The 54915-nt window shown below is 67.6% G+C and carries 56 protein-coding genes, 1 tRNA gene and 1 pseudogene (1 of these 58 only partly in view); 25 read left to right on the top strand and 33 right to left on the bottom strand.

Annotated features, from left to right (window positions below):
* Positions 1–2379, bottom strand: the 5' portion of a protein-coding gene (eccCa, locus tag ACLQ2X_RS17035) for a type VII secretion protein EccCa (protein WP_425682006.1). It extends 1587 nt beyond the left edge of the window; 2379 of the gene's 3966 nt are visible here — the first part of the coding sequence; it begins with the start codon at positions 2377–2379; the stop codon falls past the left edge of the window.
* Between the two features lie 57 nt (positions 2380–2436).
* Between eccCa and eccD the strand changes: the two genes are divergently transcribed.
* The 7 genes from eccD to ACLQ2X_RS17000 all read left to right on the top strand — a co-directional run bounded on the left by eccD (position 2437) and on the right by ACLQ2X_RS17000 (position 8523).
* The gene (gene eccD, locus ACLQ2X_RS17030; protein WP_425682005.1) at positions 2437–3840 is read left to right on the top strand and encodes a type VII secretion integral membrane protein EccD; all 1404 of its coding nucleotides are present in this window, start codon (positions 2437–2439) and stop codon (positions 3838–3840) included.
* A 120-nt stretch (positions 3841–3960) separates the two neighbouring features.
* Entirely contained in the window at positions 3961–4215 is a 255-nt protein-coding gene (locus ACLQ2X_RS17025; RefSeq protein WP_425682004.1) for a YbaB/EbfC family nucleoid-associated protein, read from the top strand.
* Positions 4212–4856 (top strand): hypothetical protein, encoded by a 645-nt coding sequence (locus tag ACLQ2X_RS17020; protein WP_425682003.1) that lies wholly within the window; start codon positions 4212–4214, stop codon positions 4854–4856. Before ACLQ2X_RS17025 ends, ACLQ2X_RS17020 begins: the two co-directional genes overlap by 4 nt.
* Positions 4846–5121 (top strand): hypothetical protein, encoded by a 276-nt coding sequence (locus ACLQ2X_RS17015; protein WP_425682002.1) that lies wholly within the window; start codon positions 4846–4848, stop codon positions 5119–5121. The genes ACLQ2X_RS17020 and ACLQ2X_RS17015 overlap by 11 nt, the downstream gene beginning before the upstream one ends.
* Before the next feature lie 14 nt (positions 5122–5135).
* The gene (locus tag ACLQ2X_RS17010) at positions 5136–6446 is read left to right on the top strand and encodes a hypothetical protein (RefSeq protein WP_425682001.1); all 1311 of its coding nucleotides are present in this window, start codon (positions 5136–5138) and stop codon (positions 6444–6446) included.
* A 93-nt stretch (positions 6447–6539) separates the two neighbouring features.
* Entirely contained in the window at positions 6540–7289 is a 750-nt protein-coding gene (locus tag ACLQ2X_RS17005) for a ZIP family metal transporter (protein ID WP_425682000.1), read from the top strand.
* Between the two features lie 76 nt (positions 7290–7365).
* Entirely contained in the window at positions 7366–8523 is a 1158-nt protein-coding gene (locus ACLQ2X_RS17000) for a hypothetical protein (protein ID WP_425681999.1), read from the top strand.
* Positions 8524–8594: 71 nt separating this feature from the next.
* Here the strand turns inward: ACLQ2X_RS17000 and ACLQ2X_RS16995 are convergent, their stop codons facing one another.
* A complete protein-coding gene (locus tag ACLQ2X_RS16995; RefSeq protein ID WP_425681998.1) occupies positions 8595–9677 on the bottom strand; it encodes an NAD-dependent epimerase/dehydratase family protein in 1083 nt (360 codons plus the stop codon).
* A 36-nt stretch (positions 9678–9713) separates the two neighbouring features.
* Entirely contained in the window at positions 9714–10010 is a 297-nt protein-coding gene (locus ACLQ2X_RS16990) for a hypothetical protein (RefSeq protein WP_425681997.1), read from the bottom strand.
* A 184-nt stretch (positions 10011–10194) separates the two neighbouring features.
* Between ACLQ2X_RS16990 and ACLQ2X_RS16985 the strand changes: the two genes are divergently transcribed.
* A tRNA-Lys gene (locus tag ACLQ2X_RS16985) sits at positions 10195–10266 on the top strand.
* Between the two features lie 65 nt (positions 10267–10331).
* On the opposite strand, the gene ACLQ2X_RS16980 is transcribed toward ACLQ2X_RS16985, so the two are convergent.
* The 12 genes from ACLQ2X_RS16980 to ACLQ2X_RS16925 form a co-directional block, all read right to left on the bottom strand.
* The gene (locus ACLQ2X_RS16980) at positions 10332–11573 is read right to left on the bottom strand and encodes a tyrosine-type recombinase/integrase (protein ID WP_425681996.1); all 1242 of its coding nucleotides are present in this window, start codon (positions 11571–11573) and stop codon (positions 10332–10334) included.
* A gap of 1 nt (position 11574) precedes the next feature.
* Positions 11575–11769: a helix-turn-helix transcriptional regulator gene (locus ACLQ2X_RS16975; RefSeq protein WP_425681995.1), complete on the bottom strand. Its 195-nt coding sequence runs from the start codon at positions 11767–11769 to the stop codon at positions 11575–11577.
* On the bottom strand, positions 11766–11969 hold the full coding sequence (locus ACLQ2X_RS16970; RefSeq protein WP_425681994.1) for a hypothetical protein: 204 nt from the start codon (positions 11967–11969) through the stop codon (positions 11766–11768). Before ACLQ2X_RS16970 ends, ACLQ2X_RS16975 begins: the two co-directional genes overlap by 4 nt.
* A 92-nt stretch (positions 11970–12061) precedes the next feature.
* Positions 12062–13516 carry a replication initiator gene (locus ACLQ2X_RS16965; RefSeq protein ID WP_425681993.1) on the bottom strand — a complete coding sequence of 485 codons (1455 nt, stop codon included), beginning with the start codon at positions 13514–13516 and terminating at the stop codon, positions 12062–12064.
* A gap of 128 nt (positions 13517–13644) precedes the next feature.
* Positions 13645–14550 (bottom strand): hypothetical protein, encoded by a 906-nt coding sequence (locus ACLQ2X_RS16960; protein WP_425681992.1) that lies wholly within the window; start codon positions 14548–14550, stop codon positions 13645–13647.
* Positions 14547–14891, bottom strand: coding sequence for an RRQRL motif-containing zinc-binding protein (locus ACLQ2X_RS16955; RefSeq protein ID WP_425682165.1), 345 nt, complete (start codon positions 14889–14891; stop codon positions 14547–14549). Before ACLQ2X_RS16955 ends, ACLQ2X_RS16960 begins: the two co-directional genes overlap by 4 nt.
* Positions 14892–15655: 764 nt before the next feature.
* Positions 15656–16078 (bottom strand): DUF6197 family protein, encoded by a 423-nt coding sequence (locus ACLQ2X_RS16950; protein ID WP_425681991.1) that lies wholly within the window; start codon positions 16076–16078, stop codon positions 15656–15658.
* Entirely contained in the window at positions 16075–16587 is a 513-nt protein-coding gene (locus ACLQ2X_RS16945; RefSeq protein ID WP_425681990.1) for a DUF6197 family protein, read from the bottom strand. Before ACLQ2X_RS16945 ends, ACLQ2X_RS16950 begins: the two co-directional genes overlap by 4 nt.
* 86 nt (positions 16588–16673) lie before the next feature.
* Positions 16674–16865 carry a hypothetical protein gene (locus ACLQ2X_RS16940; RefSeq protein WP_327652732.1) on the bottom strand — a complete coding sequence of 64 codons (192 nt, stop codon included), beginning with the start codon at positions 16863–16865 and terminating at the stop codon, positions 16674–16676.
* Complete coding sequence (locus tag ACLQ2X_RS16935; RefSeq protein ID WP_073825489.1) at positions 16862–17722, bottom strand: FtsK/SpoIIIE domain-containing protein; 861 nt, start codon at positions 17720–17722, stop codon at positions 16862–16864. The genes ACLQ2X_RS16940 and ACLQ2X_RS16935 overlap by 4 nt, the downstream gene beginning before the upstream one ends.
* Positions 17723–17831: 109 nt before the next feature.
* Positions 17832–18761 carry a hypothetical protein gene (locus ACLQ2X_RS16930; RefSeq protein WP_425681989.1) on the bottom strand — a complete coding sequence of 310 codons (930 nt, stop codon included), beginning with the start codon at positions 18759–18761 and terminating at the stop codon, positions 17832–17834.
* A gap of 120 nt (positions 18762–18881) precedes the next feature.
* Positions 18882–19211, bottom strand: a complete 330-nt coding sequence (locus ACLQ2X_RS16925; protein ID WP_396768375.1) for a hypothetical protein — start codon at positions 19209–19211, stop codon at positions 18882–18884.
* A gap of 194 nt (positions 19212–19405) precedes the next feature.
* Here ACLQ2X_RS16925 and ACLQ2X_RS16920 point away from each other — a divergent pair, with 194 nt between their 5' ends.
* Together ACLQ2X_RS16920 and ACLQ2X_RS16915 are read left to right on the top strand one after the other, a co-directional pair.
* Positions 19406–20155, top strand: coding sequence for a helix-turn-helix domain-containing protein (locus ACLQ2X_RS16920; RefSeq protein ID WP_425681988.1), 750 nt, complete (start codon positions 19406–19408; stop codon positions 20153–20155).
* A gap of 26 nt (positions 20156–20181) precedes the next feature.
* Positions 20182–20652, top strand: a complete 471-nt coding sequence (locus tag ACLQ2X_RS16915) for an NUDIX hydrolase (RefSeq protein WP_425681987.1) — start codon at positions 20182–20184, stop codon at positions 20650–20652.
* Here ACLQ2X_RS16915 and ACLQ2X_RS16910 read toward each other — a convergent pair.
* Positions 20649–21116, bottom strand: coding sequence for an HD domain-containing protein (locus ACLQ2X_RS16910; RefSeq protein ID WP_425681986.1), 468 nt, complete (start codon positions 21114–21116; stop codon positions 20649–20651). The two genes, ACLQ2X_RS16915 and ACLQ2X_RS16910, sit on opposite strands and share 4 nt — an antisense overlap.
* 470 nt (positions 21117–21586) lie before the next feature.
* Between ACLQ2X_RS16910 and ACLQ2X_RS16905 the strand changes: the two genes are divergently transcribed.
* Entirely contained in the window at positions 21587–23659 is a 2073-nt protein-coding gene (locus ACLQ2X_RS16905) for a KAP family P-loop NTPase fold protein (protein ID WP_425681985.1), read from the top strand.
* A 609-nt stretch (positions 23660–24268) separates the two neighbouring features.
* Here ACLQ2X_RS16905 and ACLQ2X_RS16900 read toward each other — a convergent pair.
* Positions 24269–24973, bottom strand: a complete 705-nt coding sequence (locus ACLQ2X_RS16900) for an HNH endonuclease signature motif containing protein (protein ID WP_425681984.1) — start codon at positions 24971–24973, stop codon at positions 24269–24271.
* 232 nt (positions 24974–25205) lie between these two features.
* Between ACLQ2X_RS16900 and ACLQ2X_RS16895 the strand changes: the two genes are divergently transcribed.
* The gene (locus tag ACLQ2X_RS16895) at positions 25206–25601 is read left to right on the top strand and encodes a hypothetical protein (protein WP_350752124.1); all 396 of its coding nucleotides are present in this window, start codon (positions 25206–25208) and stop codon (positions 25599–25601) included.
* A 168-nt stretch (positions 25602–25769) separates the two neighbouring features.
* On the opposite strand, the gene ACLQ2X_RS16890 is transcribed toward ACLQ2X_RS16895, so the two are convergent.
* The 5 genes from ACLQ2X_RS16890 to ACLQ2X_RS16870 form a co-directional block, all read right to left on the bottom strand.
* Complete coding sequence (locus ACLQ2X_RS16890; protein ID WP_425681983.1) at positions 25770–27398, bottom strand: recombinase family protein; 1629 nt, start codon at positions 27396–27398, stop codon at positions 25770–25772.
* Positions 27399–27914: 516 nt separating this feature from the next.
* Positions 27915–28796 (bottom strand): replication-relaxation family protein, encoded by an 882-nt coding sequence (locus ACLQ2X_RS16885; protein ID WP_151454340.1) that lies wholly within the window; start codon positions 28794–28796, stop codon positions 27915–27917.
* Positions 28797–30207: 1411 nt separating this feature from the next.
* Positions 30208–30855, bottom strand: a complete 648-nt coding sequence (locus ACLQ2X_RS16880; protein WP_425681982.1) for a restriction endonuclease subunit S — start codon at positions 30853–30855, stop codon at positions 30208–30210.
* The gene (locus ACLQ2X_RS16875) at positions 30843–32516 is read right to left on the bottom strand and encodes an HsdM family class I SAM-dependent methyltransferase (protein WP_425681981.1); all 1674 of its coding nucleotides are present in this window, start codon (positions 32514–32516) and stop codon (positions 30843–30845) included. Before ACLQ2X_RS16875 ends, ACLQ2X_RS16880 begins: the two co-directional genes overlap by 13 nt.
* 2 nt (positions 32517–32518) lie before the next feature.
* Positions 32519–32719 (bottom strand): hypothetical protein, encoded by a 201-nt coding sequence (locus tag ACLQ2X_RS16870; protein ID WP_151454337.1) that lies wholly within the window; start codon positions 32717–32719, stop codon positions 32519–32521.
* 221 nt (positions 32720–32940) lie between these two features.
* On the opposite strand from ACLQ2X_RS16870, the gene ACLQ2X_RS16865 reads away from it, so the two are divergent.
* A complete protein-coding gene (locus ACLQ2X_RS16865; protein ID WP_425681980.1) occupies positions 32941–34521 on the top strand; it encodes a hypothetical protein in 1581 nt (526 codons plus the stop codon).
* A 68-nt stretch (positions 34522–34589) separates the two neighbouring features.
* On the opposite strand, the gene ACLQ2X_RS16860 is transcribed toward ACLQ2X_RS16865, so the two are convergent.
* On the bottom strand, positions 34590–34796 hold the full coding sequence (locus ACLQ2X_RS16860) for a DUF397 domain-containing protein (RefSeq protein ID WP_425681979.1): 207 nt from the start codon (positions 34794–34796) through the stop codon (positions 34590–34592).
* Positions 34793–35680 (bottom strand): helix-turn-helix domain-containing protein, encoded by an 888-nt coding sequence (locus ACLQ2X_RS16855; protein ID WP_355667887.1) that lies wholly within the window; start codon positions 35678–35680, stop codon positions 34793–34795. The genes ACLQ2X_RS16860 and ACLQ2X_RS16855 overlap by 4 nt, the downstream gene beginning before the upstream one ends.
* 388 nt (positions 35681–36068) lie before the next feature.
* On the opposite strand from ACLQ2X_RS16855, the gene ACLQ2X_RS16850 reads away from it, so the two are divergent.
* Genes ACLQ2X_RS16850 through ACLQ2X_RS16840 form a run of 3 tightly spaced genes read left to right on the top strand, consistent with a single transcriptional unit; the run spans position 36069 to position 37091 of the window.
* The gene (locus ACLQ2X_RS16850; protein ID WP_425681978.1) at positions 36069–36404 is read left to right on the top strand and encodes a hypothetical protein; all 336 of its coding nucleotides are present in this window, start codon (positions 36069–36071) and stop codon (positions 36402–36404) included.
* A 1-nt stretch (position 36405) separates the two neighbouring features.
* Positions 36406–36687: a hypothetical protein gene (locus ACLQ2X_RS16845; protein WP_425681977.1), complete on the top strand. Its 282-nt coding sequence runs from the start codon at positions 36406–36408 to the stop codon at positions 36685–36687.
* Complete coding sequence (locus tag ACLQ2X_RS16840; RefSeq protein ID WP_425681976.1) at positions 36684–37091, top strand: hypothetical protein; 408 nt, start codon at positions 36684–36686, stop codon at positions 37089–37091. Before ACLQ2X_RS16845 ends, ACLQ2X_RS16840 begins: the two co-directional genes overlap by 4 nt.
* Before the next feature lie 38 nt (positions 37092–37129).
* On the opposite strand, the gene ACLQ2X_RS16835 is transcribed toward ACLQ2X_RS16840, so the two are convergent.
* The 5 genes from ACLQ2X_RS16835 to ACLQ2X_RS16815 form a co-directional block, all read right to left on the bottom strand.
* Positions 37130–37558, bottom strand: coding sequence for a hypothetical protein (locus tag ACLQ2X_RS16835; protein ID WP_088991473.1), 429 nt, complete (start codon positions 37556–37558; stop codon positions 37130–37132).
* Positions 37559–37744: 186 nt separating this feature from the next.
* The gene (locus ACLQ2X_RS16830; RefSeq protein WP_425681975.1) at positions 37745–38380 is read right to left on the bottom strand and encodes a hypothetical protein; all 636 of its coding nucleotides are present in this window, start codon (positions 38378–38380) and stop codon (positions 37745–37747) included.
* A 23-nt stretch (positions 38381–38403) separates the two neighbouring features.
* Positions 38404–38664, bottom strand: coding sequence for a hypothetical protein (locus tag ACLQ2X_RS16825; RefSeq protein ID WP_095563279.1), 261 nt, complete (start codon positions 38662–38664; stop codon positions 38404–38406).
* A 66-nt stretch (positions 38665–38730) separates the two neighbouring features.
* Complete coding sequence (locus tag ACLQ2X_RS16820; RefSeq protein ID WP_425681974.1) at positions 38731–39399, bottom strand: hypothetical protein; 669 nt, start codon at positions 39397–39399, stop codon at positions 38731–38733.
* Positions 39396–42020, bottom strand: coding sequence for an FtsK/SpoIIIE domain-containing protein (locus ACLQ2X_RS16815; RefSeq protein ID WP_425681973.1), 2625 nt, complete (start codon positions 42018–42020; stop codon positions 39396–39398). Before ACLQ2X_RS16815 ends, ACLQ2X_RS16820 begins: the two co-directional genes overlap by 4 nt.
* A gap of 377 nt (positions 42021–42397) precedes the next feature.
* Between ACLQ2X_RS16815 and ACLQ2X_RS16810 the strand changes: the two genes are divergently transcribed.
* The 5 genes from ACLQ2X_RS16810 (at position 42398) to ACLQ2X_RS16790 (ending at position 50392) form a co-directional block, all read left to right on the top strand.
* Positions 42398–42769, top strand: a complete 372-nt coding sequence (locus ACLQ2X_RS16810; RefSeq protein WP_425681972.1) for a TIR domain-containing protein — start codon at positions 42398–42400, stop codon at positions 42767–42769.
* 11 nt (positions 42770–42780) lie between these two features.
* Positions 42781–43761: a caspase family protein gene (locus tag ACLQ2X_RS16805; RefSeq protein WP_425681971.1), complete on the top strand. Its 981-nt coding sequence runs from the start codon at positions 42781–42783 to the stop codon at positions 43759–43761.
* Complete coding sequence (locus ACLQ2X_RS16800; protein ID WP_425681970.1) at positions 43761–44048, top strand: hypothetical protein; 288 nt, start codon at positions 43761–43763, stop codon at positions 44046–44048. The genes ACLQ2X_RS16805 and ACLQ2X_RS16800 overlap by 1 nt, the downstream gene beginning before the upstream one ends.
* Positions 44049–44118: 70 nt before the next feature.
* Entirely contained in the window at positions 44119–45288 is a 1170-nt protein-coding gene (locus tag ACLQ2X_RS16795; RefSeq protein WP_425681969.1) for a hypothetical protein, read from the top strand.
* 178 nt (positions 45289–45466) lie between these two features.
* The gene (locus tag ACLQ2X_RS16790) at positions 45467–50392 is read left to right on the top strand and encodes a DEAD/DEAH box helicase (RefSeq protein ID WP_425681968.1); all 4926 of its coding nucleotides are present in this window, start codon (positions 45467–45469) and stop codon (positions 50390–50392) included.
* 146 nt (positions 50393–50538) lie between these two features.
* Here ACLQ2X_RS16790 and ACLQ2X_RS16785 read toward each other — a convergent pair whose 3' ends face one another.
* Genes ACLQ2X_RS16785 through ACLQ2X_RS16775 form a run of 3 tightly spaced genes read right to left on the bottom strand, consistent with a single transcriptional unit; the run spans position 50539 to position 51751 of the window.
* The gene (locus tag ACLQ2X_RS16785; protein WP_425681967.1) at positions 50539–51210 is read right to left on the bottom strand and encodes a DUF2637 domain-containing protein; all 672 of its coding nucleotides are present in this window, start codon (positions 51208–51210) and stop codon (positions 50539–50541) included.
* 11 nt (positions 51211–51221) lie between these two features.
* Positions 51222–51620, bottom strand: a complete 399-nt coding sequence (locus ACLQ2X_RS16780; protein WP_425681966.1) for a hypothetical protein — start codon at positions 51618–51620, stop codon at positions 51222–51224.
* Positions 51617–51751, bottom strand: coding sequence for a hypothetical protein (locus ACLQ2X_RS16775; RefSeq protein ID WP_425681965.1), 135 nt, complete (start codon positions 51749–51751; stop codon positions 51617–51619). Before ACLQ2X_RS16775 ends, ACLQ2X_RS16780 begins: the two co-directional genes overlap by 4 nt.
* Before the next feature lie 309 nt (positions 51752–52060).
* Between ACLQ2X_RS16775 and ACLQ2X_RS16770 the strand changes: the two genes are divergently transcribed.
* The 4 genes from ACLQ2X_RS16770 (at position 52061) to ACLQ2X_RS16755 (ending at position 54577) form a co-directional block, all read left to right on the top strand.
* Positions 52061–52345 (top strand): type II toxin-antitoxin system Phd/YefM family antitoxin, encoded by a 285-nt coding sequence (locus ACLQ2X_RS16770; RefSeq protein ID WP_425681964.1) that lies wholly within the window; start codon positions 52061–52063, stop codon positions 52343–52345.
* Complete coding sequence (locus ACLQ2X_RS16765; RefSeq protein WP_425681963.1) at positions 52342–52629, top strand: type II toxin-antitoxin system RelE family toxin; 288 nt, start codon at positions 52342–52344, stop codon at positions 52627–52629. Before ACLQ2X_RS16770 ends, ACLQ2X_RS16765 begins: the two co-directional genes overlap by 4 nt.
* 60 nt (positions 52630–52689) lie before the next feature.
* A complete protein-coding gene (locus tag ACLQ2X_RS16760) occupies positions 52690–53607 on the top strand; it encodes an SEC-C metal-binding domain-containing protein (RefSeq protein ID WP_425682164.1) in 918 nt (305 codons plus the stop codon).
* Positions 53608–54034: 427 nt separating this feature from the next.
* Entirely contained in the window at positions 54035–54577 is a 543-nt protein-coding gene (locus ACLQ2X_RS16755) for a hypothetical protein (protein WP_425681962.1), read from the top strand.
* A gap of 158 nt (positions 54578–54735) precedes the next feature.
* Here ACLQ2X_RS16755 and ACLQ2X_RS16750 read toward each other — a convergent pair.
* Positions 54736–54831: pseudogene (locus ACLQ2X_RS16750) on the bottom strand (hypothetical protein); the annotation flags it as partial.
* Positions 54832–54915: the final 84 nt, after the last annotated feature.

The raw sequence follows: 54915 nt of genomic DNA, 5'->3' as shown, positions 1-54915 counted from the left end.
CAGGTCCGCGGAGGACACCGTGAGGCCCCGCTGGGAGTTGACGGTCAGCGGCGGCAGCGCCTTGCTGAGCGGGATCGGCTCGTCGAGCGGGGGCAGCCAGACGACGTGGGCGGCCGGACCGTGACCGGCCATCCGGGTGACGAGCACGTCCATGAGGCTCTCGCCGAACACGTCCACCCCCGGTTCGGGGCTCGGCGCAGGGGGCAGCTCGACGGGTTCGACGTACTCCGCGACGTAGGTGGTGATCGGGATGGCCGCGTTGACGCTCGCCGGGCCGCCGGTGCCGGCCCGTCGGCGGTGCACGCCGGACACGTAGGCGGCCTTGAAGCGGTTCAGCGGCTCGGTGCCGTACTTCATGAAGCCGTGGCCGGGCGACCGGGGCAGCCCGGCGGCGTCGGGCACACCGAGGGCCACCCGGGATTCCATCGCCGAGAACGTCCGCAGGCCGATGCGGTAGGACAGGTGGGTGTCCAGACCACGCAGGCGTCCCTCGTCGAGCCGTTGCGAGGCGAGCAGCAGGTGGACGCCGAGCGACCGACCGACCCGCCCGATCTGGGTGAACATCTCGAGGAAGTCGGGCTGCGCGTTCAGCAGTTCGCTGAACTCGTCGCAGATCAGGAGCAGGCTGGGCAGCGGGTCCAGGGGCATACCGGCCGCCCGGGCGCGCTCGTAGTCGCGCTGTGAGGCGAAGTTGCCGGCGCGGCGCAGCAGCTCCTGCCGGCGGGTCATCTCTCCCTTGATCGCCGATTCCATCCGGTCCACCAGGGACAGTTCGGCTTCCAGGTTGGTGATGACCGCCGAGGTGTGGGGCAGCTTGTCCAGCGTCGCGAAGGTGGCACCACCCTTGAAGTCGACGAGCACCAGGTTGAGCACCTCGGGGGAATGCCGGCAGGCCAGCGCCAGCACCAGGGTGCGCAGCAACTCCGACTTTCCCGAGCCGGTGGCGCCGACGAGCAGCCCGTGCGGGCCCATGCCCTCCTGAGCCGACTCCTTCAGGTCGAGTTCGATCGGCTGGCCGTCGGGGGACACACCGATGGGTACCCGCAGCAGGTCGCGGTTCGGTCGGGTGCGCCAGTGCGTTTCCGGTTCGAACGCTGTCGGGTCGCCGAGTTCGAGGAGTTCGTCGAGTTCGGTGACCGCCGCGAGCGGCTCGTCGACGCGGGAGGTAGCGGACAAGCGCAGCGGCGCGAGCTGCCGGGCCAGCCCGTCCGCCTGGCTGACTGTCATCACGTCGGCCGATCCGACCTCGTTGGTGCCGTCGGTCGTCGTCGTGGACAGCATTCCGTCGGTGTCGATGTCGATCAGCAGCAGCGCGTCGTCGATGACGCGCGGGCGACGCTCGGACAGGTCCAGCACCGTCACGCCGTTGACGCCGCCGTCGATCATCAGGTGCTCGGAGCCGATCGTGTCGCCGCCGTCGACCACCACGATGACGTGTGGGCCCTCGGACAGCGGCTGGTCGGGGTTGAACCGCATCCGGCTGCCGACCACGTCGTCGAGGAGTTCCTCGATCCCGGTGATGGTGGGCCCGATCAGCCGGACCGGCCCCAACGCGTCGCTCTTCTCCGGATGCAGGGCGTGCGGCAGCCATTTGGCCCAGTCCCACCGGGCCGCCCGGTCGGCCGAGCAGCACACGGCGATGAGCAGGTCGTCGGGGGCGTGGAAGACCGCGGCCTGCGCCAGCAGGGCACGGACCAGCCCCTGGGCGCGCTCCTGCTCGGCGCGCACATGGATCCGGGCGAAGCCCCGCATCGCCACCGCGACCGGCAGGTCCTTGACGACGGCGTAGGTGGTGACGAACCGGCGCAGCGCCGAGGCCGACAGCGGTTCGAGGTCCTCGACCGGCGCGGTCGGCGCGGGCCGCAGTGGGGTCGCCAGGCGCAGCGGGCCCCGACCCATGCGGAGCACCGCGAAGTCGCTGTCCCCGGTGCGGCGCTCCCACAGCCGGTTGCCGGTGACGAACCCCCACAGCGAATCCGGATCGGGGTGGCGGTAGTACATGGCCAGGCGCTGCTGGGCGATGGTGCGACGCACCGCTCGCCGGCGCTGGCTGAGCCGGCGCAGATAGTCGCGGCGCAGGCCCAGCGCCTCCCGCTTACTGACGCGGCCGCCCTGGTTGAACAGGGTGGCCCCGGCCATGCCCAGCATCGAGATGCCGAACAGGCCGCCGGTCACGTAGGCGAACGGCCCGCCGCGTCCACTGGAGAACATCAGGGCCATCGCCGCGGAACCGGCGAGCATCGGCACGATCGTGATCATCTGTGACCAGGCGATGCCCTGGGCCGTCGACAGGACCGGCGGTGGTTCGAGTTCGAGCGGATCCTCCGGCAGCACGGGTCCCGGCTGGCGCGGTGGGCGTCGGACGACAACGGTCCCCATATTCGTCGCACTCCCCGTAGGACATCGTCATTGGTCCCTCGCTGCTAGGTTGTCGGCGTGGCGACGCACCCCGGCGATGGACTGGTCCGGCTCACCATATCGACGCTGACTCGCCGTATCGACCTCGTGTTGCCGGAACGTGTTCCGGTGGCCGAGCTCGCCCCGGCGTTGTTGCGGCATCTCGGTACGGACGACGAGCACAACGGCGCAGGAGGCGGCGGTCCCGGTGCCGTCGGGTGGAGCATCCGCCGCAGTGACGGCGCCCGCCTGGTCACCGACCAGTCCCTCGGTGACCAGGGCGTGCGCGACGGCGAGGTGCTGCGCCTGGTCTCGCGCGCGGACGACTGGCCGGAACCGGAGTACGACGACGTGGTGCTGGCGGTCTCCGACGGCACGAGCCTTCTCGGTACCTTGTGGACGGGTGACCGGACCCGGCTGGCCTCGCTGACGGTCGGCGCGGTGATCCTGCTGTTCGGCCTGCCGCTGTTGCTCACCGGGCATTCGTGGCAACTGTCGGCGCTGGTGGCGTTCATCATCGCCCTGCTGGCCGGGGTCGGCGGCGCGGTGCTGTCCCGGGTCGCCGGTGACAGCGGCGCCGGTGGGGTGGTCGCCGCCGTCAGCATGCCGTACGCGTTCCTCGGTGGGCTGGTGGTCCTGGCCGGCTCGCAACCGCTGACCGATCTGAGCGCGCCGAACGTCCTCATTGGTTGTGTCGCGCTCGTGCTGGCCGCGACCGCGGGCTATTTCGCGGTGGCCGACCTCACCTGGTTGTTCGTGGCGGGAGCGGTGGCAGGGCTGCTCGGCGCACTGGGCGCGCTGCTGGCGACGCTCGACGTGGCGGTGGCGAGCGCGGCGGCGATCACGGCCGGGGTGGCGATGCTGATGATGCCGTTCGCCACGGCGCTGTCGGTGTGGACGGCGAAGCTGCCCATGCCGGACCTGCCGCAGACCACGGAGGATCTGCTGCGGGACCAGCCGCCGCCGCAGCGGGAGCGGATCTTTCCGGCGGTGGTCCGTACCGACGAGCACTTCTCCGGCATCCTGCTCGGTCTCGGCGTCGCCGTGACCTGCTGTTCGGTGCTGCTCGTGCTCGACGGTGGGACGGCCGGCCGGATCCTGGCCGCGGTCCTTGTCGGCCTGGTGTTCCTCCGTGCCCGGTCGGTCGCGTGGCCCCGCCAGCGCACGCCTCTGCTGGCGAACGGGATGCTGGCGCTCGCCGTCCTCGCCATCGGCGGCGGCCTGTCCCTGGACCGCGCCGTGGTGCCGCTTGCCGTGCTGGCGGTGGTGCTGCCGGTGGCCGCGCTCGTCGTGTTCGCGGGACTGCGGTACGCGCGACGCCGGCCCGGCCCGCGCATCGCCCGTCTCGCGGACGCCGCCGAGTTCCTCCTCGGCGCGTCCGTGGTGCCGATCGTGGCCGCCGTGCTCGGCCTGTTCGGCTACGCCCGAGGGCTGGGCGGTTAGCCGGACACACCGGACGGTGACGCCCTCGCCGCCCTATGCTCCGGCTACGGGTGTCGATCCGGCAGGGCGTCGAAGATTTGCTCTGATAAGTAGAATCGTGGCGGAGCGGGGAGGGTGGGCATGGCGGAGCGGCTCAGCGATCTCTATGCGCGCATGAAGGTCACCACCAGGTCGCCGGACCGCACGGTGACGGTGATCGTGACGGGCAACGGACGGGTGTCGATCGAGTTGGACCCGTCGGTGCAGCGCCTGCACACCGTGAAGAGTCTGGAGAAGCAACTGAACGCGGTTGCCCGGGTCGGCGTCATGGCGCTCCGTCAGGCGCGCAGCCAGGCGCTGGACCGGGTGATGGCACAGTCGAAGGAGCTCTCGTGAGGGCGCGGTCCGCGTTGGCGGGCCTTGCCGCGGTCGCGCTCCTGGCGGCCGGGTGCGACAGCACGCCGCAGGCCGACCCGACCCAGCCGCCGACCCGGCCGACGCAGGCGGCGCCGAGCGCGGGGCCGCGTGCCGCACCGCTCCTCGACGACTGCGCCGCGTTGGCGGCAATGGTGCCCAGGGAGGTCTCCCCGGGCTTGGGCGTCGACAACTTCTTCCCCACGCCCTCGCCGGTCGAGGAGCAGACCTACTCGGTACGGTGCGTCCTCGTCGGGCCGAGCGCCGACGACAGCCGGCTGCGGGTGCAATTGCAACTGCGCCTCGTCCGGCCCCGCGTCGACCCTTACGAGTTGAAGCCGCTGACCGAGTGGCTCCGCACCAAGCCGCGCGAATTCGCCAGTGTCAGCGATTGCGGCACCCTGGCACCGTGGCCGGTGGTGCCCAACGGGTTCCGGTGCTTCAAGGACAACGAGCTGACGCGTGAGCAGAGCGTGGCCGGCTCGGGCAAGGGCACCGCTGTCCACGTCTACGTGACGGTGCTCCAGTTGGACCAGCGGAAACCGGTGCCCATCGACGTGGTACGCAACGTGAGCGACAAGGCCGCCGAACTGACGATCAAGGCGGCGTTCGATGGCATCTGACACCGAACGGCCATTCGAGCTGATGACCGGCGCCGAGCGGTTGCGACACCTGCTCGACCGGGCGCCCATCCACGCCGAGTCGCCGCGCGGGTTCGTGAGCGTCGACCGGGACGCGCAGGGCCAGGTGACGATCCGGCTCCGGCCGGACAGCTTGCAGCGCCTGACTCCGCAGCAGCTCACCGAGGAGATCAACGCCGCGCTCCAGGCGGCACTGGACGAATACGGCCAGGCAAGTAAACGACTGATACAGCGTGTGACAGGCTGACCGAACGGGGCGACATGTCGAACTATCCAGGCCTTGAAGCCAATCTCGTGGACCTCGTGGTGCACGCGGAGAACCGTTACGAGGACGCGGCCATCTGCGACGCCATCCGCCAGTACATCCTCCAGGTGGGCACGATCCCGGCCTCCGTCTGGGGCAAGATGCCGTGGGTGGGCAAGTGGCAGGCGGACTGGGCGGTCGGCCGGGACTACCGGATCACCGAAGCGACAAATGCACGCGACGGGATCGCCAGCACCGCGGCCGGCCTGCACCAGGTCGCCGTCGACTACCACGGCAGCGACATCGCCATCTCGATGGACTTCGAGGGCAAGATGGACGCATCGAGTGCCGCGCTCGCCCCCTATCTGCGGGCGTTGCAGGTGACCCCGCCCAATCTGGCCACGCCAGGTGGACACGTCGCCCCACCGAGCTACTACGGTGGCCCGCCGGTCAACCCGCAGCACAACCTGGACACCCCCGAGGGGCAGCGGCTCGACCGGATCGGTCGCAGCGACAGCCTCGACATGCCCGAGATCACCGCTCCCGGCACCGTCACCCCGAGGATGCGGGACCGGGAATACTTCGGGGACACGCCCGGGCGCATGGAGCTGTGGAAGTTCGTCAACGAGCACTACCAGGTACTGACCCAGGCCGAGGAACTCGTCCGGCAGTACGGACCGGGCCTGGCGAAGTACCCGTCGAGTGACTTCATCGACGAGGCACTCGACGCATATCCTCGCGTGATCATTGAGCGAGCCGACATGATCAGCGTCGCCGCACAGAACTATGCCGAGATGCAGGGCGAATACCTGACCCAGCTCACCAACCTCAGATCCAGCTGGGCCAGCCCCACCGGATCGGCCGCCTACTTCACCGCCGGCACCTCGATCATCACCTTCCTCAAGCAGCTTCAAACGCAGGCCCAATGGCTGTCCGACGAGGGCAAGAAGGCCGGCAAGGCCGTCGACGATCTGATGATGGCCTACGCCAAGGCCGGCTACGAGAAGATCTCCATCGTCATCAAGCAGGTCCAAGATCTGCTTGACGAGCTCAAGTCGTTCAGCCCCGACCCGACCAAGCCCGCCCAAGCCCTCGCGGACATGCTGACCGCCATGGCGACCATAATGCTCGACCAGTGGAACGCGGCCAACGACGCGGCGAAGAGCATGCTCAACGTGGCCGAGGTGGCGGCCTCGGGCGCACCCGACGCCGGCACTGCCAGCCACGGCGCGACCCCGTTCCCCAACGCGCAGGGCGGGGACTCCTGGAAGAACACACCGTGGCAGCCGCACGCTGCCACCACCCAACCGGCGCTGCCGGTCGGCTAGTCCCGCACCGCACATCGGCCAGCCATCTGCGGCGGCCCCGCCACCCGCCCCGAGTGGGGTTGGCGGGGCCGCCGCGGGGGTAGGGTCCTGCGCGTGCCGCAGTGGCTGGAAGCGGGATTCTGGGGTCTGCTCGCCGGGTCCGCCCTGCTGATCGGGGCGACCGTCGGGTTCTTCGTTCGCGTGCCCCGCCGGGCGACCGCCTCGGTGATGGCGTTCGGCGCGGGCGTGCTGCTCTCCGCCGTCTCGTTCGAGCTGATCGACGAGGCACACGATCAGGGCGGCCTGCTGCCGGTGGCGATCGGGGCGGCGGCCGGTGCGCTGGCGTACACGGGGGCGAACGTGCTGCTGGCCCGGCACGGCGCGCGGCACCGTAAACGCTCCGGCGACGAGCAGCCCTCCGAGCGGGAGCAGCCCGGTTCCGGTTCGGCCATCGCGGTCGGCGCACTGCTCGACGGCGTACCGGAATCGGTGGTGATCGGCGCGGGCCTGCTGGCCGGCGGCCCGGTCAGCCTGGTCACGGTGATCGCGGTGTTCCTCAGCAACGTGCCGGAGGGGTTGTCCAGCGCGGCCGGCATGCGGCAGGCCGGGCGGACCCGCCGCTATGTGTTCGGGCTGTGGACGGCCATCGCGTTGATCTCCGGCGCTGCGGCGTTGGCCGGGTACACGCTGCTGGGCGGTGCCCCGCCCGAGGTACTGGCCACGATCACCGCGCTCGCGGCGGGCGCGATCCTGGCGATGATCACCGACACCATGGTCCCGGAGGCGTTCGCCGACGCGCACCTGCTGGTGGGTCTGATCACCGTGCTCGGCTTCCTGGTCGCTTTCGCGCTCTCCCACGCCTGACCGCTGGCCCGGCTTAGCAGCGGGTTAAGGATCGACTGTGGAGTCGTGCCGTGCGCGCCGGTCCTCCTAGCATCGGATGGTGCGCGTGAAGTCGGCTGTCCCACTGCTCGTCCTCGCCCTGGTGACGGCGACGCTCCCCGCCTGCGGCGGCGATGATCCGGCCCCTGTTTCCGCCGCGGTCAGTGGCACGCCCGAAGCGCCGGCTGCCGCCCCGTCCGTCTCCCCGAGCGGCCGGGCGGGTCTGGGCAGCGCCCGGCCGAGCCCCACCGCGACCACCGCCGCGTTCCGCGCCGGCAACCCGGCCGGCCGCGCCGCCGTACCGGCCGAGGCGCGGGCGGTGGACACCTCGCGCCCGACCCGTACCGTCGGCAGCGGCACCCCGGCGAGCTGCACCTCCGAGTCGGTGGTGAAGGCCGTCGCCGCCGGCGGCGTCATCACCTTCGACTGCGGCCCCGCTCCGGTGACCATCACCATGAAGGCCACCGCCAAGGTGGTGAACTCACACGGCCCGCGCGTCGTACTGGACGGCGGCGGCAGGGTCACGCTCAGCGGTGGCGGCAGGCGCCGCATCCTCTACATGAACACCTGCGACGAGGCCCAGGGCTGGACCACCTCGCACTGCCAGAACCAGGACCACCCGCGACTCACCGTGCAGAACCTGACGTTCGCCGACGGCGACTCCACGGGCGACCGCACCGAGGGCGGCGGGGGCGGCGCGGTCTTCGTGCGCGGCGGACGCTTCGCCGTGGTCAACTCGCGGTTCGTCGACAACAGCTGCGACCGTACCGGCCCGGACCTGGGCGGCGCCGCGCTGCGCGTACTCAGCCAGTTCGAGAACAAACCGGTGTACGTGGTGAGCAGCACCTTCACCGGCGGGGTGTGCGCGAACGGCGGGGCGCTGAGCAGCATCGGCGTCTCCTGGACGGTGCTGAACAGTGTCTTCCGGGACAACCGGGCGGTCGGCACGGGCGCGAACCCGGCCCGAGGCGGCACTCCGGGTGGGGGCAGTGGCGGCGCGATCTACTGCGACGGCAACGAGTTCGCGGTGCGGATCGCCGGCACGGTGATCGAGGGCAACAGCGCGAACGAGGGCGGCGGCGCGATCTTCTTCGTCAGCAACGACCGCACCGGGACCCTGAAGATCGACAGCAGCACCCTGCGGAGAAACCCCAGCCGAGGCTTCGAGACGAAGGGCCACCCCGGCATCTTCTTCCTGGGCGCCCACCTGACCTGACCCCCACCCCACTGTTTCGGGGCTGGTGGGGCGCGTGGCAGCGCCTGGGGGATGGCCGGGGAACGGGTGGGTCAGTAGGGGTTGGGGTGGCCGGGAAGTTGGCCCCTGGTCAGCGCCGCGGGGCGGCCGGGGAGGGCCGGGTCCGGGGACAGCGGCGGGGACGTTGTGCCGGCTCTCGTGGCCATGCCGGCGAACAGGTCCTTCAGTGCGGTCACCGTGTCGACCTTCGGGGTCCAGCCCAGCTCCGTCTCGGCGCGCTCGCTGGACATCAGCGGCACGTTCAGCGCCAGGTCGACCCAGCCGGTGTCGACCGGTTGCAGCCGTGCCCGCCACGTCACCGCCGCCGCCGCGCGCAGCACCGGCGTCGCCACCGGCACGGTCCAGCCGTGGAAGTGCCGGGCCACCAACTCCGGCGTCAGCACCGGGTCGGCCGCCACGTTGAACGCGCCGTGCGCGTCTCCCAGCACCGCCCGGGCGTACGCGTCCGCCACGTCGTCGGCGTGCACCGCCTGCATCCGCAGCCGCCGGTTCGACGGCACCAGCGGAATCCGGCCGTAGCGCAGCAGACGCACCGGCACCAGCGGGCCGAGGAAGTAGCGGCTGATCTCCGTACCGGCTTCCCGCTGGAAGATCAACCCTGGCCGCAGTCGCACCACCCGCAACGCCGGGTGCTCCCGCCGCACACCGTCCAGCAGCGCCTCCACCTGCGCCTTGTCCCGGCTGTACGACGACGTCTCCACCCCGGTCGCCGGCCAGTTCTCGCTCACCGGGTGGTCCTTCGGCCCGGACGCGTAGGTGCCGACCGACGAGGCGTACACCAGGGCGGGAACACCCGCCCGGACGCTGGCCTCGATCACCGCGCGGCTGCCGCCGACGTTGGTCCGGCGCAGCGTACGCCGGTCGTGGCTGGGCTGGATCTGCCAGGCCAGGTGCACCACCGCCGCCGCCCCGGCGAAGATCCGCACCAGTTCGTCGGCCGCGCCCGGCGCCCCGATGTCGCAGGAGTGCCACTCCACGTCGTCGTACGGCTCACCGGCGTCCGGGCCGGGCAGCCGGCGGGCCACCCCGACCAGCTCGGTTCCCGCCTCCTGCCGCAGCCGGCGCAGCACCGCCGTACCCACGTTGCCGGTGGCCCCCACGATCACGATCCGCATATCGCTGCCGTACCCGTTCAGCCGGACAGCAACCGCTCACGGGCGGGGGTTCGTGCGCGTCCACCCCTTCTCCCCCGCTCGGCGGCCCCCGGTGGCGGCCAGGCAACGCGGGCAGAGCCAGCCCTCCGGGTCGGCCCCGGTGAGCACGTCCGTGCCCGAGTAGTCGAACGGCACGTGGGGGAAACGACGCAGGCGGGTACGGCTCAGCGGCAGCCCGCACAGCGTCTGGTTCTGCCCCGGTAGCCAGGCGTGCACCTCGCCATTGGGCCGGCGTACGCCGTCGGCGCCGGGAACCTCGCGGGAGGCCGCGACGGCGGCGCTCGTCGATCGCATGGTGGTTCCGGTTCCCCGACGGCTCCCGTTCACGCCTCCCACGCCGCTGGGCCACTCCGGCCGCTCCCGCGCCGCTGTGGCCCCTGGGTCGCCACAGCGGCGCGGCCCGGCGGACACGCCGAAGATCGACAGGTGGCGGAAGCGGCGAGCCGTCGGCTGGGGGGTTCCGGTAACCTGGGCGGGCGGGCCGCTAGCTCAATGGCAGAGCTGTGGACTTTTAATCCATAGGTTCAGGGTTCGAGTCCCTGGCGGCCCACTCAACAGCGCACCTGAGCTGCGAAAACGTCGGCCGAAGATCATCGGGCACAACCAGGGCACAACTCAGTTCTGATCTTGGCCGGTGGGGCGTTCAGATGACTTGCCGTCTGCCTGCCGCAGGAGGTTGCCGACCAGGCCGCGCGGGCGGTCCTTCTTCGGCAGCCAGTGCACGTAGGTCTCCAACGTGATCCGCAGGTTGGCGTGCCTCAGCGCCTTCTGCACCTCCTGGGGCTCGACACCGTTGCTCATGAGCGTGGTGGCGAAGAAGTGGCGCAGGGAGTGGAAGGTCCCTTCCTTCGGCCACCCGGCGGCCTGCCGCCAGTCCGCCCACAGCTCCGACCAATAGGTGTCCGTCAACAGCTTTCCGCGTGCCGAGGTGAACAGGACTGCCACCGGCCGAGTCAGGCGCTCTCCGGTGGTGATGTCTGGCAGCTCGAACTCGACGGGGCCGACGTCGCGGAGATGGGCGGTCAGTTCCTCCGCGACCACCGCGTCCAGGTCGACAGTCCCAGCGGAACCGCTCTTGGGTGGGGAGAGGTAGAAGCCGCCGAAGTGCTCCGCCGAGTGCCGCAGTTGCTGCACCACGTGCAGCTCGCCGTGCTCGTAGTCAGCACAGCGTGAACCGGCTTCCATTCCGAGGACCTCGCCGAGGCGAAGCCCCTCCCCTGCTCCCAGCCAGATAGCCGCCCGGAATCGCCGGGGCACCACCTCGACCAGCTTGAGCACCTGATCCCCGGTAGGGACCCATTTCGGTGCCCGTGACAGACCGCGCAGGATCTGGGCGAGCTTCACGCCGTTGCACGGGTTGTCGGGGATGGCCTTGTCGATGACGGCCGCGTTCATGATGGTCTTGAACAGCCCGAAGTACAGGCTCACCGAGGACTTCGGCGTTTGCTTGTCGAGCAGCCGGCCGAGCCAGGACAGCACGTCCGTCAGGGTGATCGACCGGATCGCCTTCTCGCCGAACGCGGGCAGGAGGTGCTTTCGCAGGTTCTGCGGTATCCGCCGCCGGGTCTCTGTCGACCACCCGGATTCGCGGGCCTCTCGCCACCGCTGCGCGTACTCACCGAACGTCAGTTCGGCTTCCGCCCGCTTGACCAGCACCTCTGGCGCTACACCGGAGCGACAAGCCAGGTCGAAGGTTTCCGCGTCGCGCTTGAGATCGAACAGCCGTTCCCGATCGTTGCTGTCAGCATCGGCGTAGCGGACCCGCCAGCGCTTGCCCCGGCCGTACCGCCTGGACGGAATCGGCTTCTTCGTGTCGGGGTCGCGCTTCTTGAGGTACCACAGATCATCGATCGGCATATCAGGCCGCCTGTTCTTCCAGCCACGCCCGGACGTCAGCCGGGTTGTAGCGCAGGTGGCGACCGACCTTGAAGGCACGAGGGCCGATGCGGCGGTGCCGCCACTGGTACAGCGTCCCGACGGGAACACGGAGGAACGCGGCCGTGTCGTGGATGGACCACAGCTCCGGCAGCGGGAGCGGGGTGGGTGCGGTCATCGTGGCTCCTTCCTGGTGATGGTGATGTAGGCGCGGCTTTCGCCGCTGTAGCCGCCGGTGCGGGTGCTGGTGCGGCAGGTGACCCGTTCGCGGCCGTAGCGGGCGACGAGCTGGGCCGCGATGGCGGCGGCGTGGGTGGTGACAGTGGCGGTCGGGCCGATGAGCCGGACCGCGACCAGGGGGCGGGGGCGTGTGGGCATGGGTGCTCTCCTTCCAAACCGGGCGGTTGGGGGTGTTGCGTGCGCTGTGGAGTTGTCAAGGAACGGCTACACGTGGCGTTGACACGTACGTGTCAAGCGGCCAGGGGTCGGGCCGCGCGGGCGGCGGTGAGTTCGTCGGCGAGGGCATCGAGTCCGGCTTGGTGTCGGGCGCGGGCTTGGGCGGCGGCGGTGTTGGCGAGCAGGGCGTCGCCGGTGCTGATCCAGCCGGTGGCGTGGTAGCCGAGTTCGTAGATGACTTGTTCGGCTTGTTCGTCGTCCCAGGTGTGGGGGTGGCCTTCGGTGCGCCGCCAGATGGTGCGCTGCATCCGGATGAAGCCGAGGGTTGCCGAGAACGCCCGGCTTTTGGTGGCGATGTGCCCGCCGTAGCCGAACTGGTGGGCGTAGCGGCGCAGCCGCGCGTAGGCGGGGTGCTCGCCCAGGTTCCAGCAGGCGCGGATGAGGCGGCCGAGGTGGGTGGCCGGGTCGCCGTGGACGTCGACGGTGAGGTCGTCGACGCGGCGCAGGGTCAGGCCGGTTACTTCGGTGCTCTTGGTGACGTACTTGGCGATGTAGCCGGTGATCTGGGCGAGGTTCACCGTGCCGCCGGGGGCGTTGACGTGCTTGACGTCGAGGCCCTTGTCACCCCAGGCGATGTGCCAGCCCTGGCCGCCGTTGGCGGGGTGGCCGGCGGAGGTATAGGAGGTCTTGACGAACGCCGCCCGGGCCGCCTGTTCGAACATGTCCCGGCTGATCTGGCGGGGTGGCGGGACGATCGCGCCGGGGCAGTCGGGGTTGTGTCCGTCGAGGCGGATCAGCGCGTGGTAGTGGACCACGCCGCGTACCTGGAACTCGTAGACCTTGATGTAGCGGCGGCGCAGCTCGACACCGTGAGCGCGGCCGAGGCGGCGTAGCTCGCGGTCGACCTGTTGGATGGTGCGGCGCCACAGTTCGGGGGCTTCGTGGTTCCAGACGACTTGGGCGGCGTGGTCGTAGCAGTCCAGGCACAGCGGCTGACCGAGCTGCCCGTCACCGGCCTTGTGCCGGGCACCGCAGCGCAGCTCCTGGCCGTGGGGGCAGGTGCGGCCGAAGGGGTGGCAGACGGAGGCGCGGCAGGTGCAGCCGTCCTTCTTGCGGCAGTCCGCGGCATGGACCTTCACCACCCGGTGGTGCACCGGCCCGAACGAGGGCGCGGTGGCGGTGAGGAAGAGGGCGATGTGTTCGTGCAGCGGCGGTAGTCCCCACCGGTCGCCCTGGAGTCCGGCCTTGATGAGGTGGTAGGTGTCGCGGCGGTAGACCTCGGCGCAGGACGGGCAGACGGCGGCGCGGCGGTTGCCGCAGGGGGTGTATATCGCGCCGTCGGGCATGGTGTCGGTGTCGATGGTGACCATGCGGTTGCCGTCACGGTCGTTGACGTGGATCTGCCCGGCCAGCCGGATCGGGTGCTTGCACGCGGAGGCGGCGCGGACGTGGCCGAGCCAGTCCGCGTAGTCGGGATCCTGGGCGCGGGCGCGGCCGGAGGCGACGGTGCGGGGGTCATGGCCGCGCACCCAGCCGTCATCAGCAGGGCGGGTGGAGGTGGGTACAGCCCAGGGCCAGTGGCCGGTGTCTGCGTCGGCGGAGGCTCCCGTACCCGGGACCGTGGTGGTCCCGGGTGCGAGAGGCAGCGTCGAGGAGGTCACGCGGTGGCTCCTACGGCAGTGCCGTTGTGGGTCTTGTCGTTGATGGTCGGTGGGGTGTTGAGGGCCGTCAGGAGGTCGGCGGCCGTGTGGGTCGGTACGCGCAGCCGGACGGCGAGCTGACCCGGGTTGATCGGTTCACCGTGGGCCTTTTCGTGCGCGGCGGCGACGAGCCGGGCGTTGGACAGCAGCGCGGGCGGCGGGCCGGTGGTGACCGGTGCCGCAGGTGCCGAGATCGGGTCCGTGGCGGTGGTGTCCGGGGTGGGCTCGACCGTCGTCGGGGTGTCGGTGTCCTCGCCGGAGGTGGGCGGGTTGACGGGTGCGATGGGTCGCGGATCGGTGTCGGGAATCGGGTTGGTGGCCGGGGTCGCGGCGGCCGGGCGGACCAGCGGCGAGGCGGGGATGTCGGATGACGGGGCCTCGGCGGTGGTGGCCGGCGCAGGTGCCGGGACGAGATCAGTGGGCCGGTTGGTGCGGTTTCCGGTGGCGAGTAGCGCGGCGGTGGCCATGAGCATCAGGCCATCCACGGCGAGGGGGCCGAACCAGACGACGAGGGTTTCCTCGTTGTAGTGGTCGAGCAGTCCGGACAGGTGCCGGTAGGACACGAACGCGGCGACCAGGGCCACGGGCGGCAGCCCGACCCAGCGCAGCACGTTCCAGCCCCAGCCGGTCGGCCAGGGCGTGCGAGCGAGGATCTCGATGGCGATGAACAGGAACAGCGGCCACACGACCGCAGAGACCACCGCACCGGGTTCCGGCGACCAGTCGGCCGGGGCGTCCTTGGGTGCGATGAACGAGTGGGCGATGTTGGCGGCGACGGAGACGAGTCCGCCGGAGAACGCGCCGATGTAGGCGTAGACGCGGCCGTTCTTCTTCGCCTTGGTAGCAGTGGGCGGGTACGTCATGAAGTCACCTCTTGGCAGTCGAGGCAGGCGCCGGTACGGCGAGGGATGTAGTAGGGCTTGACCTGGCCGCAGTCGGGGCAGGTGCGCCGGGCGGTGAGCGCCTTGTCGATGGCCGCCAGTTGGGCGGCGGTGGCGGTGCGCTTGGGTTGGGCGAGGTCGAGGCGGTAGAGGTAGGCGACGCGCTTACCGCGACGCCAGAGGATCTGCGCGGCGGGATCCTGGCCGCCGGGGCGTAGGTCGCGGGCGCGGAGCTGACGGCGGGTCAGCAGGTCGCCGGGAGCGAGCTTGAACGGGTAGGTGGGCAGGCCGTAGCGCTCGCCGGTCGGGTCGTAGAAGACCATCGGGTCGTCGTCCTCCTGGTCGTCGTCGGCCTGGCCGCCGTTCGTGGTGCCGTTGGCGAAGGTGGGGTGTTCGTAGGTGTCCCGGTCGATGTCCTCGGGCAGGAACGCCGTCGAGCAGACGGCGCAGACGATCGGCCCTTCTTCGAAGGCCGTGACAGCGATGCGCAGCTTGCGGGGGCACTCGCATTCACACGAGACGCCGTTGTTGTTGTTCGTGCGCTGTTTGCCTTCCCCGGTGGGTTCGGGGTGGCGGTAGAAGCGCAGCGCCTCGGTGAGGTCGGTGATGACGGCCCGGTAGCGGGCGCGGGTGATGTCGGTGAGGGTGCAGGGGGAGTAGCCGAGCTTGTCGTCCTTGGTGGTGGACATGCCGAGTTCGGCGGCGAGGGTGGCGAAGCGCTTGTTGTGCCAGCGGCCCTGCCGGGAGGTGTCCTGGATGCCCCGGACGTCGGCCAGGGCGTGGGTCGCCTCGTGGAGCAGGGTGGTGAACACGGCTTCCGGTTCGCGGGACAGCCCTTCACCGGAGATGAGGATTTCGGGGAGTTGGGTGTCGCCGTGCTGCCAGCGCAGAGCGGCGAAGTGGCCCCACTTCATGCCCTGGTTGGGCTTGGTGGGGGAGCCGGAGCCGACGACGAGGACGACGGCCGGGATCTCGGTGTGCTGGGCGCGGATCGCAGCCCACGCCGATTCGAGCGCGCCGACGAGCGCGGCGGTGGAGACGGGGTTTTGACACGTACGTGTCAGGTCGGTGATGTGGGCGGCGGTGCTCATGCGGCCCTCCGGATGGTGTGCGTGCGGTAGGCGATGGCGGCGGCGCACAGCGCCTGCGTGACGTGGGCCGGGGTGCGGCCGGGAGCGGTCTCCCAGGCGAAGACCGAGGCGTGCTGACCGGCGTGGCCGACAGCGATGAGATAGGTGTTGAACCACTCGACGGCGGCGCTGTAGGTGTGCTGTTCGGCGTCGGTGATGCCGGTGAGGTACCAGCGGGGACGGCCGAACACGGCCGCCCGGATCGCGCCGAGGATCGACGCCGGGTAGAGGCCGGTGCGGTGACAGGCGCACTTCGCGGTGCAGCCGTCGTGGCTGTCGTAGAGACCGGTCGGCGTCCAGCCGTGCTGGCCCAGGTAGAGGGCGGCGCGGTCGAGGATGGCGTGGACGTTGCCGGTCGGCAGCGCGGTGACAGTGCTCATCGGGCGGCCCGCCAGGCGAGGAAGCCGTCACGGGTCGGGTGCTTCTCAGCCCAGACGCAGGCATCCGCGTAGGTTTCGAGGTCGTCCTCGGTGGCGTGGTCCCAGTCGTAGTTGTCAGCGGCGGCGCGCAGCGTGGTGATGATGCGCTCGGCGGTCTGGTCGTCGCGGTCGTTCCACTCGATCGCGTCCGTCGGAGCGGTGTTCCAGTCGTCGCCGTAGGCGATGATGCCGAGGTCGGTCAGGTAGTCGGTGAGGTAATCGACGGCGCGGCGGCAGTCGCGGGCACCGCGCCCGTGGGTGGCGGGGATGGTGATGAGGCGACCGTGGGCGGCCATGCCGATCGCGCCGACGGCGCAGGCGGGCGGGAAGGTGCCGCCCTGGTTGCTGTAGTAGGTGCCCTTGATCCAGCCGTGGATTTCCAGGTAGCGGGCGGCGCAGCGCAGGATGTCGGCCGGGGTCAGGTCGGCCAGCGCGCCGGGGGTGGTGGTCGGTTTTTGGGTAGGGTTCATGGCGGCCACGTCCTTTCGTGGGCGGTGGTTGGGCCGACAGATCGGGCGGCTTTCCTAGGGCAGGTCCCGGTCTGTCGGCCGTTCCTCTATCGGTGGTGCAGGTGGAGCCGGAGGAACACCCGCTGCCGGTCGTCATGAGGGCCAGCGGCGGTGGGTGCGGAGCGGAAGACGAGTACGCCCGCGTTGCGGGCGATGGCGGTCAGCGCGGCGACGTCCTCACCGGTGCCGACGAGCACCAGGTCCACCACGCGGGTCGGGACAGCAGTCCGGGTGCTCATGCCGCCGCTCCGATCTCGGAGCTGTCGTGGCGGCGGGTCCAGGCGGCGTAGTCCGCGACGCGGATGATGTCGGTGTCGCTCATGTAGGCGGCCTTGACGCGGTTCGGGATGCCGCCTTCGGCGATGAGGAAGCCCTCGCCCTGGTTGTTCGGGTCGATGGTGTTGGAGGAGAAGCCCCGGGCGTACCAGCCGTGGCCGAGGATGATGTCCGAGGACACGTCGTTGGTGCAGCGGCCGGCAAACCGCCACGCGAACAGATCCCGCAGCGACGGCGGGATGATGTCCGACGACGGGCGCTGCGTCGCGGCGGCCACGATGATCCCGACGGCGCGGCCCCGGGCCACGATGTCGCGCAGCAGCGCGGCGAACAGTTCCTGGGTCTTCTTGTCCCCGGCAGTGGCGGAGAAGTAGGCGATCTCGTCGCAGGCCACGAGGATCTGCCCGAACACGTCGTTGCGGCCGATCTTGCGGCGGCGGCGCGACATCAGGAACGAGTAGCGGTTGTCCATCACCGTCTGCACCCGGCGCAGCGTGCGGATGGCGTGCTCGATGTCCGGGCCGACGAACACGTCGGCGGCGTCCTGCCACAGACCGAGTTCGACCTGCTTGCCGTCGAGCAGGCACAGCCGCACGTCCGGGCAGAGGGCGGCGTGGCCGACGATGGTGTTCAACAGGCTGGACTTGCCCGCGCCGGGCTCGCCGCCGATGAGGATGTTCCGGTAGATCATCGGCAGGTAGACGGCCTGGCCGAACTCGTCGATGCCGAGGAAGACCGGGTCGAAGATGGACAGGCCCGCGCCGACCGGCACCGTGTCGACCGGGGTGGCGGGTAGTTCGATGGTGTCGGTGAGGTCCATGACGGGCTCCCGGTGGGTCGGTTGACACGTACGTGTCAAAGGCGGGTGAGGGTGGGAAGGGCGCGGACACTCGACCCCGTGGGGTGCTTGGTCCGCGCCGTCCCGGTGGTCAGGCGTAGTCGGAGGGGTCGAACCCGTTCGGGCTCGCCTCGGTGGTGGGGTTGCGCGGCTTGCGCGGCCGAGGAGTCTCGGCGGTGAGGGTGGCCGGGGTGTCCGGCACGTCGGGCAGGTCCAGGCCGACAGGCGGCATGCCCGGGGAGGTGGGAGCGTTGGCGGGCATGTCCGTAGGGACGTGGTCCGGCAGCGGCGACACGATGGTTGCCGCGAGCGGTTCGCGGCGGGTGATGTCCAGGCGGATCAAAGCGGCGTAGCGGCGGGAGGCGCGCATGACGCGGACCTCGTTGGCCCAACAGGCGACGGCGAGCTTCTGCACCTGGCCGTCCTGCTCCAAGTCCCGCAGGGACAGACCGGGACGCAGCCACACCCACACCCGCTCACCGGCCGGGGTCGGCTTCGCGGGCAGGATCAGCGGCAGCGAGCCGTGCCGGTTGGTGGCGATGAACGCGGCGAAGCACAGCCGCAGCCGGTGCCGCACCACCAGGCACCACACGAGCGCCATGACACGGCGGCGAACCGGGCCGACAGCGGCCGGCACGCCGACGACCAGGGCGACGACGAGCAGCGACCCCCACATCGGGGTCGACTGCATCAGCGCGGTCCAGCCGTAGACGGCGGCCAGGCCGAGCCCGATTTCCGGCAGCCAGTGCCAGAAGACGCGCAGGACCGGCCACGCCACGATCAGCGCGAACGTCACCGCGCCGAGCACAGCGCCGATGACGCTGCCGAGCAGGGCGCCCACGATCGGGTGCAGGTAGTGCGAGGCGACGGTGGCGGCCAGAAGGCCGACGACGCCGAGAACGACCCAGAAGGCGATGGTGGCCCGACGACGGTAGGACCGGGCGATCGGAGCTTCGATGACGGTGACGTTGCCCCCACGGTTCGACCAGCCGAACGGGGACCGCGACGTAGACTTGGACACGACAAGTCCTCCCAACACGGGACCGGAGTTGTTGACAGGACGCGGGCTCGCAGACGACGCCAATCACCAGCGAGCCCGTGTCCACCACTACTTCTGTTGGAGCAGATGACACGCCCGCCGCTAGGCGGCGGTGTCCAGCGGCGTCAGGCCCGAGGCCCGGAACGCCACACCCGAACGGACCTTGCCGTCCCGGTCGTTGACCCAGGGCAGCGCCTCCAAGTCGAGGGGCTGCACCGGCTGACGGACCGTCACCGGCGGCATCACGGGGTTGACGACCGTCACGTTGATGACCTCCGCAGCACCCTCGGAGAGGGCGTAGAGGTGCACGGTCCACATCGGGTTCTTCGTCTCCCGGTCGAACTTCTGCTGGCCGTTCTGGTCCAGCTTCGGCACCGGGTTGACTGACACCTCGTACGACACCCGCGAGGTGTCCAGCAGCAGACGTCCCATGACTGACTCCTTCTCTTGTGAGCTGAGCCCGTATCGCCGGGCCAGGTGCGTCCTCCTTGGACGGCAGCTCTTCTGCAATCAGGGTGCGTCGATCGGTAGTGACGAGTTCACCACGAGACATGGACGGCCAGGGACGTCTTTGCTAAGGTAAGTCGTCCCTAAAGTCGTCCCGTTGTTCACGAGCAGGAGTCCCCATGCCGAACGACCGTCTACGCAGCAGGATGCTGACGAAAGGGCTGACGCCTGGGGCACTCGCGGAAAGGCTTGGTGTCGACCCGAAGACCGTCGAGCGGTGGATCACCCAGGACCGGAACCCATACCCGCGCTACCGCCACAGGATCGCTGAGCTGCTGGACGAGAGCGAGTCCTACCTGTGGCCGGATGCGCTGCCGGCGCAGCGAGCGGCGCAGGTCAGCCAGTCCGAGGTCGTCCACATCTACCCTCGCCGCGGAGCCGTCCCGACTGACCTCTGGCAGCAGCTCTTGGAGAAGGCCACCCGACAGATCGGCGTCCTGGTCTACGGCGGGCTGTTCCTGCCCGAGTTCAACCACCGATGGGTGCCGACGCTCCGCGAGAAGGCGCTTGCGGGCGCCCAGGTGGAGTTGCTGTTCGGAGACCCGGAGGGCAAGCACATCGCCGAGCGAGGAGACGACGAGGGCATTGGCGCTGCCATGTCGAGCAAGATTCTGAACGCCCTTGCCTTCTACAAGGAGCTACGAGACCTGGACACCGTCGGGATTTACTACCACGACACGATCCTCTACAACTCCATCTACCGCTTCGATGAAGAGATGCTGGTCAACACTCACCTCTACGGCACGCCGGCCGCCTACGCCCCGGTGTTGCATCTCCGGCGCATCGGCGGAGCGGAGTTGTTCGACAACTACGTCGCCAGCTTCAAGCAGGTACTCGGGAAGAAGCGGGCCGTGTGGCCGGAGCACTGAACCGCTGGCGGTGAGAGGCTAGGACCATGGCCCGGACCGAGCACTTCAACGACCCGAACGCCCCGAAGCCGAACAGCATCGTGGTTGCGGTCACCGTCTTCGTGCAGGACGAGCTGGGCCGGGTACTCCTCATCCAGCGGACCGACAACGGCCTCTGGGCGCTGCCCGGCGGCGGCCAGGAGTTCGGGGAGTACATCGCCGAGACTGCGGTCCGTGAGACGCGGGAGGAGGCCGGTGTAGAGATCGAGGTGACCAGCGTGGTCGGGATCTACACCAACCCGAACCATGTGGTCGAGTACAGCGACGGCGAGGTGCGACAGCAGTTCTCGATCTGCTTTCGTGGTCGTTACGTCAGTGGTCAGCCGACGCCGAGCGACGAGTCCTCGGAGGTCCGGTGGGTCGCACGCGAAGAGCTGGACGACCTCACAATCCATCCTTCAATGCGGCTTCGGATCGATCACGGCTTCGACAACCGGGAGCAGCCGTACATCGGCTAGGCAGCAAGCCGTTCTTCCGTTCGACGGACAGCCTCTAACAGCGGCGCTTCCGCCTTCACCCAGAAGCGCGTCACTAGATCATCCGGTCCGTATCGCTCGCGGATCTCCGCCAGCCGTTCATCTACGGTGAGGTCTTGGCCGTCAGGCCCTGTAGTCATGTCGGCGAACCAGAGAGCGTCGGACGTCGGCGACTGTTCGAGGGGGAACTCCGCCATGAGAGCAGGCTTCAATCCCCGTTCCTCGGCTTCGTACGAGGCGCACGAGTGATGGGCGACCAGGCTTGCCAGACGCGGTTGGAATCCCTGCCGGAGCAACCATCGAGCACCATCCAGCGCATGAAAGCCGGTGTCAACGATGTCAGGGGCGTAGCCGATGTCATGCAGCCATCCAGCAGCAGCGAGCAGTTCCGCGTCATCGCCTACGAGTCGGCCCAGGCTCTCAGCTTTCGCTCCAACAGCCTGCACGTGCTTCCACCGACGAGGGAGAGCCGCAGACAGACATTGCTCAGAGAGTTGAACGGCTCGGCCGGCTAGACGGTTCACCGTGTCAGGCTACGGCTCTGGCGCTCACAGTTGTAGAGGCTGACCAGGCCCTCATGCGAGTCGAGAGGCGGACATCCCTTGGCACAGGGCAGATGATCGGCAGGTGAAGATCGTCGGCAGCCGACCTGTCGTCCTCGGCTTGATGCGTCACACGGTGGTCTCAGTTGGCGGGCTACACGTTCGGTGAGCATGCCCGATACAAAACGTGACGCCACTGTCCGCCATGCCTGGAGTGCAAAGCATCCGTTTCCGCCGACCAGCCGCGGAAGGGCCGGGCGCCATACCAGGCGTGCATGGTGTCCAGCATCCACGTGATGAGACTTTGAGTCGAACGCCCGCCGAGTCGCAGCGCGTGCTGCCCGGACGTCGGGTCCGAGTGGCACAGTAAGCCCATGGCGAGCCTCAGCGACAACCCCATCAATCGCGCAGAACAGGATCTACTCCAGCGCAGCACGGGCGCGGCAAACATCGCACGTGGTATCCGCGACGTCGATGCGTCCGGAGGCTACGTGGTTGGAGTCGTTGGTCCATGGGGCTCTGGCAAGACCTCGATTGTCAACATGGTCGGCGAAGCCCTTCGGCGCGAGCCGGCGCTGCCGGTCATCGAGTTCAACCCCTGGATGTTTTCCGGAACCGACGAGCTGGTCCAAACATTCTTCCGCGAGCTTGCCGCTCAGATGCGTTTGAAAGATCCGAAGGTCGCCGCCATCGCCGAGTCGGTGAACACCTACGCCGATCTCCTCAGCCCGGTCGAAGCCCTGCCCCTCGTTGGCGCGTGGTTCTCCCGGTTCAGGGGTGCCGCGAAGGCCGTCGCGGAGTACCAGGAAAAGCGCAGGGGAAGCATCGCGGACCAACGCCATAAGCTGTCCACCGAGCTCGCAAAGCTGGATCGGCCTATCGTGGTGATCATCGACGACATCGACCGGCTTGAGTCGACCGAGATCCGGGACATCTTCAAACTGGTTCGACTAACGGCAAGCTTCCCGAACGTTGTGTACGTCCTAGCCTTTGACCGCATCCGCGTGGAGGCCGCCCTTAACCAATCCGGATTTGACGGCCGCGCCTACCTGGAGAAGATCATCCAGCTCGGCATCGACGTGCCGTCGGTGCCGAACTCGGTTTTACTTCGGCTGCTGGGCGAGTCACTCCAAGGGGCCGTCGCTGACCTAGATGCGTTGGAAAGGTTCGACGAGGACGCCTGGCCGGACGTACTCATGGAGATCGTCAGGCCACTCATCACGAACATGCGCGACGTCGCCCGATACTGCGCCGCGGTTCGCGCTACGTCCCGCACGCTCGGTAACCAGGTCGAGCTCGTCGACGTACTAGCGCTTGAGGCCGTCCGAATCTTTCTCCCTGACGTTTTCCAGTCGGTCGTGGCAGCCCGCGACGGATTGACCACGACATCGTCAGCGAGCTTCAACTCACGATACGAGGACGCCCGCCTGAAAGAGCAGGTCGATGCAGTCGTGGCAGCGGGCGCCCGATGGCCCGATGTCGTCAAGGCCCTCATCGAGCGGCTCTTCCCGGCTGCACGGCGATACATCGATTCCTACAACTACGACTCGTCGTGGCGATCCACTTGGCTCCGGGGCCGTCGAGTCGCCCATCCCGACGTCTTCGCGCTCTACTTGGAACAGATCAGCAACGACGGCCTGCGCGCTTTCAGCAACGCCGAGAAGGCGTTCGCTGTTCTCGATGACGAGGATGCCCTCGATGCTTTGCTCCGCGGCTGCGAAACCAGCGAACTTGAGGATATCGTCAGCGCCCTCGAAGCCTTTGAGACCGAGTTCCCAACAGGTGCCGTCGTGCCGGCTTCTCGGGTCCTGCTAAACCTCCTGCCTGACATGCCGGAACGGCCACGCAGGAGGATGACGTTCGTTGATGCCAGACTGGTCGTAGTACGTGTTGTTCTCCGTCTCATGCGCCGCCTCGACTCACCTGACAAGGTGATGGAGGCAGCCGTCCAGATCCTGACCGAGGTACCGTCCTTCGCCTCTAGGCTCGAACTCATCACGATCCTCGGGTACCGAGAAGGCGCTGGCCACCGCCTCGTCTCGGAGACCGACGCGAGGGTACTTGAGGAGCGGTTCCGGGAGCAGCTGAGAGCAGAGCCCAGCAGACTCGCTGACGAGAAGGGTCTGCTTCGCCTCCTATATGCGCCCAAGTTCTTCGGGGACGACGGCGATGTTGTGCACGTGGATCCCAAGAACGTGCCGCTCGCTCGCGCGCTGCTGCTTGATGCGCAGTCCACCGTCCGCAGCCAGCAGGTGGGCTCACGCTCGGTCCAGACGGGAGTGCGACTGAGTTGGAACCCCCTCGTCGAGATACTCGGCGGGGAACCATCTGTCAAGGAGGCTGTTGACGCGCTCCGCGGCACGGCAGACGACGAGACAAAACCCGTAATCGAACTCGCCGACAAGTACCTGGCCGGTTGGCGACCGTCCGAGTGGGGCGACGACTGATCTTTCGCAGCTGTCCAAGCCGATCGCCGCATTCCACCCTGTATCCACCCGTGTGAAGAGACCTCCCACCTGTAGGTGTCACCCCTGTCCCGATACCGATGTGTCAAGGAGGTCGTGAGATCCGACGCCCTCAGGCGGAGACCCTCAGGCGGAGATTTCTGTGAGAACTTTCTGTACGTCTTCAAGGCGGCCCGCTTCGCAGGCCGCTCGCGCCGCCGAACCTGGGCCGGGCCGGTGGCCCGCCGCTCGCGCCTTAGGCCTTCGGCCACAGCGCGACCGGTGATAGCCCGCCGGCGGCGCGACATACGAAGAAGCCCCGGGCCGCCATGATCGATGGCAGTTCCGGGGCTTCGGGTTGGTCGAGACACAGGCAGTGCCTCCGGCGGGGCGCTCGGGCGCTCTGGGATGGTGGCGCCATCCCGACAACCTCCGTCCGGGCAGAGCCGAGCAGGTGGGGCCTGCCCGGTCAAGGTCGTTCAGACAGTGGGGTGCTCCACCTTGACCGGGCAGGCCCCACCCACTCCACCGGGGTGCGGACGAAGGCCGACGGGATGGTTCGGGGCGCTGAGGTGTCCGGTCGCGACGAGGCGGCCGGGAAAGAGTAGGACGTCAGTCCACTTCGTCTAGAGGTTGTGCATTTTTCCATCGATCGACGAAACGTCTTCCTGCCGCAGTGAGTTGGTAAATTTCGATAATCGGGCGGCCGTCGATAGATACGTTGTCCACGTGATGGGGTGCTGGCTCAAGGTACCCATCTTGAATCAAGTAGGACAACAAGAAGTGCGATCCACGCGTCACTTCAATCACGTCGAATTGGGTAGCCTCCAGCTTCCGGAGGGCTGGTTCCAAATGTTTAGCGGCGGCCACCATCTGCTTAGCCTCGCGTACACTATTATCGCTTTCTGGCCCGAGGCTCACTACCCGCTCCGTAGTCTCTGCCAGTTCACGTGTGAGCCCTATCAACTTCCTCAGGTCGACCATGGCGTCTTCGCGAAGTGGCAGGATGCGCGAAAAAAAGTCTAGGACGCGTCGTTCCAGCTCACCGTACCTGCTATTGACCACGGAGAGGTTTGCTTTGTACTGGTACAACGATTTACGATCAATCTGGCCACGACGATTTCCCTTGCGCCCATGGCAGTTAGCGCACAGGACGATCATGTTCTCGAAGTTGTGCTGGCGGACCTGATGCCAGTCTCTAATGTGCTCGATTTGGAGAGGGCCGACCGCACGGCAGGTGGGGATGGCGCAACGATGCCCCGCCTCAATCATGAGTCGTCTTTCGAGTTCGGCGGGCACCGGCGGTCTATCAGCCATGGATCGATCGTATCGGCAGGATCGTTGGCCGCCGGCCAGCGGTCAGCTGAGGATTGTCGGGCACTGGTGCAGTACCTCCGAGGCCCACTAGCGAGGGTCTGCAATGCAAGCGTGGACCGCCAGCGGTCCACGCAAGGCCCTGCGGCCTGGATCAATGCGCTAAGGCCTTGTCAGAAGCCCGACAGAATAAGAGCCTTCACGTTACGCACTCGCGCCCGTACCGTACGCACTCATGGCGTCGCGTGGAAGATCGAAGTTGTGGCAGTACTGGGGCTACGCGGTTCTGGCGCTGCTCCTCCTATCCCTGGGTAACAACGCGATCGGGCCGGGCATCTACGCCGTTCTAGTCGGTCTGCTGATCATCTTCGTCCTCTTCCAAGCGCCGGTGTACTGCGGCGCGATCAATCGCAAGCGTGGTGGCGTGGTCGAGTTCTGCCGCAACAACTCGACGGGGCTGGTCCTGGGATGCCACCTCAGACAGCACAAGTGGCAGAAGTTCGGGCGTGACTGGTGGTCTCTCGGCTGGCGGGAGAAGTCCAAGGGCATCTGGACCGGCGCGTCAGCGAAGCTCGCAACGGTCAGCGGCATCGTCGGCACGGTCACGGGGATCATCGGCGTCTTCAAGTAGCCCTGCGACCGGGCGCCCACTTCCCCTTGTGGCAAGATCATCGGGCACAGATCCGGCACAACTGAGGCCGACAAGAGCCGTCAAACGCTGTCAGGCAACGGAAGAGTTCGCCCAGTTCAGCGCGTCGATCCGCCCGGTTCGCCATGATCCAATCGGGAACAGAGGGATTCAGGGTTCGAGTCCCTGGCGGCCCACCGACCGCACCATTGTGCGAACCGGTGGTTCTTCTGAGGTGCCCCCGTCCGTTTCGGGCGGGGGCATTGTCGTGTCGGTGGGGATCTTGAACACGGGTATGACTCCCTGGTCGGTGAGTTGGACTTCGGCGATGAGGGTTTCGATGGCGGCTTTGCGTTCGGTGTCGCTGCCGCTGGCCATGATCGTGGTGAGGTAGTCGCGGATCAGGGCGATGGTGCCGGGTGCCGGTGGGGCGGGCTGGGCGGCGAGACCGGCTGCGAGTTCGGCGTGCCGGGTGTGGAGTTGGGCCAGTTGTTGGCGGAGTTCGCGGATGCGGGGGCCGGCGGTGGTGTCGTCCATGGTGCCGTTCTCGAACGCGGTGTGATACCGGTCGATAGCCGCCTCGGTGGTGGTGATCTGGTGGGCGAGGGCGGTGAGTTCCGCGCTGCGGTCGTCGGTGGTGCTGGCGCGTTGGGTGTGGGCGCGTTCGATCATCGCGGTCAGGACAGGTTCGGCGGTGGCGTAGAAGTCGTGCAGCGCCTTGAGGATGGCGTTGTCGAGGTCGTCGGCGGGTAGGCGGGGTGCGTCGCAGGTGGCGTGTTTGCCGTAGCGGGTGCGGGTGAAGCAGGTGTAGTAGCGGTAGCGGCGGGTCCGTCCGTTGGCGGACGTGCCGATGTAGCGCTGTCCGCAGCGGGGACATGTCAACAGTCCGGTGAGGTAGTAGTCCGAGTCGGACATCGCCCGCTGGGTTTGGACGTCGCCACGCGCTGCGGCGATGTCCTGGGCGCGCTGGAAGGTGTCCCGGTCGATCAGCGCGTCGTGGGCGTCAGGGACGTAGACGTCGCGGTAGGCGATGTCCCCGACGTAGGCCGGGTTGTCCAGGATCCGGTTGATGGTGTGTCCGGACCACTTCTTCCCGGTCCGGTTCGGGACGCCGCGTTCGTTGAGGATGGTGGCGATGGCGCGGGTACCGACGCGGTCGCGGGTGTAGAGGCGAAAGATATCGCGGAGGATGGGTGCCTCGTCGGGGTGGAGGACGAGGCGGTGGTCGGGGTTGACGAGGTAGCCGTAGGGGCGGGTGCCGCCGGCCCATTTGCCTTTGCTGGCTTTCGCGGTCATGCCACTTTTCACTCGGTCGATGATGATGTTGCGTTCGAATTCGGCGAACACGGCGAGGAGTTGGAGCATCATGCGGCCGAAGGGTCCGCCGGTGTCGACGGGCTCGGTGGCGGAGGAGAATCGGACGCCGGATGCTTCGAGGATGTTGATGAGGTCGAGTAGGTCGGCGACGCTGCGGCTGAATCGGTCGAGGCGGTAGACGAGCAGGACGTCGTAGAGGCCGGCTTTAGCGGCGTGGAGTGCTTTCCGAAGACCGGGTCGGTGGGTGGTGGCGCCGGAGGCGTCGTCTTCGTATTCAGCGACGATGGTCCAGCCGGGTTGGGACTTGACGTATTTCTCCAGGGCGGCGCGTTGGGCGTCGAGGGAGAAGGGTTGGTGTTCGTCGTCGGTGGAGCGGCGGATGTAGACGCAGACGCGGCAGGGGCCAGCGGGCCGCTCGGCTGTGGTGGGTTGGTGGGCGCGTCGGCCGCGCCGCTTGGGTGGGGCGAGGGGTGGGGCTGTCATGCGGTGGTGTCCTTCGCGGTGGAGGGGTGGTGCCGGTGGCGGCCGGGCGGGCCGCCACCGGCAGAGCGGGTTACGGGAAGAGGTCGGGGTGGTCGTCGATGAAGTGGTTGAGTAGAACGGCGAGCGCTTCGGCGGCGTTGTCGAGTTCGGTGGGGGACATGGGCACGGTCTCAATCCGCGCGATCCGCATAGGAATGGTGGTTTCTTTTCTGCGGGTGCGGGGGGTTTTCGCACCGCCGTTTGTGGTGGCGGTACCGGGATGTGGTGCGTCAGGATAGCTCCGGACGTCGTTTTCGTGGTGCGGCTTGTGGGCCACGGTCCTCCGAAAAGCGGGAAAGCCGGCTGGGGTCGGAGGATTCCGTTCATCCGTTGCTCCTTTCGTTCGAATTGCAGCCCGTCGAGTCGGGCGGGAGGGTAGCTCGGTGATCTGTCAGCGGCCGGGACTTCTATCTCTCGGTGATCTGTCAGGCGCTTCCGGCGGACTGTCGACAGATCCGTGACAGACCGGCGGGGCTGTCAGTCGGCAGCGTCGCGGTGGTGGTCGGTGTGCAGGGTGTGGTCGGCCAGGTCGGCGAGGCGCAGCCGACGCGGCCCGTCGGTGGCCCAGACGGCGTCGGCGGGGCACAGGCCAGCGGTGGTGGCGTAGTCGCGGGCGGCGGTCGCGACGGGTAGCCCGGTGGGTTCAGCGGCCAGCCGCAGCCGCAGGTTGCGTTCCCGGGTGGTGGAGTGCAGCCAGAACAGCACGGGCCAGACCTGGCCGAGGGTGCCGAACAGGTCCCGGTAGCCGGCGAGTTTGCCGGTCAGCACGTCGAGCTGTTCGCCGCCGGTGTCGTACTCGACGAACACCGGCACCAGGCGGCCGTGTTCGGCCCACAGGGCGTAGCCGTCGGGTCGGACTCGGGGCTGGTAGGCGCGGACCAGGGCGGGGTCGTCGGGCCGGGTGAACGCGCCCGAGCGGGCGCAAGCCGCCTCCGGTAGCCAACGGACCAGGTCCGCGTCGGGGTGGGCGCGGGCGTAGCCGGCCAGGTCGGTGAAGAACTGGTTCACCCCGAGCCGGTGAGCCAGAGTCCGGGTGGAGGTCCACCTCCGCCGCTGAATGCGGGCGTGGTCGCGGCGGGGTGGACGCTCGTCGCGGTCTGCGGCGACGACGTCGGCGCCGAGCTGGTCGAGCAGGTAGTGGTAGGGGTAGGAGCCGCCGTCGGGTCGCTGCGGCCGGAACCGGTCCACCAGCAGCAACTGGTGCAGCTTGCGCAGCCGTCGCTGGCAGAAGTCCAGCGACGGGAACAGGGCATGGGCGATCTGAAACGAGGTCAGCACGCCATGGTCGTACAGCCAGCCCAGCAGGACCCGGTCCCGTCTGGTCAGCTGGGACTGGACCCGCAGCACAGGATCAACCATCAGCAGCGGTCACCCCCATTCCAGTGGATGCGATGACGCACCCCTGGGGGAGAAACCCGAGACGTGGAGGGTCTGTCGGGGGACAGGTGGCAGCCGGTGACAGCCGGAGCGACCTGCGCTGTGAGTGAAGGACGGGGGTCCGTTCGGGGGGCAGGTTCAACACTGACGTCAATACGGACGCCAACCCTGACCCCCGAACGGAGATCAAGACGGGTCCTGTCAGCACCGACCCGCGACGTCGGGCCGGCCTGCCGGTGCAGGCGGTTGGAGAGGTGGGCGAGAAGCAACGAGACTCCTTGTGGAAGGGGTAGTGAGTGGACCGCCGGGTCGACGGCCCGCAGGGTCGAGATCATTCCGCTGGTGTCGCCACCGCCCCTCGGGCCAGCCAGGATCTGGGCACGGCCCTGTCTCACCCGGCGAGCGAGACGGCGCGAGCGGCAGCGGGGGTTCGTCGCTGTGTAGTTGACAAAGAACATGGCCATCCTCGGGCGGAGCCGGGCGGCCAAGGCGGAAGCGGACAGCACCCATCGCCACGGCCGTGGAACCACGACCATGGGTGACAGTTGCTCGACAAGCGGCGAGAGAACGACCCAGCGGACCACCCGGTCCTCAGCCAGGCGAAGGGCGGGACCGGGGCTACCGGGCGGCGCGCGTCAACGCGTCCAGCACGATGGGCCGGCTCAGCTCGCCGGAACCAGATCCTTCATCGGGGACCTCCCGTCAGGTAGCTCGTACGCCGACGACCGGTCGAGGACCGCGACGACAGCGAGCGCTCCACCCGGGAGCGCCCGCCCGTACGCTGATCGGCCCGGTGGCCAGGTCGCCGCACGAGGACGTGCCTCTATTGCGCATCAGCGGAACACGCCGGTCAAGTGCGATTGGCCGGTCCGAAGCGCTGGGCAGAGCGATGAACGTTCGCCTCTGTTCGCCTGCGTCCACCTGCGGTATGCAACAGTCCGCTCCAGTCCCGCCCCACCCAGGCCAAAGAATCTTGACGAAATCTCCCGTTCTCTCATAATGTGAGAAGCTGGGCGTCCGAGCGTGGACAAGCGGCGGTCTGTCCCTAACTGTCAGGATGAGATACGTTCGGCATCATGGCCCTCGATGAGCAGGACGGCCCGATAGGGGCGTGGATCAGACGGACCGAGTACGTTTCCTGCCCGGTGTGCGGTCGGTACGAAGCCAGTCCCGCCGCCGACGCCAATTTGAGCGCCGACAAGACGAAGGAACTACGTCCGTGCCCGTTCAGGGCCGAAACGGGTTGCACAGGTGTGGCCGAGGTGGACGCCTACTTCGAGGCGCCACCGAGTGAGTGGACGCACACCAACCTCACGTAGTCGTCGGCGCGTTGATCAAGTGCGCTGATGCCCGCACCGGCCCGGCTCCGCCGCGACTTTCTCAGACCGAAGCCCTACGCGTCACGACTGACGCTTGCCTCCGTCAGCACGGGATTGCCGGCGAGTATCTGCGGAATAAGTAGTCCACGTAGTGCTTGGGTGGCCTGGATGACGTCTTTATGCGCGCGGATCTTTGTGTCGATGGCCCTGGCGACCTCGGTAATGCTCAGCTGCACGGCTGTGGGCGGCAGCACGAGGGGCATTGCTCGGATCTTGCGGCCGTTGAGCGTCGGCAGCACTCCACGCTGAGTGTGTTCGGCCAGCCACTCCTGCACCGCCGGGTGGGTGAGGTAGCACGCGATGTACTCCGCGGAGATGCCTTGCTTTGCGCGGATGCGGATGCAGGAGCCGCCGAGTAGCCAGCGCTCTTGTCGCTCGGTCACCGTCGCGTGCCGGGTTGTTCTACCGATGCGCACGAACACGATGTCGCCGGAACAAAGCTCATACCGTGGCCGAAGGCGTTTGGCGGTTTCCTCGTCCACGCTGACGCTGGAGAGAATCCCCTCGGGGCCGATGTCGCCGGCCTTCACGACGGGGACGCCTCCGATCACGTACGCGGAGGAACTCAACGTGGTGCCGGATGGGCCTGGTTGCACGTCGCAGCACTCGCCAAGCTGCCGCGTTTGCCAGTCATCCGGGACGGGGCCAATCAGCGTGTCCACGACACCAACCTTTCGAGGCAGCGGTCGAGGGTCAGGTCGGCTGTTCTGGCCTCGTCGTCCAGCCGGGCCAGGTTGCTTCGCAATGCGGGAAGCGTGGGCGAGGTCCGCCGGTCGGTCACGACTTGCCGACGCTGATTCAGATAGGTGCTGGGCTGAAGGTCGTAGCTGTGCTCCCGGATCTCCGTCACCGTCGCTGTGGTGGCGGCGAAGTCTTCCGTCGCGATCGGGAGGGCGGCCGTCTTGTTCATCCATCCTTGATACGCGTCGAGGACTGCTTGGCAGCCGAGCTCTGTCAACACTCGGTGGGTAGGGCCGATCTTGCGAGTCGCTCCCCGCGCATCGACGAAGAGAACCTCCTCGCCTGCAGTGTCGCCAGGATGAGCCAAGATCCACACTGTTACCGGGACCGTGGTCTCACGGAACAGGTGACTGGGCAGCGCGACAACACAGCGAACGGCTCCACGCTCGACCATCGCCCCCCGGATCTCCCGCTCCCGGACGGTGAGCGCGAACGTGGCGTTGTAAGGCATGATCACGGCAGCCCGGCCGCCGGGCGCGAGCGCCTCGACCGCCGCCTGCAACCAGGCCATGGTGACGTTGTGCGGGGAAGGCTCGCCGTACGGCCACGGGCGTGCCGATCGGGCCGTGGGAAGGCTCCAGTTCCTCATGCCGAACGGCGGGTTGAGCAGCACGACGTCGAACCGGCCCGGTTCGGCGTCGATCTCCCCGGGGTCCGACGGCGGCCCATCTCCGAGGTCGATCCGTATGCCGTGGATTGCGGCGTTCATCGTGGCGAGGCTCCAGGTCCTGGCCGTCGCAGCCCGTCCGGTCAGCGCCACTGGTGAACCCGATCCGGCCATGCGCGTCATATGTTTCCCCGCCGCCACCAGCAGGTTTCCCAGGCCGCAGCAAGGGTCGTGCACGCGGCTCCCGGGTGCGGGATCGACCATCCGCACCATCAGACTCGCCAGCCCAGCCGGAACCAGGTACTCGTCTGGGCTGCTGTGGCGGAACCTGGCGAACTGGTCGAGCAGGTACTCGAACACCTTGTCGCCGGGTGTCCGGACGTCGTCGAGGATGCGAACGATGTTGAGGAGCTGATGCCGTCCGTAGACGGTTGCTGGAGCGTCTCGAAGGACTGTTGTGGCAGTCGAAAGGGGCGCCGCCCGCCGCTGCCATGCCTGCGTGACAACACCATGAATCGTGTCTATGGAGGATCTCGATATCGCCGCCCAGTCGACGGGGGAGGCATCTCGCAGACACAGTAGGGACAGGACGATGGCCTCGAAGACTGCCGGTACCTCGCTCTTGCGTAGCAGCCGCTCCAGGGGCGACCACAACCGCTCGTCGAGTAACTCCGCCGCCGGTTCAGGCATTGGATCAACGGTAGCTGGTGGTACTGGATACCCGACCGCGGAGCGGAACCGTTCCCCGTAGGTCGTTCCCTGACGCTCGCCGGGCAGCAACGCTGGACGCGGGATCCGGCGGCCATCGAGCCACGCCGCCACCGCCGACGTCAGGTAGCCATCCTGGGATCCGCGCCGAATGAGCTGAGGAAAGTTCTTGGGATGCCTACGCGCCCAGTTGCTCACCGCCTGGGGGGTGACGGCTGCGGCGTGAGCCACCTCCTCCTTCGTCATCAGCTGCTCCACGGTGGACATGGTCAGCGCCCCTCTCGGTTGCTGCCACGGGAGCTACCTCCCGGGCGGACCGATCCCCGCACCGCGCGGATCAGCTGCGTGAGGTGACGGGTCCGCCGCTCGCTCATGATGACCCAGCCAAGGAACAGCACCGGTAACAGAATCGCACCCATGATGTACGGCCCGGGGAGATCACCGACCAGCTGCGCCAGCCTCGCCGCCATGCTGCCTCCTCCTATGAGATTTCGTTGTCGCACTCGAAGCTAGGGGCAGCAGCCCGACGAGCGAAGCGCGTATCGATGATACGCGGAAGTCTGTTTCGCCGCTGTCCGGTCGTAGCGGCGAAGGGCGGCGGTATCCCATCGTGGGCAAGGGAGGCCAGCTCAAACTCGCGCAAGGGTGTCGATCCTTGCGGATCAGGCCCTGACAGTCGAAGGTCGAGGGCGTGCAGATATGGGATCCGCTGAAGGAACACCAGCTGCTGTTGCTGCGGCGGATCGGCGACGGAGACGACCTCAGCGGACCCGACGGACTCGACCAGCGCCACTCGGCTCGAGCCCTGCAGACCCGCCGGCTCGTCGACATCAGCCGCCGGAGTGGTGTGTGGCGGGCCCAGATCACTGACGCCGGCCGCTTCTACCTCGACAACGGCATCCACCCCGACCACCCCGACCGGCTCTTGCCCGGCAGGGCGACACCCCGCCAGCGCACCCGGACCGCCACCACCTCCAACCGCAGTGGGTCGGCTTCGAGCCGGTCGCCAGTCGGTGGCGGCGCCACATCGGCCGACTCGCCGCAGCCTCCGCCCACCGCAACAGTCGAGCAGGCCCGAATGCTCGTGGAGCGCCTGCGGGCCGAGGGCGGAACCGTGCGAGTCGAGAGCCCCGACTCCGAGGAACGTGCCCTGTATCGGCGGGTCATCCATGCGGCCAAGCAGCACGGCCTTGTACCCGCCGGCTTCCACCTCAAGCACACCGGCCGCGCCGCCGGAGACCTGATCATCCGGCTATCCAGCGACGACGACCCGAACGACAGGGATTGGAACCGGATCCGGCTCAACACACGCCGCGTCACCACCGATCCCGGCCTCGTGTTCGCCGCGCTGGAGAAGAACCCGGCCGGACTGGAGGTTACGAAGGAATCTGTCCCTCGGGCGCTGGACCTGATCCGTGGCCTCGCCGCGGAAGCCCGACGGCGGGGCCACCGGGTCGGGGTGAACACCAAGACGAAGAACCCGTCGGTCTACCTCCAAGTCGACAAGACCCGTCGCAGAGTCCGGTTGATCGAGGAGTACGACGAGATCCCCCACGTCCCGACCGAGCAGGAGGCTCGGCAGCTACGACGCAACCGGTGGATGGTGCTCCCCAAGACCGACCGGGTCGCCTCCGGGCGGCTGCGCATGGAAATTGCCCGCGCCGGCTGGGACAAGAAGGACACCTGGGCCGATGACAAGCGGACCACCCTGGAGAAGCGCCTTCCCCGCATCATCCGCGACGTCGAAGCCGGCATCGCCGCCGACGAGGAAGCCAAGCAGGCTGCTCAGCGGGCCCACGACGAATACGTCGCCGAGCTGAATCGGCGGGAGGCCGAGGAGCGTCGCCGCTGGCAAGCGGCCATCGACGAGGCCCGCCCCCAGGCCGCGGAACTCCTGCGCAAGAAGGCGTTCCGGCGGGCCTACGACTCCTGGATCTCAGCCAACGAGATCCGCGCCTTCTGCGACGCCCTCGAACACACCGCACCCGACCATCTGGCCGACTCGGGCAACCGCACCCGATGGATCGACTGGGCCCGAGCCGCCGCCGACCGCCTCGACCCCACACAAGGGGAACGAACCCTCGCCGAGATTGGCTTCGACATCGAGCCGAAGCCCGGCGACCTGCGGCCCTTCATCGGCGACTGGAGCCCCACCGAGCCCCGGCGCGAATACCGCTCCGAACGCGACCAACAGGCTATCGACGCGACCCGGCTCCAGGCCGATGCCTGGCACCACGGCATGCGTGGACGCGCAACCTGGTGGCGCAAGTAGCGGCCATGGGCAGAAGCGCGGCCCCGCTCGTCGACGGCCTGTTGGGCCCGTCCGACGAAGGCATTCGCCTACTGATGGGTGAAGTGCCCGCCCTTTGCGCCGACCAAGAAGCTCGTCCAATCATCCCGGCGGAACAGGAGAGCCGGGCCCGTTGGGTCCTTGCTGTCCCGGAGAGCTACCGCGTCGGCGAGGTCGGCGACCTCGACGCATTGGCCGTTCCCGCTGGACCGGGTGCTCTTCTTCCACTGGGCGCGGGACAGGTCAACTGGGGTCATCCTGTACCTCCTTCCTGACTGATTGCCGCAGCGTGTTCCTGGATCAGCTTGATCGAGCTGGTGGGGTCGAGTGCGGTGGCGCGGAGGTGTTCGAACGTGCTGGTGTAGCGGCGGACGTCTGCTTCCCGTTCGAGGAATAGGTCGCCGGCCATGCTGTCGACGTACACCAGGGCGGGGTCGGCTGGGTCGGGGAAGTCCATGACGACGAACGAGCCGGGCATGCCGGCGTGCGCTCCGGAGGTGAACGGGATGACTTGGAGGGTGACGTGGGGTTGGCCCGCCGCGCTCACCAGGGCGTCGAGCTGTTCGGCCATGACGGCTGGTCCGCCGGTCAGCCGGTGCAGGACGGCTTCGTCGAGGATCGCCCAGAGGCGCAGCGGCTCTGTCTTGCGGAGCGACTCCTGCCGCTGCATGCGTGCCTCCACTCGGGCCTGCACGTCCGCGTCGGTCGCCAGCGGCAACACACCCCGGATCACGGCGCGGGCGTAGTTCTCGGTTTGTAGGAGGCCCGGGACGAAGAGCGACTCGTAGTTGCGGACCGAGCGGGCTTCGGCTTCGAAGCTGATGTACGTGGTGTAGAGCTCCGGCAGTTCTGACTCGTATGCCTGGAGCCAGCCCAGCTGTGCGGCCTGGCGGGACAGGGCGATCAGCTCGCTGCGCTTGTCCTCGTCGGTGACGCCGTACTTGTCCAGCATCGCCATCAGGGTGCGCCGCTGCGGGCGGACCTTGGCCGTTTCGATGCGGTAGAGGGTGGCGGGATTGATGCCGGTCTGCTCGCTGACCTCGTCGCGGGTGAGGCCGGCGGCGGTGCGCAGGCTGCGCAGCTCCGCCGCGAGCCGCCGGAGGCGCACGGTGGGCGGTTGCCGTCGAGCTGACAACTCCATGTCCCTTCGCTCCTGTCGTAGTCAGAGTGTGCCCGCCGTGCGGATGCAACCTCCAGGCAGGCCAGGCAAGTGACGTACATGCGAATGCAATCCTTGCATTATCACTAGTGCATAGGCACTATGGGCGTGGGTGTGTCAGGCCGGTGCGGCCCACGAAAGCCGCGCGGTACGGCGGTGGGCTCGCGCTCCCAGGGGCCCACCGCCCGTCCGGCCCCGGACGCCTCTCGACGGGACGCAGCCCGTCACCCGAAGCGGGCTGCGTCCCCCACGAGAGGCCGAGTCAGGGAGGCAACGCAGTGGTTCCATCCCTCGTCCTGGCGGTGGTCGCGATGCTCGGCTTCGCCGCCGGACTGTTCCTGTTCAAGGTCAAGTCCCGATGGTGCCGACGGTGCGGGTCGGCACTGAACTGCCCCGACTGCGGAGGCCGCAGATCCCGACCGCATCCCGGCCGGACGAGTTGGACGAGCGGACTGTGACCCCCACGCCGATCACGCCTGTAGTCGCCGTCGCACCCGGCGACGTCGTGCACCTACGCGAACAGGACTACCAGCACGGCAGCGACCCGCTTCGACTGCGGATCGTCTGCGTCCGCCTCGACCTCAGCCTTTGGTACGACGGCGAGTGGGTGTGGCTCGAAGGCATCGAAATGCCCTCGCCTGGCCGCGCCGGACGCTTCCGGCAGGTACTCGCCCGCGTCGGCGCCCTCCCACAGCCGCAGGACTGACATGGCCGCCACCGTCTACCTATCCGCAGCGGCCATCGACCAGCTCACGACCGCGCAGCGAGCGCTCGACGAGCACGTCACCTCCAGCGCCACCGGCTACTGCCTGCGCTGCCAGCTCATCGGCCCCTGCCCCACCAACGAGCAAGCCGCCGCCACCTTCACCCGCTACGGCCGCCTACCTCGACGAACACCCGGCGCGACCCGACCTCAGCTCATCAACGCGCGCCGCATCACCGCCGGCCCCGATCCCGCAGCCGACCTGACCCGGAGGTACCAACCGTGACCCTGCCCGACATCGCCGCCGCGCTACGAGACCTGCACGTCTCCATCAGCCAACAGCAGGACCTGACCAAGGTCATAATCCAGGACGCCGAGAACGCCCGAGCCGAGTTCCGCGCCCTGACCACCGGAGCCACCAACCCCCTGGTCAACCGTGCACTGGGCAACTACGCCCAAGGCATCGTCAAGCTCCGCGACGGCTCATGGCTGCTCGCCGAAGCCGGCGGCATCCTCGCCGAATACGCCCGAGCAATCGGCATCGACATGCCGCCACGGCAACCGACCGAGGGCAAGCGGAAGGCCGAGCCGAATCCTGACGAGCAGAGCGACACCGGTCCCCGCCAGCCCGGCCCTCAACGGCTCCCGCAAGCCGACGAACCGGCACCGCGCGACCCGTCGGCTGGCTGACCCTCAAGGACGTGGTGGAGTGCGGTGACGGCCGGCGTTCAGCCACCGGCCGTCGCCACCGCCACCAAGTGCTTACCGACGAGATCCTGAGCCTGCTTCACCTCGTCCACGCCCTCTTCGAGGCGGACAGGCGCCTGCCGGCAAGCACGCACCGCGCTGTTCAGCAGATTGTTGCCCCCGCCCCGGCTGACCTTCTGGAAGTGGGCTTGAGCCTTGTTCACCGAGTCGACGACTTCGGCGATGCCGCGTCCTACCTGATCGAGCGTCTGCAGCACCATGCTCAACTCCGCCATCACTGAACCGATCGGACCGCCACCCCGCCCGGCGGTGATCCGATCCAGTCCGGCGTTCATGGCCCGCCCGGCCAGGCCGCCGACTTTCATACCGGCGTAGGCGGCACCAACCGCGATCAGAGGGGAAGGGTGATAACCGGCAGCGTCGGCGGCTGCAGTGGCCGCGACGGCTATACCGGCCCCTGCCGCCTTGCCGATCTTCTCGCTGACCTTGGTGATGCCTTCCCGAGCAGACTCGACGGCGGTGTCACGTACAGCTCCCGCTGCCGCCGTGAGCGCTCCGGCCGCCTTCCCACGCGTGCCCGGGACTCGTGCGTCTCTCGTTCGACCTCGGCCTTGTCTGCCCAGCCCGAACATCGTTTACTGCGCCGGTTCCAAGAACGCGCACCCGGCGGCAACCAGCATGGGAATTACCTTCGCCGCATCGAGCGCCAGCTCACCCGCTGTCATCTCGTCGATGTCCTCACCGCTAGCGCGTTGCTCGTCCGCGAGCTGGGTAGCGATTGCGCAGGCGTCCCACAAGGAGCCAACCGTCGAAGAGAACGCCCACAAGTTGTAGACCGTGAAGTTCACCTTGACGAGGGCCTGCCCGTTATGCCCGATGAGGCGTCGGTCCGGCTCCTCGGGGGTGTTGCCCATGCCTTCCGCGAGCGGGTGGAGCTTGATCCGCCGGAACGGCTTCTCCAGCTCGCTATCCGGGTCGAACTCGATCAGTAGCCCCCGGTCAAGGAGTCGCTCGATGACCGGCACCGGGTTGGCAGGCCCGTTGCCGGCTACGATCACGTCCCGCTGAAGTGTCTCGCGGTTGACCTCCAAGCGAGCGTGCCGCTCTGGGTCGAGGAAAGCTCGTCCCCACACCTGGAACTCTTCGTCGGTCAGTTCCTCGGAGTCGTTGCCGAGGCGGACCTCCCAGTACTCCGGCTCCGGATCGGGCGGGGTGACGTACCGGTAGGAGGGGCCGAGGTTGAGGCCGACGGGGACGATGACGGTGGGCATCGGGGGACCTTCCGGGGTCGGTGTCAGAGGACGGCGTTGTACTTCTCGGTCTGGGCGATGGCGGCCTGGATCAGGCCGGCGCCCTCGCCGAACTTCTGCTTGGCGGCGCTGAGTTTGCCGATGGCGCCCATGACGGCCGGCTGCTGGGTGCCGGCGGCGAGGGCCTGGAGCACGGCGATGGCCCGGTCGACCTGGGCGTTGACGCCGGCGAGCTGGGCGAGCGCCTTGTCGGCTTCGGACTTGCCGTGGGCCAGGCCCGCCTTGATGTCTCCGATGGTGGCCACTGGATGTTCCTCCCCTGGGTCGTGGTGTCCAACGCCCCGCCACCGGCGGCAGGTGCGCCTGCGGGTTCAGCCTCGGGTGGCAGCGATGAAGATGAACCACAAGATCGGCATGCCGACAAAACAGATCACTCCGCCGGCCCGGGCGGACCGAGTGCCCCCTCCGCCGATGCGCGGCTGACCGACAAGGCTGATCGTGAGGTAGCCGGCGAAGAACGCCAGCGCGGGCAGCCCACACAGCGACCAGGGCACGAGTTGCCAGGGGATACGGCCGAGGTCGGCGTCGGGGCTGACCGCGAACATCAGCAGCGAGGCGAGGGTGCCGAGGGTCGCCGCGGCGGTGTAGACGAGCGCGTTACGCGCCAGCGGCGTGAGCCCGGGCAGCAGCGGTGGTTGCGCAGCCTGCCGGTGGGCGTGCTCGGCGGCGGTATCGGCCGCGTCAGCGGCTGCGACGGCCCGGCGAAGCGCCTCGGCCGGGTCCGGGACCGGGCTGGGGGCGATGCCGCCGATGTGTGGCTCGGGCAGGCGCAGCGTGGCAGCGAGCTGGTGAAGGTGTTGTCGCTGGGCCGCGAGCCGGTGAGTGATCTGATCGAGGGCGACCTGCCCGCTCCGGCTTGTCACGGCCTGCTGCTCGGCTCGTGAGCGTTCGTCCTGTAGCAGGGCGGCGAGACGGCGGGCGTGGTCGGTGTAGGCGGCCCAGCCGCCGTCACGGGGCATCGGGGTGACGGGGTCGGTCATGTGAGGTCGTCGATCTGGTCGAGGGTGCCGGGGCGGACGTAGGGGACGATGAGCGTGCGGCGGTTGTCGTTACGGTCGATCAGCAGGGCCCGGTTGGGTCGGGACTGCCACTCGGAGGCGTAGTCGCCGAGCAGGGAGCCAATGTCGCTGCTGGGCAGGTTGAGCGCGACGAGGCAGGCGACCTCACCGCCGCCGGTGGGGCCGACGTCGTCGCTGAACCGGCTCAGAGTGCGCCACCAGCCGAGCAGGTGCACGCCGTAGCCGGGGCCGCTGGCCAACACGGCCCGCAGGTCCTCGTGCCCGGAGCGGTAGGTGGCCGGGTCGCTAGTAGCGAGGAGGTTGCTCGCGGCGTCGGCGCCGAACACCACCAGGTACGTCACCTGCGCGCCAGCAGAGTCGGGCGGCTGCGCGAGGTAGACCAGATGCGTCCGATACTGGGGCAAGGTGATTGTTTCGCAGGGGTGGCCGGCTGCGGTGATCGCCTCGACGGTGGCGTCGGCGGCCTCGTCGGCGGCGGCGACAAGCGGCGCGACGAGGAAGCGAGCGGTGCCGGGAGTGTGCTGACGGGCCAGGCTGACTGCGGCCGCGTACAGAACATCGGCTCCGACCGGGGAGGTGCCGAGCACTGCCAGATGGCTGCCGGGGGTGGCGTCGAGGGTGAACCCGACGGTCGGTAGACCGACGTCGACGGCGCGGCCGACCAGGGCCCGCCGTCGCCGTACATCAGGTGTCAGGCGGGTGAAGGTGGGGTCGGCGTCGGGGTGCTGCTCGGCGTACCCGGCGAACACCGCGGGTGGCGCGTCGCCCGGCGGGCGGGCGTTCCACAGCAGGTGCCGCTGCGCGGTCACCGACGCGGCGTCGGCGTTCGGGAAGCGGATGACCCGGTTCGCTCCCGGTATCCCGGCCGCTGCGTTGACGACTGCTGCGCCGATCGGAAGGTTGTCGGCGCCGTCGTTGAGCTGGTCGAGGATCCCACCGCCGCCGGCAAGCGCGACCCGCAGCGGGAACTGCCCGAAGATTGACTCGGTCTTGGTGAACAGCGCCTCCACCCCCGAGATCGTCTGCGACGCCAGGACCAGGTGGATGCCGTACGAGCGGCCCTTACGCGCCAACTCCTCCAGCAGCGCCACCGCCTGCCGGGCCACCGCGTCGTTGCCCTCGAACAGCACATGGAACTCGTCGATCACCGCCACCAGCCGCGGCATCGCCACGTCCGGCCGCCCGGCCCGCAGGTCGGCGAGCTTCGTCACCCCGGCCCGCTTCATCTCCGTCGCCCGCCGGGTCATCTCCCGCGACAACGTGCGCAGCACCGCCAGCCCGTACTCCCGGTCAGACTCGATACCCACGGTGCGGGCATGCGGAATCCACGACGGATCCACCGTCGACGGGGTGAACTCCGCGAACGACACCCCCTCCTTGAAGTCCAGCAGATACAGGCCCAACTCGTCCGGCGAGTAGCGCGACGCCAGACCGTAGAGCACATCCAGCAGAAATACGGTCTTGCCCGACCCGGTACGCCCACCCACCAGCCAGTGCGGCGTCGCATCATCCAGCGCGAGCACGCACTCGGCCCGGCCCTCCCGGCCCACCACGGTCCGCAAGCCCCCGACCGACGACTCCTGCCACATCTCGGCCGGCATCAACGCCGTGAAATCCGTGGACGCCTGCACCCGCGCGGCTTTCGCCAACCTGCGACAGACCGCCTCGACCAGATCGTCCGGCGGGCCAGCGTCCAGCCGCATCGGCACCGCCAAGCCCGTGCCGTCAGCGCTGAACCGGTACGGACCCGGCGGGTCAGAGACCCGAAAGGACCCTTCACCGGCCGCCGTCAGTTGCGTCGTCCGCTCCAGGCGAGGCGCCGCCTCCAGCCCCGGGTGCTGTGGCGGCGGATAGCCGGCCAACAGCAGGAACACACCCGCGGCCGGACCGGCGTGCGCGATCGCCGCCAACCGCGACCACTCCGCACGCCCCGCGCCCTGCGGCAGCGCCGCAACGCACAACAGCAGCACCGACGGATTCGCCTCGCCGGCCTGAACCCGCTCGATCCGCTCCTCCGCCTCAGCCAGCACCTGCTGGAAACCCGGCAGGTCGATTGCGGGTCGCCGCCAGGCCTCCGCCTCCACCATTGCGCGGAACGGGCCGAACACCGCCCCGAGAGTCGCCCCGTCCACGGCCGTGACCCGAAGCGCGCCGTCCGGCAACGCCGCAAGCACCCGAAGCAGCAACCCGCGCAGCCACCGCGCTACGGACGGGGCGCGGGCGTCGCTATCGATCGCCAGATGACCGGCACCCACGAACGGTACGACAACACCGAAGACGCTTCCGGCGGCTGGTGACGCCTCACCCAGTCGAACAGCAAGCGGGCGACCTGCAGCCGCATCTACACCTGTCGGAAGGGCCGCGGCGGCAGCGTCCAGCCGGCAACCGAGCCAGCCCGGCGTCAGTCCCTCGGCCATTCGCTGCATACCGGCGGTGAAACGCCGAGCATCTTCACTGGCCTGCGCCGACACACCGTTCCCGCCGGCACCAGCGCGCAACCGCGCACGGGCGGCTTCCGTATGCGATACCGCTTCTCGATGCGCTGTCACCGCCCGGCCGAAGGCCGACGCCACCGACTCCATGCCAACGTCTCCCCGGGACCGATGGACCGCGATCTCTGGCGCCGACCCTATCCAACGACGCCACCCGCAGTCAGCCCCGTATTGCTCAGCGTGCTGAGCGATGGTGGTGAGGTGGTCTCTACCATGGCGAGGACATGCTTAAGTCATCGCACCGCCAGCACGGGGTAGCCGACTGGCGCGTGTCACCGTGGGGCGGCTGGCCGTCCCACCTACCCCGCCGAGCAGCCCGTTAGACCGCTGGGCACAGTCTCGGCCGCCCGGCATGTCAGGCCCTCGCGCCTCACCCCCACCATCAGTGTCGGTGCCTGTCGATACTCTGATGTGAAACTCGGATGCGATCGACGTCGGTCGCCGCTGAACGCATGGGGAGGCCGCGCATGGCTGAGGTCAAGATCATCTTTGTCGCATTCGCTATCGAGGATCAGCGGCAGAGGGACCTGCTGAAGGGCCAGTCGCTGCACCCTCGCACGCCGTACGAGTTCATCGACATGTCGGTGAAGGAGCCCTACGACTCAGGCTGGAAGGACAAGGTCCGCACACGCATCCGCCGCTCCCACGGCGTGATCGCGCTCGTGAGCAAGAACTCGCTCTCTTCCTCTGGCCAGAAGTGGGAAATCCAGTGCGCCAAGGACGAGGGCAAGCCGCTGCTGGGTGTCTGGGCGTACTCCAGCGACCGCACCAACCTTGTCGGTGTCCGGACGGTCCCGTGGACCGACGCGAACATCGCTAGCTTCATCGACTCACTCTGAGGTGCGTCGGCATGCGTAAGGCGCTCATCGTCGGGATCGACCACTACGACCGGATCGGGTCGCTGTGCGGCGCCGTGAACGACGCGCACACCGTCAAGACCGTGCTTGAGAGGCATGCTGACGGCACGCTCAACTTCGCGCAGCCGAGGTTAATGACTGCCACTGGTCGCGACTCGGCGGTCACCCGCACGGAGCTGCGGGAGGCCGTCGAGGAGCTGTTCCGCGACGACGCCGACATCTCGCTGTTCTACTTCTCCGGCCACGGCTACATCGACGGGTCGGGCGGCTTCATCTGCGCGAGCGACTGCATCGCTGGGCATGACGGGCTCTCGCTGGTGGACCTGATGACCTTCGCGAACAATTCGCCGGCGAAGAACAAGGTGATCATCCTCGACAGCTGCCACAGCGGCGTCGCGGGCGGCAACCCGGTCGCTACGCAATTCGCCGAGATCAAGGAGGGCGTTACCGTCCTGACGGCGTCGACCGCCGACCAGTACGCCATGGAGACTGGCGGCTCCGGGGTGTTCACGAGCTTGCTCGTCGATGCGCTGAGCGGGGCTGCTGCCAACCTCTTGGGCGACGTGACGCCGGGCAGCGTGTACGCGCACATCGACCAGTCCCTTGGGAACTGGGCGCAGCGGCCCGTGTTCAAGACGAACGTGAAGAAGTTCGTCTCGCTCCGGGTGGCCCAAGCCCCCATCGAGTTGGCCCAGCTGCAGAGGCTCACGGTCCTGTTCGACGAGCCCACCAATCAGCTACCGCTCGATCCGGGCTACGAGCCCGAGCGCTCAGGCACGGAGGACCTCTCGGTCCCGCCGCCGGACCCCGCCAAGACCGCTGACTTTGCGGTGCTGCAGTCGCTGGTAAAGGTGAACCTGGTGCGTCCGGTCGACGCGCCTCACATGTGGCACGCGGCGATGGAGTCGAAGGCATGCGAGCTGACCGTCCTCGGTCAGCACTACTGGAAGCTCGTAAAGGAGAACCTGATCTGATGCCGTCACACGACCAGATCCGCGAGCTGCTGGAGAGTGAGCGGACCGTCGAGCTACTCGCCGCGATTGAGCACGAGCGGTGGGCGCACTGGCAGCGCTACGCCCACGACCAGTGTGAGCGCCGGAACGACGGTTCCCTGGTCATCCCCGCCGAGCTGGCAACGCGCTGGGAGGCCCAGATCGAGACGCCGTACGCCGAGCTGTCCGAGCAGGAGAAGGACAGCGATCGCGAACAGGTGCGCAGGTACCTGCCGACGATCATCAACGCGCTGACTCGTCAATCCTGATCTTCCGGCTTGCCCGCGTCTGAGCCCCAGCGGCCCCTTTCGCGTGTGCACATGAGCGCGCCCGCGGGCGATGAAGGCCGAGCTCACCAACCACCGGGGCCAGATCATGCACGTCGAGCGCGTCTACGACGCACGGCAGCAAGGAGGTGCGGTGCCCGACGAGACCATGGGGATGCCTGCCGACGATAGTCACGAGGGCGACGAGCGCATTGAGCTCACTCCGGAGCAGATGGAAGCCCTCCGCAGGTCGATGGCGAGCTTCCAGCAGTCGCAAGCGTTTAAGAACATCGTCGCGTTCTCCCGCGTCGTTGAAGCCCAGCAGGCATTGGTGGCCGACGCGATCAAGCCGATGCTCGACGCGCAAGCGGCGTGGAAGCAGCAGATTTCGGGCATCATCGCCAGCGACGCCTTCAAGAACACCGTCCTAGCCCACTCGAACTTCGGCAGGATCGCCGAGCAGCTCACCAAGAACCTCGACCTGGGCGGCATAGCAGAGTCGCTCGCGGGCTTCTCCAAGATCACCGCGACGTTCGCGGAGCAACAGTCCGCCCTGCTCAGGAACCTCGGGCCCGCGATCGCGGCTATGCGGGCCAGCTTCTACCCGCCGAACCTGCGCGCGATCGAAGATCTGAAGTTCGCGGACGTAGAGACGGTCGTCATGGTCGAGGGCATCTCGCTGTACGGTCTGCCGCGCACGGCTACCGCCGACGCGCTGATCCGGGCTGGCGGGGCGAGCGAACGCCGGCGCATCCTGGGCAGCAGATGGAGGACCATTTCGGCCGACTGCCGCACGGTAGTCCAGGAATGCGCGTCAGAAGCGGTCGCCCCATATGTTCCTTTCGCCGCGGCCGCGCTCGACGCCCTGGACGCCGGCCACACCGCAGCAGCGCAGGCGCTTGCCGGCTCCCTCGTCGACGCCATCGTCACCGCGTACTTCGGGAAGAATCGCTCCAAGTACACGCCCGACCGGAACGGCAAGCGCACAAAGGATGCCTACAACGAGTTCAGCATCCGGCAGTTCGTCGCGTTCGCCCCGATGTGGCAGGCATACCAGCAGTTCTTCGTCACCAACGGCGACAAGGTGCCTTCCACGTTCAGTCGCAATGCCACCGCGCACACGGTCAGCCCCCGCCAGTTCAACCGACGCAACGCGGTCCAGGGCCTCATGCTCGCCTGCAGCCTGCTGTACCGCCTGGACGAGGAGGCCGCGTCCTTCCATACGGACGATGATGACCACTAACGGTGAGTAACTTGAACATGCCGATAGGAACATTCGGCGACCTCCGCAGCAACCGTCGCTGGTCGGTCTGCAACCCCTGCCTGATGCAGTCAGCCCAGTGTGAGCCCCGAAGGCGCCGACAGTCGCAGGCCGCACTCGTTTCAGGGCGGTGGGTAGCAGTAGAGTGCCTACTTTCGGTGTGATCCTCTCGGCGGGTGGGCTGCTCGTCGACGACTCGGACGGGAATCGAAGCGTAGTGACGACCGTGCACGACGTCATGAAGGCGATCCGCGACAACTCGACTACCAACCGAGATCGCGGCACTGGCTTCGAGGAGTTGATGCTCAAGTACCTCAGCATCGACCCGCAGTGGACCGAGCAGTTCAGCCGGGTCTGGATGTGGGCCGACTGGCCTGGGGCGGCGCACGACCGGCGGGACACGGGCATCGACCTGGTCGCCCTGGACCGGGAGACCGGCGGCTACTGCGCGATTCAGTGCAAGTTCTACGAGCCGCACCACACCGTCGAGAAAGCGGACATCGACTCGTTTTTCACCGCGTCTGGCAAGGGTGGCTTCACTCGCCGTCTGATCATCTCGACGACGGAGAAGTGGAACGTCCACGCCGAGGCGGCGCTCGCCGACCAGCAGATCCCCGTCACGCGGGTCGGGCTCGTCGAGATCTCGCAGAGCCCAGTCGAGTGGCATATCCCCAGCTACGGCCACCAGCCCGATCTGACACTGCGGGCCAAGAAGACTCCCCGCCCGCATCAGCGTGAGGCTGTCGAGGACGTCTTCACCGGCCTTACCCGGCACGATCGCGGCAAGCTGATCATGGCGTGCGGGACGGGCAAGACGTTCACCAGCCTGAAGATCGCCGAACGGCTGCAGCAGGAGCGCGCCGCCGCAGGCACGGGCGAGCACACCAATGTCCTGTTCCTGGTCCCCTCCATTGCCCTGCTCTCGCAAAGCTTGCGGGAGTGGTCGTACGAGTCCGAGGTGCCACTGCGCGCGTTCGCGGTGTGCTCGGACACGAAGGTCGGCAAGCAGCAGCCCGCAGGCGACGACAAGGACATGGCCACCTACGACCTGGCCCTGCCCGCCACCACCGACCCGGCTCGGCTGATCCAGCAGATGACCAGCGTGGCGGACCACCGGGGGCTGACAGTCGTCTTCTCCACCTACCAGTCCATCGCCACCGTCGCCGCCGCGCAGCAGCAGGGCCTGCCGCGCTTCGACCTGATCCTCTGCGACGAGGCCCACCGCACCACCGGCGTCACCCTGGCCGGCCAGGACGAATCAGCGTTCGTCCGGATCCACGACGACACCTACCTCGGCGGCGACCGCCGCCTCTACATGACCGCGACACCGCGGCTCTACAACGAGGACACCAAGGCCGAGGCCCGCAACGCGGACGCGCTGCTCGCCTCCATGGATGACGAAGCCACTTACGGTCCCGAGTTCCACCGCCTGGGCTTCGGCAAGGCCGTCGAGCGAGGTCTGCTCACCGACTACAAGGTCCTCATCCTCACCGTTGATGAGGGCAGGGTCGCCAAGACGCTGCAGCAAGGGCTGGCCGGCGGAGACTCCGAACTGAGACTCGACGACGCCGCGAAGATCATCGGCTGTTGGAACGCGATGGCGAAGCGCACCGGCACGTTCGCCGACGGCTCCGGCTTCGCCGAAGGCGAGGCACCCATGAAGCGGGCCGTCGCGTTCGCGCGTTCCATCGCCGACTCCACCGCGATCGCCAAGCGCTTCAACGACGTGGTCGACGCCTACGACGACGCCGACGACGAGGTGCTGCGCTGCGAGGTCGAACACGTCGACGGCACCTTCAACATGCTGCGCCGCAACAAGCTGCTGGACTGGCTGAAGCAGGATCCCGGCCCCGCCAACGCGCGCATCCTGTCCAACGCCCGCTGCCTGTCCGAGGGCGTAGACGTGCCGAGCCTGGACGCCGTCCTGTTCCTCCACCCCCGCAACTCGGTGGTCGATGTCGTCCAGTCCGTCGGACGGGTCATGCGCCTCGCGTCCGGCAAGAACTACGGCTACATCATCCTGCCGGTCGCCATCCCTGCCGGGATGGCGCCCGAGAAGGCACTCGCCGACAACCAGCGCTTCAAGACGGTCTGGCAGGTCCTTCAAGCCCTGCGCGCCCACGACGACCGGTTCAACGCGACCGTCAACCAGATCGAGTTGAACAAGAACAAGCCCGACAACAAGATCGGCATCGGCAGCATCGGCCCGGGCGACGAGTCGGTCGGCGACCGCGACGGATCGAGTACGGACGCCAGCGCCGCGGCCGCTAAGGCGAAGGAAGCCCAGAGCGCCAAGCACATCCAGGAAGCCCTCTTCTCCGTCACGGACTGGCGGGAGGCGATCTACGCCCGCATCGTCGACAAGGTCGGCCAGCGGCAGTACTGGGAAGACTGGGCCCGCGACATCGCCCAGATCGCCGACCGGCATGTCACCCGGATCAAGGCCGCCCTGACGCTGCCCGATAAGCGCAACGCCTTCGAGGAGTTTCTCGACGAGCTTCGGGTCAACATCAACCCCGGCGTCAGTGAGACCGACGCCATCGACATGCTGGCTCAGCACATCGTCACCAAGCCGGTCTTCGATGCGCTGTTCAAGGACTATGGCTTCGCCGAACACAACCCAGTCTCCAAGGCCATGCAGCGGATGCTCGACATCCTCGACGACCAAGGGCTCGACGCCGAGAGCAAGAAGCTCGACGAGTTCTACCAGTCGGTGCGGGTGCGCGCCGAGGGCATCGACAACCATGAGGGTCGCCAGCGGGTCATCGTCGAGCTGTACGACAAGTTCTTCAAGACCGCCCTGCCCAAGACAGCTGACGCCCTCGGCATCGTCTACACCCCCGTCGAGGTTGTCGACTTCATCATCCGTTCCACGGAACAGGCGCTGAACAAGCATTTCGGCCGCTCACTGTCGGACGAGGGCGTCCAGATCATCGACCCGTTCGTCGGCACCGGCACCTTCCCGGTCCGCCTCCTTCAATCCGGCGTCGTCAAGCCGGAGGACCTCCTTCGCAAGTACACGAGTGAGCTGCACGCCAACGAGATCGTGCTGCTCGCCTATTACATCGCCGCCGTCAACATCGAGGCCGCGTTCCACGACCTGACCGGTGGCGACTACCGGCCCTTCGAAGGCATCGTCCTCACCGACACCTTCCAGCTCGCCGAGGGGACCGCGAAGCTCGACGGTCTTGACGTCCTCGAAGGCAACAGCGAGCGCGCCAAGAAACAACAAAATCAGAAGATTACAGTAATAATCGGAAACCCGCCCTACTTCGGCGGCCAGGATCGCGCAAACGACAATAACCAAAACATGAAGTATGAAGTGCTGGATCAGCGCATTGCAGAGACTTACGTGGTGGCTTCTGCTGCTACGCTGAAGACTTCGCTTTACAACTCCTATATCCGGGCCATCCGCTGGGCCTCCGACCGGATCGAGGATGAAGGTGTTGTGGCATTCGTCTCCAACGGTGGGTATATAGACGACAATTCGGCAGATGGTCTTCGCAAGTCTTTGGCCAATGAATTCGACACGATTTACTGCTACAACCTTCGCGGGAACCAGCGGACGAGCGGTGAGCAGTCGCGCCGAGAAGGCGGTAAGATTTTCGGTTCAGGTAGCCGAAATACTGTCGCAGTTCTACTTTTGATCAAGGGTGGCAGAAGTGTTGCGACGAATGAATGTGCGCTCTACTATCGCGATATTGGCGACTATCTGAGTCGCGAAGATAAGCTGCGCATCGTTGGTGGTCAAGGTCTCGACACTGTCGATTGGCAACGCCTTGCGCCAAACCAATCAGGCGACTGGATCAATCTAAGAGACGAGCGTTTTGCATCTTTTCAGGCCCTAGCCGGGAAGGAGCCTAACGACAGACAGGGCGCCATTTTCGAGCTGTATTCCAGCGGCCTTAAGACTGGTCGAGACGCTTGGGCATACAACTTTTCCGACCGCCAGCTAAGGGCAAACATGCGGTCGATGATTGACTTCTACAACTCTCAAGTGAGAGGATTCTTGCAGTATTGCAAGAAGGAAGGTATTACCTCCCCCAAGGGTTCGCACGCGGATGAGTACATCGACTTGGACCCGAAAAGGATTAGCTGGGACCGGGCAGATAAGGTTCGCATCGCCAAAGGCGAAGAGTACAGCTTTGACGATCGCCGTATCTTTATCTCGACGTACCGGCCCTTCACTAGGCAGCGAGCCTACTTTGATCCGAAGCTAAACAACACCGTTTATCAGCTTCCACGAATCTTCCCCTCGGCCGAGCATGCCAATATGGGCATCTACGTCACCGGTGCAGGTTCAGAGGAGCCGTTCTCGGTCCTGATGGTAGACGCCGCCCCCGACCTGCATGCAGTGGGCACTAAAAGCGTCGGGCCACTCTTTGCTCGCTATTTCTATCGTGAGCGCGGAAAAGGTGATGATCTCTTTTCGGCAATAGAGGATGAGGTCGGCTACGATCGCGTTGACAATATTACCGATGCGGCACTTCATGGCTACCGCAAAACGTACGGCGATGCTGCGATCAGCAAGGATGACATCTTCTACTACTCCTATGGTCTACTTCACTCTCCACAGTACCGGAAATGGTTTGCGGCGGACTTGAAAAAGTCGCTGCCGCGCATCCCAAAGGCGGCCGATTTCCGAGGTTTTGCCCAGGCCGGCCGTACGCTCGCCGAACTGCATATCGGCTATGAGCGGGCGGAGCCGTATAAGGGCGTCGCCGTGACCGTCGCGGGTGAGGCATCTACTACCCCGTTGGACGAGCTATTTCGGGTGACCAAGATGAAGTTCCGGAGGGAGAAGGGAGTGGTAGACCGTTCGACAATCCACTACAACCACCGCGTGACCCTCACCGGCATCCCAGAGGAGGCGTACCGCTACCAGCTTGGTGGTCGCTCTGGGATTGAGTGGCTCATCGACAGGTATCGGGTCAAGGTCGACAAGGACTCCGGCATTATCAACGACCCGAACGACTGGTCCGACGATCCCCGCTACATCATCGACCTGGTTATGCGGATCGTCACTGTGAGCGTGCGGACAATGAAGATCGTGGACGACCTGCCCGATCTTGACATCTTGGACTGAGTGCGGGGACTGGGCTAGAGCATAGGTCCAGCTCTTGCGCTTGGCTCATATGACCGGGCACGAGAGGGTCGGACACCGTTGCCGGCCCTCTCGTAGCCGGTTAGCTCGACGGCCGCAACCGAGACCGCAAGCTCCGACAGATCGCTCTACTCATTCGGCGATTGGGTGGAGGTCAGCAGCCTTCGGACATGCCGCTCGGTCACGCCGAGTTCAGCGGCAATCTCTGCCATCCCCGCCTCCGGGCGGCCGGCCTGAATCGCGGCCAGAGCGACGGCGGTCCGGCCCGCGCCTCGCCGTTGGCGCCTCGGAGTACTCGTCTGTCGGGCGCCTTCGGATTTATCCGGTCGTAGGAGGGCTTGGGTCGCCGGGGCTGAGCGCGGCTGTCCGGCGTCCATGTCCGCGCTCGTAGAAGCTGCACCAGCATGTTGAACAATCGCGCCGTCCAGTGCCGCCGTTGCGGATGCCGGTGCCGGCTGACTGCGGGTGAGCATCTCCACCACCAGCAGGAGCGCGACTGCCGGCCATGCCGCCACGACCCGCGCCCCCAAGCTCGGATGGGCGGCGGCGATGTTCGCGCCGACGCTGGCGGCCACGCCGGCCGTGAACGCGATCCGGGCTGACCAGCGGACGGGTCTGGCGGCTCGTTTGTCTTCGACCATGGCGGTGGAGGCCACGATGAGCATGCCGTCGACGGAGATCGGCAGGACAAGTGCGACCTCCGGTCGCTCGCCGAAGGTGAGAGCGACGTGGACCATGTGGCTCCACGAGGACCAGGCGGCGATGGACGCGACGGCGGCGGTGCTGATGGTGCGGGCCACCCGGGTTGGTGTCATCGGCCCGCCTCCGCCCGGATCTGCTCCCGGATGGTCCGGACCTCGATGGGGTCGACCGCGGGACGTCCGCCGATGTCCAAGCGGGTCTGGACATCGGTCCACCGCTCCCAGCGGCGGACGACCTCGCCCGGGTCCAGCCCGGTCGCTTCGGCGATGTCCGCCAGGTCGGCTCCGCGCCGCAGCGCCTGGTGGATGGTGATCGGCTGCCATCGGCTCCACCAGGAAATCACGGCGGCGGTGAGCGCCAACTCCGTCAATGCCTCGTCCCGGGACGACCCGGACGACTGCCTCAGGGCATGGTCGTGCAGTTCGATCAGCACCTGGAACGGGTTGATCTTCTCGGCATCGGAGAATCGGACCGGCGGCCCGGCGACGAGAGTGCGGTCGTCGGTCATCGTCTCCTCCCGTCGGGAAGGAGCACGTTCAGGATCGAGATCGTCCGTACGAACGTCTCGTACGCGGCGGCCTCGGTGGTGAGCGGATCGGTCAGCGTGTCGTGAAGGTGGGCGACGATCTCGATCACCATGCGGGAGCGGACCGCCCGCGCCGCTGGTGCCGTTAGTCCCTCATACAGGAATTCTCGGACAGGGTCGGCGCCGGTCAGCCGCTCGATCGGCGACGGCCGTAGGTCCCGCGTCATTGGGCTGACCTGCCCAAACGCAGCGGCAGCGGGTCACCGGCGATGGTCGTCTGTCGGTTCGCATGGTGGTACCTCCGGCCCACCCAACTTTCTGACCTGCTGTTCTGTGGCGCGGTGTGGTCACTATACGAACCGTCGGCGTGGCGTCTGGAGGATTGGTGGACGCCCACGCGACTTTTGGTCATACTTGTGACCATGACGACGCTGCCGTTGGGGGAAGTGAAGACCCGGCTTTCTGAGCTGGTGGGGCGGGTGCACGACCACCACGAGCGGGTGACGGTGACGGTGCACGGCCGGCCGTCGGCGGTGCTGGTTTCGGTGGAGGACCTGGAGCGGCTCGAGGAAACCGTCGCGGTTCTCGGAGATGCGGGCACCCTGCGGCGACTGGCCGACTCCGACGCGGAACTGGCCCGAGGTGAAGACGTGTCCGCCGACCAGCTTGCGGAGACCATTCGCGCCCGTCGCGCCTCGGCCGCGTGAGTCCCCGGCTGCCGGAAGATCCGTACACGCTCCGCACCACGCCGACCGTCCGTCGAGCGCTCGCCGAACGGTTGTCGGAGGCCGTCGCGGTCGCCGCGTACGAGTTCATGACCGGGCCGTTGGTACGAGAGCCCTACCGGGTTGGGAAGCGTTTGCTGCCGCCGTTGTCGGATCGGTTCAGCGCCCGGCGAGGCACCTACCGGATCATCTACCGCATCGACGAGGACAACCACATGGTGACTGTTGTGGACATTGATCATCGAAGGGATGTCTACCGCTCCTGACGCCGCTGGCCCTCCTTCCCCGATAGTGCCAAGGTGTTCAGTACGGTAGGCACCGTGTCGATGAGCGTGGCTGACGAGGCTGCAGCCCTTGAGGCCGAGGTGGAGCAGTACCCGGACGAGCGCGGCGAGATCCTGCTCGATGCTGCCGACGCATGGCGCCGGGCGGGGCGGCTCGACCGAGCAGCCGACCTGCTGAGCAAGCTGATCACTGACGGCGGCGGGGACGGCTGCTACGCGATGGCGCAGCTCGCCGAGGTGCGATTCGAGCAAGGCGACGTCGATGAGGCGTATGTCGTGCTGGATCGCCTGGCCCACGACGCAGCGACGAATGACGGTCACTGCACGCTGGTCGCCGAGCTGCTCGCCGAGCGAGGCGACCTGCATGGTGCGTTGCGCTGGTACGACCGGGCGGTGGCCCGTCTGTCGGCCGAGGAGTTGCGGGCGCTGAGCGGCCCGGATGGCTGGATACAGATGTCGTCGGTGATGCTTCGCGGCCGTCGTGCGGTCCGTCGGCGGTTGGGTCTGGTGCCGGATGCTACCGATGAGCTGGCTCCGGCGGCCCTACAGGGGCAGCGGCCCGTCGACGTGGATGGTGTGCGGGACGCCGTGGAGTCTGGACGGATGCCACGGCAGGTGCGGATGCTGATCTTTCAGCGCCAGGAGCGGGCCGAGGCGCGACGGCGGTGGCCCCAGGAATACGACACGACCGACGACGAGCACTATCAGGCTGCCGAGCGCCGGTGGCGTGAGTTGGCGAACGACGGTGTGCCAGCCATCCGGGTCGTGCCGGCAACAGTCACCGACCTCTGCAAGTTCGCTGACCGGACCGGCGAGTCTCCCCTCGATCCTGCGCTCAAGGCCCGCTACGGCGAGACCTTTCCAGAGGCGCACACGATCGCGTGGCCGCCACCGCGCAACTCCCCATGCTGGTGCGGATCGACAGCCAAGTACAAGAAGTGTTGCGGCCGGGCGGTCTGAGCGGCGCCCTCCGACGCGCCGCACGCAATAGTCCGTCACGACGCGGCCCTACCTGCCAGCGCTCCCGTTAATGGCAGAGGTAGCGGGTCACCGATGATGGTCGCCGGTTGGTTCGCATGGTGGTGCCTCCGGCCCACTCTGCTCCAGCTCAGCGGCCCTTTGCGGGGTCGCTGTCTTTGCGATCCGGGCCCGTACAGCAGCCCTCGCCGCCGGCACAGCCGCCTGGGTGACGTCAGCCCCGACACCTAGGAAAAGCTCCACCAAGGGCCCCGACAGACATCGAGGCGTCCGGCCGATAGGGGTCACCTCAGTAAGCGAGCAGTCAGGCCGCTTCGCAAGATCCGGAACAGTACGGACCGCTGCTCCTGCTCCCCGCCGCCAGAGTCTCTGGTTCAGGAGCCGAGTCGATCTGCGGTAGCCTCGCGGCATGGATTCAGGCTTGTCGATGATCAAGCGGCTTGGTCTGTTGTGGGTCGCTGCAGTGCTGTTGCTTGTGCTGCTTGCGCACGGGCGGCGTGCCGAGTACCTGCCGATCGAGGCACTCACTGCCAGCGCCTGGGCGGTGCTCCTCGGCATGGGCGCATTCCTGGCGGGCCGGCTGGTGAGTTGGGGGCACGCCAGGAGTGCCGTGGTACTGCTGGGCGTCGCGGCCCTGGTGGCCTGCGATGTGGCGGTCGTCGTCGATAGTGCGTTGATCTATGACGTGGCCGGTTACTGGACGCTCAACGATGGCGCTGGTCTGCCGTATTCATACGCGGCGCTGTGGTACCCGGCCTCGCTGCTGCCGTCGTCGGTGGGTATCTTTGGCGTCGATCAAACGGCTATCACCGCGGGCGATTTCGAGTGGCAGGCGGAGCACATCGTTCCTGTGGCCGTGGTGCTGACTATCGCGTCAGCCGTCTTCATCGCTCCCGTGGTGAGGGCGCTGTTCGGAGGCCGGCTGGCCAGCCCGGAGCTTCCCGCTGCTTAACACCGACGGGCGAATTCGCCAACAGAGTCCCACGAGGCCACAAACACCGGCCAAGATTGACGATGAGCAGCAACTGGCACCCGGAAACTGGCTGAGCACCCCAGCGAACAGCCAAACCGGCGAACAGCGGTGGGGTTGACCCGATTTGACGGACAGGGTCAATAGCTCGTTGTCACGCTACTTGTCGGACTGGCGGCTTCGTAGGCGGCGGGGCTGAGGTAGCCGAGGGTGGAGTGCCGGCGGCGGGTGTTGTACCAGCACTAATGGCAACCGAGGACGCCCGTACCAGCCGATGGCCGTTGAGCCGGGGAATCGAGAGCGGCGCCTCGTTGAGGATC

This window comes from Micromonospora sp. DT31, assembly GCF_049841795.1.
GTDB lineage: Bacteria > Actinomycetota > Actinomycetes > Mycobacteriales > Micromonosporaceae > Micromonospora.
The sequence above is the reverse complement of the archived record's forward strand: the minus strand, read 5'-3'. Positions and strand labels throughout refer to the sequence as shown.

What these genes read in the sequence shown, in the direction of transcription:
- ACLQ2X_RS16960 (WP_425681992.1), bottom strand. Translation starts at nt 14,550, where the DNA reads ATGACGTACCCGCCCACTGCTACCAAGGCGAAGAAGAACGGCCGCGTC.
- ACLQ2X_RS16870 (WP_151454337.1), bottom strand. Translation starts at nt 32,719, where the DNA reads ATGGCGGCGAGGCTGGCGCAGCTGGTCGGTGATCTCCCCGGGCCGTAC.
- ACLQ2X_RS16830 (WP_425681975.1), bottom strand. Translation starts at nt 38,380, where the DNA reads ATGCCCACCGTCATCGTCCCCGTCGGCCTCAACCTCGGCCCCTCCTAC.
- ACLQ2X_RS16935 (WP_073825489.1), bottom strand. Translation starts at nt 17,722, where the DNA reads ATGGACCTCACCGACACCATCGAACTACCCGCCACCCCGGTCGACACG.
- ACLQ2X_RS16890 (WP_425681983.1), bottom strand. Translation starts at nt 27,398, where the DNA reads ATGACAGCCCCACCCCTCGCCCCACCCAAGCGGCGCGGCCGACGCGCC.
- ACLQ2X_RS16975 (WP_425681995.1), bottom strand. Translation starts at nt 11,769, where the DNA reads ATGACCGCACCCACCCCGCTCCCGCTGCCGGAGCTGTGGTCCATCCAC.
- ACLQ2X_RS16915 (WP_425681987.1), top strand. Translation starts at nt 20,182, where the DNA reads ATGGCCCGGACCGAGCACTTCAACGACCCGAACGCCCCGAAGCCGAAC.
- ACLQ2X_RS16795 (WP_425681969.1), top strand. Translation starts at nt 44,119, where the DNA reads ATGAAGGCCGAGCTCACCAACCACCGGGGCCAGATCATGCACGTCGAG.
- ACLQ2X_RS16755 (WP_425681962.1), top strand. Translation starts at nt 54,035, where the DNA reads ATGGATTCAGGCTTGTCGATGATCAAGCGGCTTGGTCTGTTGTGGGTC.
- ACLQ2X_RS16760 (WP_425682164.1), top strand. Translation starts at nt 52,690, where the DNA reads ATGAGCGTGGCTGACGAGGCTGCAGCCCTTGAGGCCGAGGTGGAGCAG.
- ACLQ2X_RS16885 (WP_151454340.1), bottom strand. Translation starts at nt 28,796, where the DNA reads ATGGTTGATCCTGTGCTGCGGGTCCAGTCCCAGCTGACCAGACGGGAC.
- ACLQ2X_RS16950 (WP_425681991.1), bottom strand. Translation starts at nt 16,078, where the DNA reads ATGAGCACTGTCACCGCGCTGCCGACCGGCAACGTCCACGCCATCCTC.
- ACLQ2X_RS16920 (WP_425681988.1), top strand. Translation starts at nt 19,406, where the DNA reads ATGCCGAACGACCGTCTACGCAGCAGGATGCTGACGAAAGGGCTGACG.
- ACLQ2X_RS16900 (WP_425681984.1), bottom strand. Translation starts at nt 24,973, where the DNA reads ATGGCTGATAGACCGCCGGTGCCCGCCGAACTCGAAAGACGACTCATG.
- ACLQ2X_RS16800 (WP_425681970.1), top strand. Translation starts at nt 43,761, where the DNA reads ATGCCGTCACACGACCAGATCCGCGAGCTGCTGGAGAGTGAGCGGACC.
- ACLQ2X_RS16845 (WP_425681977.1), top strand. Translation starts at nt 36,406, where the DNA reads ATGGCCGCCACCGTCTACCTATCCGCAGCGGCCATCGACCAGCTCACG.
- ACLQ2X_RS16895 (WP_350752124.1), top strand. Translation starts at nt 25,206, where the DNA reads ATGGCGTCGCGTGGAAGATCGAAGTTGTGGCAGTACTGGGGCTACGCG.
- ACLQ2X_RS16855 (WP_355667887.1), bottom strand. Translation starts at nt 35,680, where the DNA reads ATGGAGTTGTCAGCTCGACGGCAACCGCCCACCGTGCGCCTCCGGCGG.
- ACLQ2X_RS17010 (WP_425682001.1), top strand. Translation starts at nt 5,136, where the DNA reads ATGTCGAACTATCCAGGCCTTGAAGCCAATCTCGTGGACCTCGTGGTG.
- ACLQ2X_RS16945 (WP_425681990.1), bottom strand. Translation starts at nt 16,587, where the DNA reads ATGAACCCTACCCAAAAACCGACCACCACCCCCGGCGCGCTGGCCGAC.
- ACLQ2X_RS16805 (WP_425681971.1), top strand. Translation starts at nt 42,781, where the DNA reads ATGCGTAAGGCGCTCATCGTCGGGATCGACCACTACGACCGGATCGGG.
- ACLQ2X_RS16940 (WP_327652732.1), bottom strand. Translation starts at nt 16,865, where the DNA reads ATGAGCACCCGGACTGCTGTCCCGACCCGCGTGGTGGACCTGGTGCTC.
- ACLQ2X_RS16990 (WP_425681997.1), bottom strand. Translation starts at nt 10,010, where the DNA reads ATGCGATCGACGAGCGCCGCCGTCGCGGCCTCCCGCGAGGTTCCCGGC.
- ACLQ2X_RS16970 (WP_425681994.1), bottom strand. Translation starts at nt 11,969, where the DNA reads ATGCCCACACGCCCCCGCCCCCTGGTCGCGGTCCGGCTCATCGGCCCG.
- ACLQ2X_RS17000 (WP_425681999.1), top strand. Translation starts at nt 7,366, where the DNA reads ATGGTGCGCGTGAAGTCGGCTGTCCCACTGCTCGTCCTCGCCCTGGTG.
- ACLQ2X_RS16770 (WP_425681964.1), top strand. Translation starts at nt 52,061, where the DNA reads ATGACGACGCTGCCGTTGGGGGAAGTGAAGACCCGGCTTTCTGAGCTG.
- ACLQ2X_RS16905 (WP_425681985.1), top strand. Translation starts at nt 21,587, where the DNA reads ATGGCGAGCCTCAGCGACAACCCCATCAATCGCGCAGAACAGGATCTA.
- ACLQ2X_RS16995 (WP_425681998.1), bottom strand. Translation starts at nt 9,677, where the DNA reads ATGCGGATCGTGATCGTGGGGGCCACCGGCAACGTGGGTACGGCGGTG.
- ACLQ2X_RS16775 (WP_425681965.1), bottom strand. Translation starts at nt 51,751, where the DNA reads ATGGTGATCGAGATCGTCGCCCACCTTCACGACACGCTGACCGATCCG.
- ACLQ2X_RS16860 (WP_425681979.1), bottom strand. Translation starts at nt 34,796, where the DNA reads ATGACCCCAGTTGACCTGTCCCGCGCCCAGTGGAAGAAGAGCACCCGG.
- ACLQ2X_RS17015 (WP_425682002.1), top strand. Translation starts at nt 4,846, where the DNA reads ATGGCATCTGACACCGAACGGCCATTCGAGCTGATGACCGGCGCCGAG.
- ACLQ2X_RS16875 (WP_425681981.1), bottom strand. Translation starts at nt 32,516, where the DNA reads ATGTCCACCGTGGAGCAGCTGATGACGAAGGAGGAGGTGGCTCACGCC.
- ACLQ2X_RS16810 (WP_425681972.1), top strand. Translation starts at nt 42,398, where the DNA reads ATGGCTGAGGTCAAGATCATCTTTGTCGCATTCGCTATCGAGGATCAG.
- ACLQ2X_RS16820 (WP_425681974.1), bottom strand. Translation starts at nt 39,399, where the DNA reads ATGACCGACCCCGTCACCCCGATGCCCCGTGACGGCGGCTGGGCCGCC.
- ACLQ2X_RS16980 (WP_425681996.1), bottom strand. Translation starts at nt 11,573, where the DNA reads ATGCCGATCGATGATCTGTGGTACCTCAAGAAGCGCGACCCCGACACG.
- ACLQ2X_RS16780 (WP_425681966.1), bottom strand. Translation starts at nt 51,620, where the DNA reads ATGACCGACGACCGCACTCTCGTCGCCGGGCCGCCGGTCCGATTCTCC.
- ACLQ2X_RS16955 (WP_425682165.1), bottom strand. Translation starts at nt 14,891, where the DNA reads ATGGTCTTCTACGACCCGACCGGCGAGCGCTACGGCCTGCCCACCTAC.
- ACLQ2X_RS16925 (WP_396768375.1), bottom strand. Translation starts at nt 19,211, where the DNA reads ATGGGACGTCTGCTGCTGGACACCTCGCGGGTGTCGTACGAGGTGTCA.
- ACLQ2X_RS17025 (WP_425682004.1), top strand. Translation starts at nt 3,961, where the DNA reads ATGGCGGAGCGGCTCAGCGATCTCTATGCGCGCATGAAGGTCACCACC.
- ACLQ2X_RS16815 (WP_425681973.1), bottom strand. Translation starts at nt 42,020, where the DNA reads ATGGAGTCGGTGGCGTCGGCCTTCGGCCGGGCGGTGACAGCGCATCGA.